Origin of the sequence: Neptunomonas sp. CHC150 (genome assembly GCF_030397555.1) — a bacterium.
Classification (GTDB): Bacteria; Pseudomonadota; Gammaproteobacteria; order Pseudomonadales; family Balneatricaceae; genus Neptunomonas; species Neptunomonas phycophila.
The window spans coordinates 1-56,381 of record NZ_JAPNXU010000004.1 but is presented as its reverse complement, the minus strand read 5'-3'; the positions used below and the strand labels follow the sequence as shown (position 1 = coordinate 56,381).

General features: G+C 46.6%; 69 protein-coding genes. 10 read left to right on the top strand and 59 right to left on the bottom strand.

Annotated features, from left to right (window positions below):
- Positions 1-48: 48 nt before the first annotated feature.
- Positions 49-315 carry a hypothetical protein gene (locus OW491_RS04355; RefSeq protein ID WP_075174191.1) on the top strand — a complete coding sequence of 89 codons (267 nt, stop codon included), beginning with the start codon at positions 49-51 and terminating at the stop codon, positions 313-315.
- 74 nt (positions 316-389) lie between these two features.
- On the opposite strand, the gene OW491_RS04350 is transcribed toward OW491_RS04355, so the two are convergent.
- Complete coding sequence (locus OW491_RS04350) at positions 390-2,108, bottom strand: potassium/proton antiporter (protein ID WP_290034836.1); 1,719 nt, start codon at positions 2,106-2,108, stop codon at positions 390-392.
- 125 nt (positions 2,109-2,233) lie between these two features.
- On the bottom strand, positions 2,234-3,073 hold the full coding sequence (gene rlmJ, locus OW491_RS04345) for a 23S rRNA (adenine(2030)-N(6))-methyltransferase RlmJ (RefSeq protein WP_290034813.1): 840 nt from the start codon (positions 3,071-3,073) through the stop codon (positions 2,234-2,236).
- Positions 3,074-3,259: 186 nt separating this feature from the next.
- Between rlmJ and OW491_RS04340 the strand changes: the two genes are divergently transcribed.
- Positions 3,260-4,075, top strand: coding sequence for a phosphatase PAP2 family protein (locus OW491_RS04340; protein WP_290034812.1), 816 nt, complete (start codon positions 3,260-3,262; stop codon positions 4,073-4,075).
- A gap of 20 nt (positions 4,076-4,095) precedes the next feature.
- Here OW491_RS04340 and OW491_RS04335 read toward each other — a convergent pair whose 3' ends face one another.
- The 4 genes from OW491_RS04335 to rluD form a co-directional block, all read right to left on the bottom strand.
- On the bottom strand, positions 4,096-4,878 hold the full coding sequence (locus tag OW491_RS04335; protein ID WP_075174187.1) for a response regulator: 783 nt from the start codon (positions 4,876-4,878) through the stop codon (positions 4,096-4,098).
- A gap of 168 nt (positions 4,879-5,046) precedes the next feature.
- Positions 5,047-7,629 carry an ATP-dependent chaperone ClpB gene (gene clpB, locus OW491_RS04330; RefSeq protein WP_290034810.1) on the bottom strand — a complete coding sequence of 861 codons (2,583 nt, stop codon included), beginning with the start codon at positions 7,627-7,629 and terminating at the stop codon, positions 5,047-5,049.
- Positions 7,630-7,815: 186 nt separating this feature from the next.
- Positions 7,816-8,541, bottom strand: a complete 726-nt coding sequence (pgeF, locus tag OW491_RS04325; protein ID WP_290034808.1) for a peptidoglycan editing factor PgeF — start codon at positions 8,539-8,541, stop codon at positions 7,816-7,818.
- Between the two features lie 47 nt (positions 8,542-8,588).
- Positions 8,589-9,557 carry a 23S rRNA pseudouridine(1911/1915/1917) synthase RluD gene (rluD, locus tag OW491_RS04320; RefSeq protein ID WP_290034807.1) on the bottom strand — a complete coding sequence of 323 codons (969 nt, stop codon included), beginning with the start codon at positions 9,555-9,557 and terminating at the stop codon, positions 8,589-8,591.
- A gap of 143 nt (positions 9,558-9,700) precedes the next feature.
- On the opposite strand from rluD, the gene OW491_RS04315 reads away from it, so the two are divergent.
- Both OW491_RS04315 and nadE read left to right on the top strand, forming a co-directional pair.
- Positions 9,701-10,603, top strand: a complete 903-nt coding sequence (locus tag OW491_RS04315; RefSeq protein WP_075174183.1) for an outer membrane protein assembly factor BamD — start codon at positions 9,701-9,703, stop codon at positions 10,601-10,603.
- A 32-nt stretch (positions 10,604-10,635) separates the two neighbouring features.
- Positions 10,636-11,478 carry an ammonia-dependent NAD(+) synthetase gene (gene nadE, locus OW491_RS04310; protein ID WP_075174182.1) on the top strand — a complete coding sequence of 281 codons (843 nt, stop codon included), beginning with the start codon at positions 10,636-10,638 and terminating at the stop codon, positions 11,476-11,478.
- Between the two features lie 69 nt (positions 11,479-11,547).
- Here the strand turns inward: nadE and thiO are convergent, their stop codons facing one another.
- The 14 genes from thiO to murJ all read right to left on the bottom strand — a co-directional run bounded on the left by thiO (position 11,548) and on the right by murJ (position 26,373).
- On the bottom strand, positions 11,548-12,648 hold the full coding sequence (gene thiO, locus OW491_RS04305) for a glycine oxidase ThiO (RefSeq protein ID WP_290034806.1): 1,101 nt from the start codon (positions 12,646-12,648) through the stop codon (positions 11,548-11,550).
- Between the two features lie 69 nt (positions 12,649-12,717).
- On the bottom strand, positions 12,718-13,293 hold the full coding sequence (locus tag OW491_RS04300; RefSeq protein WP_290034804.1) for a GspH/FimT family pseudopilin: 576 nt from the start codon (positions 13,291-13,293) through the stop codon (positions 12,718-12,720).
- Between the two features lie 70 nt (positions 13,294-13,363).
- Positions 13,364-13,762, bottom strand: a complete 399-nt coding sequence (locus OW491_RS04295) for a type IV pilin protein (RefSeq protein ID WP_290034802.1) — start codon at positions 13,760-13,762, stop codon at positions 13,364-13,366.
- The gene (locus tag OW491_RS04290) at positions 13,762-14,061 is read right to left on the bottom strand and encodes a hypothetical protein (RefSeq protein WP_290034801.1); all 300 of its coding nucleotides are present in this window, start codon (positions 14,059-14,061) and stop codon (positions 13,762-13,764) included. The genes OW491_RS04295 and OW491_RS04290 overlap by 1 nt, the downstream gene beginning before the upstream one ends.
- Positions 14,058-17,321: a PilC/PilY family type IV pilus protein gene (locus OW491_RS04285; RefSeq protein ID WP_290034799.1), complete on the bottom strand. Its 3,264-nt coding sequence runs from the start codon at positions 17,319-17,321 to the stop codon at positions 14,058-14,060. The genes OW491_RS04290 and OW491_RS04285 overlap by 4 nt, the downstream gene beginning before the upstream one ends.
- Positions 17,322-17,330: 9 nt before the next feature.
- On the bottom strand, positions 17,331-17,990 hold the full coding sequence (locus tag OW491_RS04280; RefSeq protein WP_075179686.1) for a PilX N-terminal domain-containing pilus assembly protein: 660 nt from the start codon (positions 17,988-17,990) through the stop codon (positions 17,331-17,333).
- A 17-nt stretch (positions 17,991-18,007) separates the two neighbouring features.
- Positions 18,008-18,712 (bottom strand): PilW family protein, encoded by a 705-nt coding sequence (locus OW491_RS04275; RefSeq protein ID WP_290034796.1) that lies wholly within the window; start codon positions 18,710-18,712, stop codon positions 18,008-18,010.
- Entirely contained in the window at positions 18,712-19,206 is a 495-nt protein-coding gene (pilV, locus tag OW491_RS04270; protein ID WP_178967747.1) for a type IV pilus modification protein PilV, read from the bottom strand. The genes OW491_RS04275 and pilV overlap by 1 nt, the downstream gene beginning before the upstream one ends.
- A gap of 30 nt (positions 19,207-19,236) precedes the next feature.
- Positions 19,237-19,737 (bottom strand): GspH/FimT family pseudopilin, encoded by a 501-nt coding sequence (locus OW491_RS04265; RefSeq protein WP_290034793.1) that lies wholly within the window; start codon positions 19,735-19,737, stop codon positions 19,237-19,239.
- 233 nt (positions 19,738-19,970) lie between these two features.
- Entirely contained in the window at positions 19,971-20,402 is a 432-nt protein-coding gene (locus tag OW491_RS04260; protein WP_075174172.1) for a peptidylprolyl isomerase, read from the bottom strand.
- Positions 20,403-20,415: 13 nt separating this feature from the next.
- On the bottom strand, positions 20,416-20,940 hold the full coding sequence (gene lspA, locus OW491_RS04255) for a signal peptidase II (protein ID WP_075174171.1): 525 nt from the start codon (positions 20,938-20,940) through the stop codon (positions 20,416-20,418).
- 6 nt (positions 20,941-20,946) lie between these two features.
- Positions 20,947-23,778, bottom strand: a complete 2,832-nt coding sequence (gene ileS, locus OW491_RS04250; RefSeq protein WP_290034790.1) for an isoleucine--tRNA ligase — start codon at positions 23,776-23,778, stop codon at positions 20,947-20,949.
- A complete protein-coding gene (ribF, locus tag OW491_RS04245) occupies positions 23,775-24,725 on the bottom strand; it encodes a bifunctional riboflavin kinase/FAD synthetase (RefSeq protein ID WP_075174169.1) in 951 nt (316 codons plus the stop codon). The genes ileS and ribF overlap by 4 nt, the downstream gene beginning before the upstream one ends.
- 76 nt (positions 24,726-24,801) lie before the next feature.
- The gene (gene murJ, locus OW491_RS04240) at positions 24,802-26,373 is read right to left on the bottom strand and encodes a murein biosynthesis integral membrane protein MurJ (RefSeq protein WP_290034789.1); all 1,572 of its coding nucleotides are present in this window, start codon (positions 26,371-26,373) and stop codon (positions 24,802-24,804) included.
- Between the two features lie 165 nt (positions 26,374-26,538).
- Between murJ and rpsT the strand changes: the two genes are divergently transcribed.
- A complete protein-coding gene (gene rpsT / locus OW491_RS04235; protein WP_075174168.1) occupies positions 26,539-26,802 on the top strand; it encodes a 30S ribosomal protein S20 in 264 nt (87 codons plus the stop codon).
- A 63-nt stretch (positions 26,803-26,865) separates the two neighbouring features.
- On the opposite strand, the gene proB is transcribed toward rpsT, so the two are convergent.
- From proB to rplU, 4 genes are all read right to left on the bottom strand, one after another.
- Complete coding sequence (gene proB, locus OW491_RS04230; RefSeq protein WP_290034788.1) at positions 26,866-27,990, bottom strand: glutamate 5-kinase; 1,125 nt, start codon at positions 27,988-27,990, stop codon at positions 26,866-26,868.
- 43 nt (positions 27,991-28,033) lie between these two features.
- Positions 28,034-29,230 carry an Obg family GTPase CgtA gene (cgtA, locus tag OW491_RS04225; RefSeq protein WP_290034786.1) on the bottom strand — a complete coding sequence of 399 codons (1,197 nt, stop codon included), beginning with the start codon at positions 29,228-29,230 and terminating at the stop codon, positions 28,034-28,036.
- 110 nt (positions 29,231-29,340) lie between these two features.
- Complete coding sequence (rpmA, locus tag OW491_RS04220) at positions 29,341-29,592, bottom strand: 50S ribosomal protein L27 (protein WP_075174165.1); 252 nt, start codon at positions 29,590-29,592, stop codon at positions 29,341-29,343.
- Positions 29,593-29,616: 24 nt separating this feature from the next.
- On the bottom strand, positions 29,617-29,928 hold the full coding sequence (rplU, locus tag OW491_RS04215; protein WP_075174164.1) for a 50S ribosomal protein L21: 312 nt from the start codon (positions 29,926-29,928) through the stop codon (positions 29,617-29,619).
- A 226-nt stretch (positions 29,929-30,154) separates the two neighbouring features.
- On the opposite strand from rplU, the gene OW491_RS04210 reads away from it, so the two are divergent.
- From OW491_RS04210 to fabB, 3 genes are all read left to right on the top strand, one after another.
- On the top strand, positions 30,155-31,123 hold the full coding sequence (locus OW491_RS04210; protein ID WP_075179681.1) for a polyprenyl synthetase family protein: 969 nt from the start codon (positions 30,155-30,157) through the stop codon (positions 31,121-31,123).
- A gap of 153 nt (positions 31,124-31,276) precedes the next feature.
- Positions 31,277-31,792 carry a 3-hydroxyacyl-[acyl-carrier-protein] dehydratase FabA gene (gene fabA / locus OW491_RS04205; protein ID WP_075174162.1) on the top strand — a complete coding sequence of 172 codons (516 nt, stop codon included), beginning with the start codon at positions 31,277-31,279 and terminating at the stop codon, positions 31,790-31,792.
- Positions 31,793-31,893: 101 nt separating this feature from the next.
- On the top strand, positions 31,894-33,111 hold the full coding sequence (fabB, locus tag OW491_RS04200; protein WP_075174161.1) for a beta-ketoacyl-ACP synthase I: 1,218 nt from the start codon (positions 31,894-31,896) through the stop codon (positions 33,109-33,111).
- A gap of 72 nt (positions 33,112-33,183) precedes the next feature.
- On the opposite strand, the gene OW491_RS04195 is transcribed toward fabB, so the two are convergent.
- The 5 genes from OW491_RS04195 to glp form a co-directional block, all read right to left on the bottom strand.
- Complete coding sequence (locus OW491_RS04195) at positions 33,184-33,924, bottom strand: lysophospholipid acyltransferase family protein (protein WP_075174160.1); 741 nt, start codon at positions 33,922-33,924, stop codon at positions 33,184-33,186.
- A 1-nt stretch (position 33,925) separates the two neighbouring features.
- The gene (locus OW491_RS04190; RefSeq protein WP_215151666.1) at positions 33,926-34,177 is read right to left on the bottom strand and encodes a MoaD/ThiS family protein; all 252 of its coding nucleotides are present in this window, start codon (positions 34,175-34,177) and stop codon (positions 33,926-33,928) included.
- Positions 34,174-34,653 carry a cyclic pyranopterin monophosphate synthase MoaC gene (gene moaC / locus OW491_RS04185; protein ID WP_075174158.1) on the bottom strand — a complete coding sequence of 160 codons (480 nt, stop codon included), beginning with the start codon at positions 34,651-34,653 and terminating at the stop codon, positions 34,174-34,176. The genes OW491_RS04190 and moaC overlap by 4 nt, the downstream gene beginning before the upstream one ends.
- Entirely contained in the window at positions 34,650-35,780 is a 1,131-nt protein-coding gene (locus tag OW491_RS04180; RefSeq protein WP_075174157.1) for a 1-acyl-sn-glycerol-3-phosphate acyltransferase, read from the bottom strand. The genes moaC and OW491_RS04180 overlap by 4 nt, the downstream gene beginning before the upstream one ends.
- Before the next feature lie 66 nt (positions 35,781-35,846).
- On the bottom strand, positions 35,847-37,055 hold the full coding sequence (glp, locus tag OW491_RS04175; RefSeq protein ID WP_290034781.1) for a gephyrin-like molybdotransferase Glp: 1,209 nt from the start codon (positions 37,053-37,055) through the stop codon (positions 35,847-35,849).
- Positions 37,056-37,154: 99 nt separating this feature from the next.
- On the opposite strand from glp, the gene OW491_RS04170 reads away from it, so the two are divergent.
- Positions 37,155-37,538: a SirB2 family protein gene (locus OW491_RS04170; protein WP_290034780.1), complete on the top strand. Its 384-nt coding sequence runs from the start codon at positions 37,155-37,157 to the stop codon at positions 37,536-37,538.
- 59 nt (positions 37,539-37,597) lie between these two features.
- On the opposite strand, the gene rfbD is transcribed toward OW491_RS04170, so the two are convergent.
- Positions 37,598-38,515 (bottom strand): dTDP-4-dehydrorhamnose reductase, encoded by a 918-nt coding sequence (gene rfbD, locus OW491_RS04165; protein ID WP_075174155.1) that lies wholly within the window; start codon positions 38,513-38,515, stop codon positions 37,598-37,600.
- A 213-nt stretch (positions 38,516-38,728) separates the two neighbouring features.
- Positions 38,729-39,256 (bottom strand): single-stranded DNA-binding protein, encoded by a 528-nt coding sequence (gene ssb / locus OW491_RS04160; RefSeq protein ID WP_075174154.1) that lies wholly within the window; start codon positions 39,254-39,256, stop codon positions 38,729-38,731.
- A gap of 212 nt (positions 39,257-39,468) precedes the next feature.
- Between ssb and uvrA the strand changes: the two genes are divergently transcribed.
- Entirely contained in the window at positions 39,469-42,294 is a 2,826-nt protein-coding gene (uvrA, locus tag OW491_RS04155) for an excinuclease ABC subunit UvrA (RefSeq protein WP_075179676.1), read from the top strand.
- Positions 42,295-42,410: 116 nt separating this feature from the next.
- Here uvrA and rplQ read toward each other — a convergent pair whose 3' ends face one another.
- The 28 genes from rplQ to rpsJ form a co-directional block, all read right to left on the bottom strand.
- Positions 42,411-42,791, bottom strand: coding sequence for a 50S ribosomal protein L17 (rplQ, locus tag OW491_RS04150; RefSeq protein ID WP_075174152.1), 381 nt, complete (start codon positions 42,789-42,791; stop codon positions 42,411-42,413).
- A 40-nt stretch (positions 42,792-42,831) separates the two neighbouring features.
- Positions 42,832-43,836, bottom strand: a complete 1,005-nt coding sequence (rpoA, locus tag OW491_RS04145) for a DNA-directed RNA polymerase subunit alpha (protein WP_075174151.1) — start codon at positions 43,834-43,836, stop codon at positions 42,832-42,834.
- Positions 43,837-43,862: 26 nt separating this feature from the next.
- A complete protein-coding gene (rpsD, locus tag OW491_RS04140; RefSeq protein WP_075174150.1) occupies positions 43,863-44,483 on the bottom strand; it encodes a 30S ribosomal protein S4 in 621 nt (206 codons plus the stop codon).
- A 15-nt stretch (positions 44,484-44,498) separates the two neighbouring features.
- On the bottom strand, positions 44,499-44,888 hold the full coding sequence (gene rpsK / locus OW491_RS04135; protein WP_075174149.1) for a 30S ribosomal protein S11: 390 nt from the start codon (positions 44,886-44,888) through the stop codon (positions 44,499-44,501).
- A gap of 25 nt (positions 44,889-44,913) precedes the next feature.
- Positions 44,914-45,270 (bottom strand): 30S ribosomal protein S13, encoded by a 357-nt coding sequence (gene rpsM, locus OW491_RS04130; protein ID WP_075174148.1) that lies wholly within the window; start codon positions 45,268-45,270, stop codon positions 44,914-44,916.
- 132 nt (positions 45,271-45,402) lie between these two features.
- Positions 45,403-45,519 (bottom strand): 50S ribosomal protein L36, encoded by a 117-nt coding sequence (gene rpmJ, locus OW491_RS04125; RefSeq protein ID WP_075174147.1) that lies wholly within the window; start codon positions 45,517-45,519, stop codon positions 45,403-45,405.
- 18 nt (positions 45,520-45,537) lie between these two features.
- Entirely contained in the window at positions 45,538-46,866 is a 1,329-nt protein-coding gene (secY, locus tag OW491_RS04120) for a preprotein translocase subunit SecY (protein WP_075174146.1), read from the bottom strand.
- Entirely contained in the window at positions 46,867-47,301 is a 435-nt protein-coding gene (gene rplO, locus OW491_RS04115) for a 50S ribosomal protein L15 (protein ID WP_075174145.1), read from the bottom strand.
- Between the two features lie 14 nt (positions 47,302-47,315).
- Positions 47,316-47,498 (bottom strand): 50S ribosomal protein L30, encoded by a 183-nt coding sequence (rpmD, locus tag OW491_RS04110; protein WP_075174144.1) that lies wholly within the window; start codon positions 47,496-47,498, stop codon positions 47,316-47,318.
- Positions 47,499-47,504: 6 nt separating this feature from the next.
- The gene (rpsE, locus tag OW491_RS04105; RefSeq protein WP_075174143.1) at positions 47,505-48,005 is read right to left on the bottom strand and encodes a 30S ribosomal protein S5; all 501 of its coding nucleotides are present in this window, start codon (positions 48,003-48,005) and stop codon (positions 47,505-47,507) included.
- An 11-nt stretch (positions 48,006-48,016) separates the two neighbouring features.
- A complete protein-coding gene (rplR, locus tag OW491_RS04100; protein WP_075174142.1) occupies positions 48,017-48,367 on the bottom strand; it encodes a 50S ribosomal protein L18 in 351 nt (116 codons plus the stop codon).
- Between the two features lie 9 nt (positions 48,368-48,376).
- The gene (rplF, locus tag OW491_RS04095; RefSeq protein ID WP_075174141.1) at positions 48,377-48,910 is read right to left on the bottom strand and encodes a 50S ribosomal protein L6; all 534 of its coding nucleotides are present in this window, start codon (positions 48,908-48,910) and stop codon (positions 48,377-48,379) included.
- A 9-nt stretch (positions 48,911-48,919) separates the two neighbouring features.
- Complete coding sequence (gene rpsH / locus OW491_RS04090) at positions 48,920-49,312, bottom strand: 30S ribosomal protein S8 (protein ID WP_075174140.1); 393 nt, start codon at positions 49,310-49,312, stop codon at positions 48,920-48,922.
- Positions 49,313-49,395: 83 nt separating this feature from the next.
- Positions 49,396-49,701: a 30S ribosomal protein S14 gene (gene rpsN, locus OW491_RS04085; protein WP_075174139.1), complete on the bottom strand. Its 306-nt coding sequence runs from the start codon at positions 49,699-49,701 to the stop codon at positions 49,396-49,398.
- 15 nt (positions 49,702-49,716) lie between these two features.
- Positions 49,717-50,256, bottom strand: a complete 540-nt coding sequence (gene rplE / locus OW491_RS04080) for a 50S ribosomal protein L5 (protein WP_075174138.1) — start codon at positions 50,254-50,256, stop codon at positions 49,717-49,719.
- A 12-nt stretch (positions 50,257-50,268) separates the two neighbouring features.
- Positions 50,269-50,586 (bottom strand): 50S ribosomal protein L24, encoded by a 318-nt coding sequence (gene rplX, locus OW491_RS04075; RefSeq protein ID WP_075174137.1) that lies wholly within the window; start codon positions 50,584-50,586, stop codon positions 50,269-50,271.
- A gap of 100 nt (positions 50,587-50,686) precedes the next feature.
- The gene (rplN, locus tag OW491_RS04070) at positions 50,687-51,055 is read right to left on the bottom strand and encodes a 50S ribosomal protein L14 (RefSeq protein ID WP_075174136.1); all 369 of its coding nucleotides are present in this window, start codon (positions 51,053-51,055) and stop codon (positions 50,687-50,689) included.
- A gap of 76 nt (positions 51,056-51,131) precedes the next feature.
- Positions 51,132-51,395, bottom strand: a complete 264-nt coding sequence (gene rpsQ, locus OW491_RS04065) for a 30S ribosomal protein S17 (RefSeq protein ID WP_075174135.1) — start codon at positions 51,393-51,395, stop codon at positions 51,132-51,134.
- Positions 51,392-51,586: a 50S ribosomal protein L29 gene (gene rpmC, locus OW491_RS04060; RefSeq protein ID WP_075174134.1), complete on the bottom strand. Its 195-nt coding sequence runs from the start codon at positions 51,584-51,586 to the stop codon at positions 51,392-51,394. Before rpmC ends, rpsQ begins: the two co-directional genes overlap by 4 nt.
- A complete protein-coding gene (rplP, locus tag OW491_RS04055; protein WP_075174133.1) occupies positions 51,586-51,999 on the bottom strand; it encodes a 50S ribosomal protein L16 in 414 nt (137 codons plus the stop codon). Before rplP ends, rpmC begins: the two co-directional genes overlap by 1 nt.
- Positions 52,000-52,010: 11 nt before the next feature.
- The gene (gene rpsC / locus OW491_RS04050; RefSeq protein WP_075174132.1) at positions 52,011-52,697 is read right to left on the bottom strand and encodes a 30S ribosomal protein S3; all 687 of its coding nucleotides are present in this window, start codon (positions 52,695-52,697) and stop codon (positions 52,011-52,013) included.
- 17 nt (positions 52,698-52,714) lie between these two features.
- Entirely contained in the window at positions 52,715-53,050 is a 336-nt protein-coding gene (rplV, locus tag OW491_RS04045; protein WP_075174131.1) for a 50S ribosomal protein L22, read from the bottom strand.
- A gap of 11 nt (positions 53,051-53,061) precedes the next feature.
- Entirely contained in the window at positions 53,062-53,340 is a 279-nt protein-coding gene (gene rpsS, locus OW491_RS04040; RefSeq protein ID WP_075174130.1) for a 30S ribosomal protein S19, read from the bottom strand.
- A 19-nt stretch (positions 53,341-53,359) separates the two neighbouring features.
- Positions 53,360-54,184 (bottom strand): 50S ribosomal protein L2, encoded by an 825-nt coding sequence (gene rplB / locus OW491_RS04035; RefSeq protein ID WP_075174129.1) that lies wholly within the window; start codon positions 54,182-54,184, stop codon positions 53,360-53,362.
- 13 nt (positions 54,185-54,197) lie between these two features.
- Positions 54,198-54,494: a 50S ribosomal protein L23 gene (gene rplW, locus OW491_RS04030; protein WP_075174128.1), complete on the bottom strand. Its 297-nt coding sequence runs from the start codon at positions 54,492-54,494 to the stop codon at positions 54,198-54,200.
- Entirely contained in the window at positions 54,491-55,099 is a 609-nt protein-coding gene (gene rplD / locus OW491_RS04025; protein ID WP_075174127.1) for a 50S ribosomal protein L4, read from the bottom strand. Before rplD ends, rplW begins: the two co-directional genes overlap by 4 nt.
- A 1-nt stretch (position 55,100) precedes the next feature.
- Complete coding sequence (rplC, locus tag OW491_RS04020; RefSeq protein ID WP_075174126.1) at positions 55,101-55,748, bottom strand: 50S ribosomal protein L3; 648 nt, start codon at positions 55,746-55,748, stop codon at positions 55,101-55,103.
- 114 nt (positions 55,749-55,862) lie between these two features.
- On the bottom strand, positions 55,863-56,174 hold the full coding sequence (gene rpsJ, locus OW491_RS04015) for a 30S ribosomal protein S10 (protein WP_075174125.1): 312 nt from the start codon (positions 56,172-56,174) through the stop codon (positions 55,863-55,865).
- Between the last annotated feature and the right edge of the window lie 207 nt (positions 56,175-56,381).

Sequence of the window (56,381 nt, the reverse complement as noted above, 5' to 3'; positions counted from 1 at the left end):
TTTATAGTGTAAGAAATGTATACAGGGTCTGTTTGCGGAGAGTACAGAATGGCCATTAAAGAAATTAAAAACAAAGAGCGCGTGATTAATGAATTGCTACTGTTTATTCGTAAGGTGTTTAGCGAGCCAGAGATCTGCGCTCATGCTAAAGAAATAACGCGCAAACATTTGGGAAAGAAGGATGCTGCTGTCCTAATCGCTGAAGAGCTTTCCTCAACCACCAACGTTAAGATCCCTCTGGAACACAGTGAAGCGGATGATCTTTTCCTGCAACTGCTAATTGATCTGGTCAAAGACGAAACAGCTCTCTATTAAAAATCTAATTTAGGCAGGCTGGCTAACACGCCGTTACGATTAGCCGGCACTGCGCTTACTTTATACCAGCAGTATTATTGAGCCTTGTCGTGAAGCTTAAGGCCAATAACCTCTATTTGATTACCATTCATTTGGCGGATGGTTAATCTCAGGTTTCCAAAGCGTGCTCTGTCACCGACCACCAGCGATTTACCCAATTGGCGTTGTAACAACTCAGCTGCCGTGTCTTCAGCGCTAATCCCTTCAAGAGGCACACCATACACTTTTGCCAAATCCAGCAACGACGCATCACCTCGTATGGAAAACTCACCAAAAAAGTTCTGCAGCAGAAATGACTCTGATGTTTGTTGTGAAAAGCGCAATGCAACTTCGTTCACATCATCAGGGTGCAGCAGCATCCAAATTCTATCCCCCGCTTTTAGCTCGGTTTCTGCATTAACCACCATCGGTTTTTTGTCCCGAACTAAGGCCACTAACTGAGGCGTAGAAACCGTCGCACTTGGCACGTTTTGTACGACTGAAGCGGGGATATGCAGCGAGTCAGCTTGTACAAAAAACTCGTACAGCTCCAATGAATAATGCGAGTTCACATCGTCAATTAATGAAAAGCGAGTAGTGGGAGCCGGTGCAGGTGGCACCACAACCTTCAACCAACGCGCTACTAGCGGTACCGTAGAGCCTTGTAACAATAGCGAGATGAGCACAACCGTAAAGGTTATTTCAAATAACAAGTTCGCATTGGTTAAGCCTGCAATCACTGGGTATAAAGCCAACACAATAGGAACCGCACCGCGCAAGCCAACCCAACTTATATAAAAATTTTCAGACCAACGAAAATCAAACGGGAGCAAGCAAATCATCACGGCCAGTGGACGCGCCACAAAAATCAAAAACGCGGCAATGGCCAACGCTTCTAGGCCGTGCGTCAATAAGCTAGATGGTGTAACCAACAATCCTAACAATAAGAACATACCCGCCTGAGCCAGCCAAGCTAACCCATCCATCACCTTAGAGATAGATTCCAGCTGTTTGAGATGCCCATTACCGACGGTTAAGCCCGCTAAATAAACCGCTAAAAAGCCACTGCCGCCCACCATATTAACGCCAGAAAACACAGCCAACCCAAATGAAATAATGAGAATAGCGTACAGGCCTTCCACTAAAGGAACTCGACGTAAAATCAAGAGTAATAGCTTGCCGCCTAACAAACCGATAATGCTACCCAGTGCAAACTGCTGGAACATTTGAGCTAGAAAAGCCCAAACACTCAAATGATCTGCCGTCTGTAGCAAACCGGTCAGCATGACAACCAGCAAAATGGCCATGGGGTCATTGGCACCCGACTCAATCTCGAGAGTCCCCCCCACACGTTCGTTAAGTCTTACACCACTGTTACGGAGTAGGCTAAAAACAGCGGCGGCATCAGTTGAGCCAACGATTGCCCCCAGTAGCAAGCCATAGATGAGCTTTACATCCAGCAACCATGCAGCAAATGCTCCCACAGCAGCCGTGGTTAACACGACACCCAATGTGGCTAATGACAATGATGGCCACAACGCAACCCGGAAGGTACTGGTCTTGGTTCGCATACCACCATCCAGCAAAATAACGGCAAGCGACAAGTTACCAACAAAAAAAGCGAGGCCTGAATTATCAAAGTCCAGTTGCCCAATGCCTTCTTCACCTGCCAGCATTCCCACGCCAAGAAAGACGAGTAAAAGGGGCAACCCAGCACGGACGGTTAAGGAGCTGGCTAGTATGCTAACCAACAATAAAACCCCGGCTAAAAAAATAAATCCATTTGTGTCGATAGTGCTACAACCTTTTGTTTATCCATTCATGAGCTGCGCAAGTAATAACGCCACCGTATTAATATACTGATTGAGTTTACCCATCCGGCTCCTTTAGGTAACTCGTACTATTCCGGCACCAACCATCGCCCTGATGATGAATCAGCATCACTTTCTGCTAGAGTCCGCTCCAACCACGGCATGACAGATCCCAGCTGTTCCTCCAGCTGCCAAGGTGGATTAATCAACATCATACCGCTACCAAACATACGACCACTATTTGATGACTTTTGGTAAAACTCGGAAACAAATATCTTGCGAATACCTGACGACGCTACACTTTGTAGCATCGCTCGATGTAAGCCCGCTTCCAAAATAGGATACCACACGGCGTACACGCCAATAGGCCAGCGCTGGTGTGCCTTTTTGATAAATCGAGCGACCTCTTGATACTCACTTTTTACTTCGTAAGACGGGTCAATCAATACCACGCCGCGATTGGGTTTAGGCGGCAACATTGACAACACACCTTCATAACCATCGCGATGGTGGATAGCAACCTGTGTATTACGCTTAAAGTATTTATTAATTAGTTCATATTCATTCGCGTGAAGTTCCATAATCGCGATACGATCATCTTCTCTCGCCATGTTAGCCGCTATAGCGGGAGAGCCTGGGTAGTAACGCAATAGACGGCCGGTATTTTCAGCGCTCACCTGAGCTAAATAATTGGCGACCAATGCAGGCGGCTGAGCAGCAGCCCACACAGGAGCAATCCCCTTTTTATATTCACCGGTTTTTTCTGCTTGCTCGTCTGTTAAATCATAATGGGCTTTCCCGCCGTGAGTCTCCAAATAACTCCACGGCTTAGGCTTCTGATTCAGCGCGTTAATCAATTGCACTAGCACCATATGCTTGTGTACATCGGCAAAGTTTCCCGCATGAAACCCGTGTTTATAGCTAAGCACGCTTTAAATCCTCAATGAAAATAGGAACCTATTATCGCCCCTGCCACTCTGTTACAGAAGTATTATTACTTTTAATAAACCCAATTTTTATGTCAATGTGTAATAAGTTACCCAAGACAATATTCACTCGCGCGTCAGCCAGCACCGCAGGGTGTCTGTTTACCGATCATCAGAGAGCAATTATGTATGCGCCACCTTCACCATATACAGGAACATATTGAGAGCAGCGACGCCATCCCACCAGCGCAGTTTTGGCAAATCCCGCTGGCCGGCATATTACTGCTGATAGGCTTGTCGGTATTGTTTTTGCCGGGTGGATTAACAACAGGGTTCTACACCTTACAAGCTTATAGCTTACCCTTCCCTGCCTTGATGTGGGAGTACATCACTTTTAGTGGCGATAAATGGCCAATACTGGCCATGGGTTTAGCCCTAAGCTTACGCTACCCTCGCTTTACACTCGCCATGCTATTCGCCGGCATCATTGGCATATTAATGACTCAAGGGTTAAAGCTGTACTTTCATACGGCTAGACCACCCGCCACCCTTGCCCACGACTCATTTCGTTTAATAGGTTCGGCGTTAACAGCCAATAGCACCCCGTCAGGGCATACCGCGACTGCTTTTTTAGCGGCTGGACTAGTGACACACTTATGCCAATCTCGGGCCGCACAAATCTGCGCTTTACTGCTAGCTGCTCTGATTGGTTATTCGCGCATAGCTGTGGGAGTGCACTGGCCTGTTGATGTTTTAACCGGCGCATCAGCGGGGTTATTGTGCTCGTGGCTCGGCGTATCGCTCGCCAATCGATTGCAAGCTTGGTTTACGCCATGGCTTTTCATCATTATTGTCTTACTGCTCTTTGCGGCGACAATTAGGTTGCTTACCTATAATGGTGGTTTTGCACATACTGACTTGTTTGCGGTTTCAATTGCGGCGGCTTGTCTCGGTATGTTTTACAGCGACTTACGCCGTACTCGGTTAGTCAGGCCTCGCAACTAAGCCGGTTGGGATATCAATCACTAACGAGCTTGGGCTATATATCGCGACAGATGATCCATTTTTTCAGGGTCATCATCCACCAACGCTACTAAAATATTGATATAGGGCGTTTCGATATGAGCTTCTGCCGCTTCAACCATGCGGATAAAACCATTCAAACGTGCAACGTTACCGCCGTCCATTGATTCAATATCAATGACAGCTTGATCTAAAACAACGGGATAATTGCCCTCATTTTTTACGACAGCGAACACTTCCTTAAGGCTAAGGTCCTTAATGGCACATTTGTAGATGTCATTGCGAACCCTTAAATGTGCCATACCTTTAGGTTTTGGAATATGCTTAGCTTGCGCTTCGCTTCCTGCTGTCATGGTGCCCGTCTCGGGTTTCGCATCATCTTTGACCATGCGAGCTTCGACACTGGTCTTTTTGCCCAACATCTTATTAATTTTTTGAATCAACTGCTCACTAGTAAACGGTTTACCTAGATAATCGTTCACACCAGCCTGAATGGCTTTTAAGACATATTCACGCTCGCCACGGCTTGTAATCATGACATAGGGTGTCGTTTTATAAGCGTCTTGTTGGCGTGTCCACTTTAACAGCTCTAGGCCATTCATATGCGGCATTTCCCAATCGCATAAAATCAGATCAAATGTAATAGACGACATAATTTGTTGGGCGTCTTCGCCGTTAAAAGCCGATTTAACAACAGACGAGGGAAAGGACTCGTGAACAATTTTAGTTACATGCTCGCAAATAAACTTTGCATCATCCACTACCAACACATTCAGACACTTCATTCAGCTCTCTCTATACTGATTTTATCTATTAGCCCCTACTCATATAAAACTAGGCTATAAAACCACTTTTCACCAGTAAATAGCCCCTTCATATCTTCAAAAAACGCTAAAAAAAAGCCCGCTCTGTAGCGGGCTAGTACTTAACAATGTTTTGACTCTTCAGCACCTTTAGCGAAAGACAAACTCGCCGGCCTCCACATCTACCACAATTTCATGCCCCGGCAAGTACTGACCAGCCAAAAGCGATTGTGCTAACGGGTTCTCTAGATGCTGCTGAATGGCGCGTTTTAACGGCCGCGCACCATAAACTGGCTCAAAGCCGAGATCAACCAACTTATCCAGTGCCGAGCTGGTCAGAGTTAAGGTAAGATCCCGTTCTGCCAAGCGTTCACGTAGACGGTCAAGCTGAATATTAGCAATACCTGACACTTGATCTTTGCGCAAACTATGGAAGACAACCACTTCATCTATACGGTTAATCACCTCAGGGCGGAAGTGCGATCCCACCTCTTCCATGACGGCCCGCTTCATTAAGTCATAATCGTCATCATCATTAAAGCTCTGGATCAGGTGAGAGCCTAAGTTTGATGTCATCACAACAATAGTGTTTCTAAAATCAACGGTACGACCTTGTCCATCGGTTAAACGACCATCCTCTAGCACTTGCAACAAAATATTAAAGACATCAGGGTGCGCTTTTTCAACCTCGTCCAACAACAGCACTGAATACGGCTTACGGCGCACTGCCTCTGTTAAATACCCTCCCTCTTCATAACCAACATACCCAGGAGGCGCTCCAATTAAACGTGCAACGGAATGCTTCTCCATAAATTCGGACATATCGATACGCACCATGGCTTCTTCGGTATCAAACAGGTAACTCGCCAACGCTTTACATAGCTCGGTTTTACCCACCCCTGTTGGTCCCAAGAAAAGGAAACTACCATTTGGGCGGTTAGGGTCCGACAGCCCTGCTCGGGATCGGCGCACGGCGTTAGAGACGGCCTCTACTGCCTCTCGCTGGCCAATGACCCGATGATGAAGCTCTTCTTCCATACGTAGCAGTTTTTCGCGCTCACCCTCTAACATTTTGTTAATTGGTATACCGGTCCAGCGCGATACGACTTCCGCTACTTCTTCTTCGGTGACTTTATTACGTAATAACTTGTTACCTTGTTGCAAGCCAGCTTGCTCTGCCTCATTAGCCGCCTCCAACTGCTTTTCTAACTCGGGAATCCGGCCATACTGCAGCTCAGACATCTTTTGCAAGTCGCCTTCGCGGCGCGCTTTTTCCATTTCGATGCGCACCTGATCAAGCTCTTCTTTAACCTTTTGAGAGCCTTGCAGCGCAGCTTTTTCTGCTTTCCAGATTTCGTCCAGATCTGCAAATTCAAGTTCCAATGTTGCTATCGTTTTTTCCAGTTCGTCTAGTCGTTTACGAGCGGCCTCATCCTTTTCTTTTTTAAGCGCTTCGCGCTCCATCTTCAATTGAATGAGTCGACGCTCAAGGCGGTCCATATCTTCTGGCTTGGAGTCCATTTCCATACGGATACGAGAGGCCGCCTCGTCTATTAAGTCAATCGCTTTATCAGGAAGCTGGCGGTCAGTGATATAACGCTGTGACAATTTAGCGGCAGCAATAATAGCTGAGTCCGTAATATCGACACTGTGATGGATCTCATAGCGCTCTTTTAGACCACGCAAAATAGCAACGGTATCTTCTTCGCTAGGCTCATCCACTATCACTTTCTGGAAACGGCGCTCTAGGGCGGCGTCTTTTTCTACATACTGACGATACTCATCTAATGTCGTTGCCCCAACACAGTGAAGCTCACCACGCGCCAAAGCCGGTTTAAGCATATTACCAGCGTCCATCGCGCCTTCGCCTTTACCTGCCCCAACCATAGTGTGCAGCTCATCAATAAAGAGGATCACTTGGCCTTCTTGCTTAGACAACTCGTTAAGCACCGCTTTTAAACGCTCTTCAAACTCGCCCCTAAACTTAGCACCAGCAATCAAGGAGCCCATATCCAGCGACAAGACTTTTTTGTTTTTTAAGCCCTCAGGGACTTCGCCGTTTACGATTCGTTGCGCTAAGCCTTCAACAATAGCCGTTTTACCTACACCAGGTTCACCTATTAATACTGGATTGTTTTTGGTACGACGCTGAAGAACCTGAATGGTGCGGCGTATTTCATCATCTCGTCCAATCACGGGGTCTAACTTCCCGGATTCAGCTCGTTCAGTTAGGTCTATGCAGTATTTATCCAGAGCCTGCCTATTAGACTCAGCATTCGCATCATTGACGCTATCACCACCACGCATAGCAGAAATGACTTTTTCAAGTGCGGCTTTTGTAACACCCGCCTCTTTTAAAACCTTACCTGCATCACTTTTGTCATCAAGCATGGCCAGCAGAACAAGCTCGCTTGCTATAAATTGATCTCCGCGCTGCTGTGCTAGTTTTTCGGTCAGGTTAAAAATACGTGCCATGTTTTGCGATAGCCGAATTTCACCGTCAGGGGTTTTAATCGTAGGTAATCGATCAATCGCCTCACCTATTAAACGGGTTAACTGTTGAGGGTTAGCTCCCGCTTGGGCAAGCAATGGCCGAACCGAACCGTCTCGCTGCTCTATGAAAGCAGCCAACAAATGAATCGGCTCTATTTGGTTGTTATCTTTCCCGATGGCGAGCGACTGCGCCTCGCCGAGCGCTTCTTGTAACTTAGAGGTAAATTTTTCAGGTCGCATCGACACTCTCCTAATTCTTGAACCGACATGGTTTTCATCCAGTCATTGCGAGATATATGGGGATAAGAGCGCGTAGATTCAAGCATCAGCTGTTCAAAAAACAGACATATGTAACCCAAAAGATTAATCTAGATCAATAAAACGGGCGGAGGTATTGGTCAAGTGTGTTGGTAGCTTATTGAATTGTCAGCTCGCCGTCTTCCAAATCAACGTTGCCATACGGCCTGTCTGAATATCGCGGCGATACGAAAAGAAGCGACGCTTATCAGTAAATGTACACAAGCCCCCACCGGAGACATGCTGAATACCTTGTTCAAACAAACGGAGGCGCGCAAGCTCATAAAGGTCAGCCAACCACTTACCTGCGCGTAAAGAGGGAGTAAAACATTCGGATGCTTGGGAGTTATGATCACAGAAGCGCTCTCGTACTTCAGGCCCCACTTCAAACGCCAATGGACCTATCGCGGGGCCAAGCCAGACATGCACGTTATGAGGGCTTGCGAAGTTAGTCAGCGAAGCTTCTAACACTCCGTTAGCCAACCCTCTCCAACCCGCATGCGCTGCTAATACTCGCTGACCATCAGTCATAACTACCGGTAAGCAATCTGCAGTCATAACAAGGCAGGCTAAGCCAGTATCTTCGGTCCAGCATGCATCCGCTTCTCTAACACGCCCATCTCCTTTGGCCTCTACACACTTGATACCGTGCACCTGAGTAAGCCACTGAGCACGCTCGATGGCTAAAGCGCTTAAAAGTCGCTCCCGGTTCTCAATGACCGCAGCGGGGTGATCATCCACGTGATCACCTAGGTTTAAAGCGTCAAACGGGGCCTTACTCACACCACCAAGCCTTAGGGTGGAAGCCACCTGTATATGAGCAGGGGCTTTCCAATCAGGTCGTATAAAATCCATCTTTACTCCCACAGTTGATTAGTGTGATTTAGGCGACAAGGCACTCGCTACCCAAGCGCCTCATTTTCATCTCTGTCGTGCTGCAAAACCGATAAAAGTTGAGCAAAGTCCTCAGGAAGGTCGACTTCCCATGACATTAGCTCGCCGGTGACCGGATGAAATAACTCTAGTTTTTTGGCATGTAAAGCTTGGCGCTTAAAGTTACGCAAGTATTCCTGAGTCTCTGTGCTAATACCTTTTGGTAGACGAAAACGACCACCGTAAAAAGGATCACCTACCAGAGCATAGTTAATATGTGCCATGTGTACACGAATTTGATGTGTACGGCCGGTTTCTAGTTTCAAACGTATATGAGTGTGCGCTCGATACTTATCTAAGACTCGATAGTGCGTTATCGCCTCTTTACCTGTCGGTACAACGGCCATCTTCTGGCGGTTTCGGGGATGACGAGCTATAGGCTCTTCGACGCAACCTCCACCGGTCATAACACCAATACTCACAGCCTCATACTCACGCCCCATGCTACGCTCTTGTAACTGTTTTACTAACTCAGTTTGTGCCTGGACGGTTTTGGCAACAACCATCAAACCGGTTGTATCCATATCCAACCGGTGCACAATGCCAGCCCTCGGCACCAAAGCTATGTCTTGAATATGGTATAACAGAGCATTCATAAGCGTGCCGGTGCGATGCCCAACGGCAGGATGTACAACCAAGCCCGCCGGTTTATTAACGACCAAAATATCATCGTCTTCATAGACGATCTCAAGCGGTATATTTTCGCCCTCATGACCCTCAATCGCTTCAAGCTCTGCACTAAGGGCTATGCGCTCTCCACCAAACATCTTTTCACGAGGCTTTGATGGCTTACCATCTACGGTTATAGCGCCATCTTTTATCCACTCTTGCAGTCGCGAGCGTGAATAGTCCGAAAACAGCTGCGCTACTACCTGATCTAAGCGCTTACCACTGAACTCTCCAGAGACTATTGCCTCTAATTCTATCTTTTCTGACATCAATATACCGATCTGTTGCGCGGATGATTTTGCTTAGCTTCCGGTTGTGTTTAAATAAGCGGCTGGTAAGCACTGACGTCAGTATAACCGATACGACGAACGCCGCCGAATTTCCGTAGGCTGGTTAACAGGATAAATAGTAGATGCGTTTTTCAAAAATAGTAGGAATTGTGGCCATCACCGTGATGGCGTCTGCGTGTTCATGGTTTGGAAGCGAAAAAGAAACGCCTGACATCCCTGAAGAACAGCTATATTCAGAGGCAATCCAAGCCCTTGAGCAAGACGAATATAGTAATGCTGTTAAAAAGCTTGAGCTTCTAGAGGCTCGCTACCCATTTGGCCGCTACTCCGAGCAGGCGCAATTAGAGCTAATCTACGCCTATCATAAGAATTATGAACCGGCCGCCGCCAGTGCCGCCGCTGATCGATTTATTCGACTGCACCCTTCTCACGAAAATATCGACTACGCCTATTATCTAAAAGGGTTGACGGCTTTTGAGCAAGACCGTACTTTTTTAGAGCGCTACTTACCGATCGATATCACTCAACGTGACCCTGGTGCGGCTCTGAATTCCTTCGAAAGCTTTTCAATATTGCTCAATCGATACCCGGATAGCCAATATGCGCCAGATGCGCGTAAACGGATGATTTTCTTAAAAAACCGCTTAGCCCAACATGAAATTAACGTAGCCCGTTTTTATATGAAACGCGGTGCATTTGTTGCTGCAGCTAACCGCGGCCGCTATGTAGTAGAAAACCTTAAAGAAACGCCTTCTGTACCTGAAGCGTTGATTGTCATGTACCAATCCTATACCGAACTCGGTATGAACCGCCTTGCGGCAAAATCAAAAGAAGTGTTGGCAACCAATTATCCTGACATCCCAGTAAAAACTTACCGCCAAGAGCATAAAACCTTGTTGGAAACAGCTACATTTGGTTTATTAGGGTCTGAGGAGGAAGTTATCGAAGTCGAAGACGTGCATACACTACCTTCAGCCAATGAGCGCCCTTGGTACCACCGTGCGACCTTTGGCATTTTTGAATAAAACACGACCATTAGCTATTTCAGGAGCACCCAATGGACGCCACTGCTATCCGAGACGAGATGAAAGTTTTACCCGAAATAGATCCCGGTTACGAAATTTCGAGACGGGTCGCTTTCATTAAACAGCGCTTACAAAGCTCTGGGCTTAAGACTCTCGTATTAGGTATAAGTGGCGGTGTTGACTCTTCTACGTGTGGGCGCTTAGCTCAAATTGCTGTAGACGAACTAAATCTTGAAGCAGGCTCACAAACGTATCGTTTCGTCGCTGTGCGTTTACCATACGGCATCCAAAAAGATGAAGATGAAGCACAACTCGCACTTAGCTTTATTCAACCATCTGAATCACTCACCGTAAATGTCAAAGCAGGCACAGATGGTATCGTTGACGCTGTCACTCAAGCACTACATGAAAAGCAGCTTTTATCAGCATCAGAAGAAGCTATCGACTTTGCAAAAGGCAATGTTAAAGCTCGCGCTCGTATGGTGGCGCAATATAAAATAGCCGGTATTCTTGGCGGCTTAGTATTGGGTACAGATCATTCAGCGGAAAATATTACAGGCTTCTACACCAAGTGGGGTGACGGTGCCTGCGATTTAGTGCCTCTATTTGGCCTGAGCAAGCGCCAAGTTCGCTTACTCGCCAAAACACTCGGTGCTCCAGACATTCTTGTTGAGAAAACTCCAACCGCTGACTTAGAATGCCTTGCCCCTCAAAAAGCAGATGAACAAGCACTTGGGCTCTCCTATGATGACATCGACAACTTCCTCGAAGGAAAGCCAGTAAGCAGCGAAGTAGAAGCCCGTATTGTTAGCATTTTCATCAAGACACAGCACAAGCGTGAAGCCATCCCAACTATCTACGATGATGGTTTATAGCTAGACTATACCAATAGCCCCCACCTTCATGGTTAATACGGCGCTAATAACCTATCACTGAGCGGCTTATTAAAGTGAGCCGAGCCGCCCAGCTAATTGGTATGGACGCGGGTCTATAACCGGTGTTTGTCCTAATAATAAATCAGCTTGCAAACGAGTAGAGGCAGGCGCTAACACCAAGCCGTTTCGGAACTGCCCTGCATTCACAGAGATGCCTTGATAGCCCGGCACCTCTCCAATAAAAGGAATTCCTTCAGGAGACCCAGGCCTCAACCCGGCCCAATGATGCTCTACCGGAAAATCGGCTAACCTCGGAATAATCCCCACCGCTGTTTGATACAGAGACTCCCGAGCACTCTCAGTGATTTGCTTATTAAACCCCTCATGCTCAAGCGTACTACCCACTAAAATGCGCCCATCACTTCGTGGAATGACATAACGCCCGGCCATCAAAATAACCCGATTAACAATGTTAGGCTCTGCTTTAAAGACCATCATTTGCCCCTTAACCGGCTCAACCGGCAAAGAGATTGATAGCCCACCTAATAAATGCCCCGTCCAGGAGCCTGACGCAACGACTGTATGCCCAGCCGTAATATTTCCCTGAGATATTTGAACGCCGAGGACGGTTTCCCCTTCAACGACAAAACGCTCAACACCCGTATTTTCTTGTAATGTAACCTGTTTTAAATCCATCACACTTCGGCGCAGAGCCTGTCCCAAACGAGGGTTACGTATACTGCTTACCTCAGGCATCCACAAGGCCGACTCATAACCAGAAGCAAACTCAGGTTCATGGTGATATAAGTGACTCGCTTCAACTGCCACTAAGGGGCGGTGATACGCTGCCGCCCACGATAACGCTGCGTCACGGTCCTCAACATCGACCATGTACATGCCTTTTTGGCGCAATTCAGGATCAATGCCGGTTTCTTCGGTTAAGGCTGCCGCTAAATGGACATAAGACGATTGAGACCAGGTTGCCAACTGAGTTACCGCTGAAGAATAGCGCCATGGGTATAAAGGAGAAACGATCCCTCCGCCTGCCCAAGAAGCCTCCTTTGCACACGTACCTCGCTCAACCAAAGTGACGCTCGCACCAGCTAAAGCTAGCTCTCGTGTAAGCATCAAACCGATAACACCGCCGCCTACTACTAAAAAATCACTCATATTTATCACAATCGCTATCTTGACGTCTGTATTTCTTATTTGAAACTATAAGCGACAGTGTAGGGGATTTCATGGTTCAAATGAACGAATACGTCCCTGTATGCCCACAACTAAATGAACAGGGCTTATTAATTCGTTACTACTCGTAAGCTTAAAAGTACCATTAGAGCCCCAATTCATGCGCCCTGACGGCAAGAATGACAAACTATGACCTCGATTCCATGTTGCCGATAGCGCTGTAGGTAACTCAAAGGCACGTAAAAGCAAATCAGTATTCGCCTCATAAGCGCGATTATCATCTACATCTAAAAATAATATCGCGCCATGGCTCCAGTCTCTGGTTCCAGTAAGCGAGGTTCCTGCGCACGCTAACAAAGCACCATCACGGCTACACAAGCGAACAGGACGGCCTAGTTTAACAGCCTCCGAGCGAGCATCAGACATTACATGACGAAATAACAAGGCAGAGCTTGATAACTCGTTTTGACTTATCCAACGAGTAAAGGCGGGGATGGCAAGAGTGATAATAATAACTGAAATAACGAGCGTGACTAACAGCTCAATGAGGGAGAAGCCTTTTTGTTTACTAGTATCACTGTGATTAAGCGCATCTTGACATAAATCCTTGTCCGATAAGCGAGCCATTGTTTTCCTCCTTGAATAACAATGAATTAAGAATGTAAATTAGCTTGGCAAATTTAAACCTCCCTTAAATTTACCAACAATTAGATCCAGAACTAGCACCTCTGCTACCCGTATGATCCATACTTAAAGTACCGCAATCATCGCCAGCTTGAGCTCCAGAAGGAGTCGCCGTAATTGTGTAAGTGGTGGTCGTATTTACACTGAAAGCAAAAGTGTATCGGCTGTCCATACCTGAATCAGAAGTACAAGCCAACCCAGGTATCGCGTTCGTATATGCCATTGGAGAGCTGGTTGAGAACCCTCGTTCCATGGCTTGAGACAACTCCAACAAACACCCTTTAGCTGACTCCCGCCAAGACTGTAATACAAAATTTTGATAAGCAGGATAAGCAATAGCAGCCAAAATACCAATAATAGCAACAGTAATCATCAGCTCTATTAGGGTAAAACCTTTTGATTTATGAGGCATTAATAAAGCACCACTTCCATTGATGTAATTTTTGGTAATTGGCCATTCTTTGGTTCTGTTGCTTCAAAGGCCACCAAATCCCCTTCATTAAGATCAGCAGAATAAATTTTCTCAGGGCCAATGCTTATTTTCAAATTGCGCGGAACACGGTACGAAACACCCGCGATAGTTATAATAACGGCTTTTGTCCTATTGATGCTTTCAATATTACCTTGACCATTCAATGCAAAAGATAGCCCTGATGTAAGTAAAGAGATACTCACAACACCCATTTTAAGAAAGTCTTTTAAATATTTCATTGAAAAATTTGCCTCCAATACTGGCGTCCTAAACCTGTACCTTTGTTCACTCCTTCTATACATGAATCAGTGCCGTCGCAACTATCGTTACCTATTACAACATCTTGATTATCGCCTGCAAGAATAACCGGCGCCGCATTGGAGTCAGATTTGATACCAGAGGCAATAACATCAGAGACCTTATCTTCATCATCATAAACACCATCTTGGTTATAATCGAAGGTAGAACTATGCGTCGCATTGCCATTTTCAGCATTCACGGCCATCAGCCATGATGTACCCGTAGGGCTGCATGTATCAGCTTCTGGGATACTGGTATTAAAATACAAAACTCCGCGCCGCAAGACGATATCGGTAACTTGACGCTCGCCTTCTTCACCATTAGTTGGTGAGACTAAATCTAGATACCACCCTTTATCATTCGCCTCTAATGGGATTGAGGTAGTAATTCGATACTCGTTAGAAACAGACGTATCATCACTGGTAGTTTCTGTATCATTATCATCCGTAAAGGTATGGGTACCTTCTGTCATAATACTCTGCTCTTGCAGCTGTGATCTACCTGAGACCCCGTTCGGGTCACCTGTATCCCAGATACCATAAATACTCTGAACCCCGCCCGATGCACCGTTGTTATCGGTCGTTTCTAAGTATTTGCCCGTCCCGAAATACACCATTACCCCTTTTCCTGATGAATGACTACCGACAACAGGCTGGGTTGTAATAGCTTGGTGATTATCGCTCAAAAGGCTCGTAACGCTATTAGTACAGACACCGCTGCATGCTTCAAATAACTTATAATCTAACGCCCAATCGCTTGGACTTGAGCCTGTCAGATCAAACTTCCACAAGTTACCAAAGAGGTCACCAGCATAAATATAATCGACCACATTATCGTTATTTAAATCAACCGGAGCTATTTTACCAATACCATTAGGACGGGCTAAGCCCGTCAAGTCCTCAACGATACCGACGTTCGTTGTCAGCGTTTTGGTAAGCGTCCCGGTATCTAAATCGACAATAAAAATACGTCCATCACCGTCTGCTATGTCGGGGTTGTACCCGCTACCGAAAACGGCATACCATTTTCCATCATGCAGCTTCACAATCAGAGGCTGGCTATAGGTAAAGCCCAAACCTTCATTAGTGAACTCCCATTTGAATAGCTGCTGTGCGTTATCATTCGATTCACTAAATTGAGAAGGATCGGTGACATCTAATGCGTAAATAGACTTACCACCTAGGTTAAGCCCCCCAACTAGAATTGTTCGCCATTCGCCCCCCACAAAGGCATCCCGAATGGTTGGGGTACCATCGACGAAATATTGATGTGAATACCCGGTATCTGATAAAGACTCCAAGTTAGGCAACACAGCACTGGGGATGAAGGCCATACGTTCGGTACCTGTTTCAGCATCAAAGGCATGGAGCATGCCATCATTGGCACCTACATATACTAATGGGTCTCGATTGGCATAAGTCGTTTTGAAACTGGCATAGCTTTCCGACTCTAAACTTTCAGAATAGTCTGAATCGGGCGGACCTTGGAACTTAGGGGTTGAGTTCACGATATCGCCTAACAGAGAGGTTCTTGCTCTGAACTCATCAAAGCCTTGGCGTCCTCGGATATACTGCAGTAAAGATTGATTGTTACTGAAGTAGTCTAGTTTTTCTAAAGCAGTGAACTGCCCCCAACGAAAACGAATGCCGCCACTAGTGTTATTGCTGAAAATATTTCTTGCGCTCCAAGCAGGAATATTCGAACCGGCATCCCATAGCGCACCTTCGGATACCGCCGTATTGGACGTATCTAAATTTCCATCTTCATCAAATTCAAACGCTAAGAGTTGACCAGACCAATCACTACTGTTGAAACGAGCCTGATAAACCTTCGTACCTTCTTGCACGCTACCTGAACTAGCCGCCGCAGAAGCAGCAGAGCCGGAGCGCGCGATGATTGAGTCCACTGCAGCGGTTAAGGCTGCCAGTAGCTGCTCCCTATTATTAGCTGTAAAAGCCTCTCCCGTACCGTATTCTGCAGCATCGTTTAACATCTGGTTATCAATACTAAAGCCCACAGTATAAGTATTGAGGTTTTGCTGCAGAAAGTTAGGGTCGTTATAACTTTTCCCGTCATTATCTAACTCACTACCATTTGGTTTAAGGTCTAACTCTTGAGCAAATAATGCAATGTCATCTAAATACAGCGTGGTTCCCTCAGCACTTCCAGAAGTGCTATTCACATCGTATCCATCAGAATACTGAGGGAAGTTAGGATATTGGCCTTCCAGAGTAGTAGGACTTAAGCCGTCCCAATCAGGCAAATTTTTTCCTGAATTTTCAGAACTCACACCATAGGAATCGTTATTAGGAAAATTATTATCTAATGTGGGAAAGCCATCAGTTAATACAATGGCGAAATTTTGCTGGCACCTATATTGAATAGGGCTAGGAAACAATAAATTGGAGAAGTTACCATATGTACTAGACAGTCCTCTAAAATACCGTGTCACGTCATACAACGCTTCAGCGAGTGGCGTAGCACCGAATGCGGACAAGCTGTCTATTGAGCTAATAATATTATTACCCGTAATGTTTGATGTATCTTGGTTACAGGCGGCTAACATTAATGCACCGTTATTGGTAGAGCCGTTGAAGCGGCTTAAACCAAACCGTGCTTTAGGGCTACCAGCAGGGCTTGTTTGTTCGATAAGCTCTTTTGCTACCTCTTTTGCAACGTCCATGCGATATTCTGTCGGTATAACCCCCGACAAATTAGTATTGTTAGCATAAGTGTTCAACAAATAAGTAAGATATCCAGCGGAGTAGAGCGTGCTGTTGCCTAGACTATTATTGTCACTATCCAAGGCAGCCGGGATTGCAAGGCATTTGGATTCATTAGTTGACTGTTTTCTAAATTGAAAATACCCAAAACTACACTCCCCTTGACGTAAAGCCCCCCTGCTAACATAACCCGCGATCAAATCTATTTCAGTCCAAGCCCACCAATCTGAAAGACTACCGCTATTCGTATCACGATAGTCCCACTGGTCCACTGCTGTACTAGGACCTGTATAGCCATCATCTTCTATGATGGCATTCATACTTCCAGATGTATCCACCAGCAACATAATATTAGGCAGTGCATTGGTAGACACGGTCAAAGGACTGGCTGCCAATCCTAACTGGCCTGCTGCACTATGGAGAGACATGAAGCACAACAAGCTTGCTACCAATAACTTAACATCAAAAAAACGCATATATCTTCCTCAGTTATAACGCTTGATATATTCGGTTTGGAGAATCACTTTACCTTGATCACTTGCCCCTAATGCTTCGGCTGTAATGCGGTAACAATAATCGTATTTAGTGACACCTTCCCCAGTGTTGAAGGTATCAGGCTTAGTGCATGACACCGAAGACGTGTCTATGCCGGTCCCATCAAAGTAATCTTCTGGATCAACACTGCTAGAAGGTAGCATGAATTCCAATAAGAACTCAGGCTGCGCGGCAAGGCCATCAATATCAGTAGCGGCTATATTGCCCAATACGTTATTACCAAACGTTTTAGCTCGGTTTTTCCAAGCGGTATAAGCGGCATCACCTCCAAGCAACCCAACCTCTGTAGGGTTATCATCTGACACCGCCGTGCCTATCACGTCACAACCGGAACAATCATCATAACTTGTGCTATCGGGTGGATTTACTTCAGAGTCCACCCAACTTTCAGCGTAGTCTAATGCTATTTCACCAGCAAACAGTGCCGTTTGATTATCGCGCATATTGCCGGTCATTTTTTCCTGCAATGTGACACCTTGCATCGCAGTAACACCGATAATAGCCATCAACAAGAGCATCACAAGAGCAACAATCAACGCGGCTCCTGACTCTTTCTGTGTGTAGCGACAATGACGGTCATCCCGTGCCATAAAACCCAAACCCCTGTTTATTTATTTAACATCGCATTACGTAAAGCAACGGTAGTAGAAAAAACTTGGTACATCCGACGATCGCTGGTATCAAATCCATTAAAAGGAGTGCCTGCGGCAAAGGTCATTGCATTATCAACTAAACCCGCATCCCCTGCAGAAACGAGCAGGTTAACCCTTACGGCGATCACATCTTCCCAATCCGGAACAAGGGCCGCTGTTTGAAATTGATCGACCTCGTCCAAATCTGAACCATTGTTTATACCGTATTCAAGCTGAATATCCGCGACACCTTCAACGCTAGGCTGGTTATCTATATACAATGTTGGCAACCCAGATTGACCATCAGGAGCCACATAAATGGAAAGATCGCCGCCATCTCCGTGCGCCACAATATAAATAACTTCGCTGGTTCTCGTATCAAGTACACTAGCAGGAGAAGGCAAATTAGCATCAGCCTCCGTTGCCACAAACCCCTGCAAAACAGCTCCTCTAGGGTTATCAAACCCAGCCATCCTCAATTCTTGCCCTATAATTTCTAACGCAAATCGAGCTGACTCTTGCGAGCGAGACAAAGCTTCTTGAACCCGATAGGTTTGGCTAGAGCTTAAAAAACTATTAACAACAGCGCCCATCAGCACTAGCCCAAGCACCAAGGCGACCATTAACTCTATTAATGAAAAACCCGCTTGGCTTTGCTTACAAATGCACTTTTTATTCATTAGATATCAGCCAGAAATCGAAAAAAGGTCAAACCATCAGCACCACAGTTTCCAGCACTTGAAGCTCCGCCTTGGCCACGCTCATCATCCCAGCACACTATGACTGCTAGCTGCTCATTAGCGCCAACTATAGTTAAGCTGGCATCACCTGAGGGTAACTGCTGAACCTGCTGAAACCATTCATTTAAATCAGCTTGAGCCCTTGTCGTTGGTGAATTAATAGTAGTGGGCATGCTAGGTGGCGCAGCGCCGATAGCGATAGCGTAGGTATTTAACGCTGCTGCTGATTTGTTAACCATAACTCGGTCGACAATATCATAAGCGGCATTAATCGCTTGGGTTCGCGACATTGCACTTTGATTCATTTGAACAGAGCGAACTTGTAATGACGCAAAACCTAACAACCCAATCGACAAAACGATTAATGTCACTAGCACTTCAATCAAACCTACGCCACCTTGACGGCGCACATACTCAGGTAACTTTTCGCTCAACTCTACGCCCCGCGTTTTTTTACTGACTTATTAACTGCTTGAAGATGTGGCACAGGCAACTCGACGAATCGATACACGCCCTAACGTATTTATACTTAATACGCGCTCTTCATTATCCGTGCAGCCATCGATGTTCATATTAATATTAGTTGCGCTTACAGCTCTACCATCACCGCCAAATACAATAGTGCTATTGGCGCCAGCATCTTGATTAATAATCGCGTCTGAGTCAGGCGCTTCCCAACGCCTTAGGATAGAGCCATCACTAACAACAAAGACGATCCAGCCATTTGTCCAACCTGCACCGCAAGCAGCTACCGTTTGACCTGAGCAAACTCCCACGAGCTCGTTACGATTCACAGCTTCGCTGCGCGCAAACTGAAATGCTCCTACCATGTCATTGCTCAAACCCGATGCTGTAGTATTACGGATAAGATTCGAAAAACCAGGAATACCTATCGTCACAATAATAGCCAGCACAGCAATCGTGACCATCAGTTCAATTAATGTAAATCCACGCATCAAGCGCATAGTAATAACCGCCAAAAACTTAGTGTACGAACCATGCCGATTGTATTCCTTGCCGCTGTCATCATCCTTGACGTTTGATGAATTGTACGGATGAAAACTGTATAAAAACCAAACAGATTAAATCAAGTATATGTTGACATGAGTGAGGTTGCCACTTAATAGACATATGTTGTCAAAAAGTAACACTCAAGAAAGACAAGACCATCCATGGCCCGAAGAATTCCATGCTTACATTAAGCGGCTATATCGATTATTTCCACTTCAAATTCAAGATGCTTACCGGCAAGTGGATGGTTAAAATCCACTTCAACAAATTGATCATCAAAAGAGCGAATAACACCTGGCAGCTCACCACTTGGGTCTTGAAAAGACACCACCACTCCTGGTTCTAAATCAATATCGGCAAAGTTGCCACGCTCAATCTTATGCAGATTACTAGGATTAGGCATCCCAAAGCCATGCTCTGGCGTTATCGCTAATACCTTTCGCTCACCCACTTTCAAACCAAATAAAGCGGCCTCAAAACCGGCCAACATGCTACCGTCTCCGATCGAAAAGCTGGCAGGTTGTTTGTCAAAGTTACTATCAACAACATCACCATTTTCTAAACGTATCTCAAAGTGCAGTGTCACTTTAGTTTCTGGGCCGATAACTAACTGACTCATTTGTACTCCAACTTTATGTTTGATCTGATGCAGGCTCGCGTTGCTTTTCTAAAAATATCATATCGATAATCAACAAAGCAGCCCCAATCGTAATAGCGGTATCCGCCAGATTAAATGCAGGAAAATAGTAAGCGTTGTAGTGGACTGAAATAAAATCCACCACATAACCTTGGACTATCCGGTCATATAAGTTACCGATTGCACCACCAAGAATTAAAGCCAGCCCCATACCAAGCCACCATTGCGCTTTATCCGTGCGCTTAAGCCATACGGTCAACATAATACTCACAGCGATCGCAATGAGCACAAACAGCCAGCGTTGCCACCCTGCGGCTTGGGCCAAAAAGCTAAACGCAGCTCCTGTATTGTAGAGCAACGTCATATCTAACACCGGTAGTATCGAGTGTGGGTCACCATAATTCAGCGTCGTATCAGCTATATACTTGGTGCCCAAATCTAATGCGATAACCACTGCCGTTAGCCACAACCACGACAGTGACCCTGTTCGTTTATTCATAGTAGAAGTAGGTAAATCCATAATTCATTATGCGAACTGTCGCGCTTCACCTTCACCATATACGTTTTCAATACAACGACTGCACAACTCAGGGTGGTCGTTATGCGTCCCCACGTCCTCACGGTGATGCCAGCAACGCTCACATTTAGCATGTTCGGACGTTTTCAAAGACACTTTCAAGCCCGGCAGCTCTGTATCACGCGTGTCCACTGCTTCCGATATCGGCTTCAGAATGACTTCCGATGTAATAAGCACAAACCGCACTTCATCTTTCAAGCGCTGCAAGTCCTGATATATTTCATCGTCGACATACAAGGTAATCTCAGTCGATAAAGAAGCTTTTACCAGTTTCTCTGTCCGCGCCTGCTCAAGTGATTTATTCACTGCGTCTTTTAAGGCTAAAATACGACCCCAAAAATCACGCCCAAAGCTATCGTCCGCGCTCAACTCAAATAAGTTGGTATACCATGCATCTAAGAAAATACTTTCTTTTTTACCTTCACCAGGCAACGCTTCGTAAATCTCATCAGACGTAAAGCTAAGAATAGGCGCTATCCATCGTGTCAGCGCTTGCGCGATATGGAACAAAGCCGTCTGACAGGAGTGGCGCGCTAAACTATCTGCTTTTGTGGTGTATTGACGGTCTTTAATGATATCTAAATAGAAACCACCCAATTCTTGAACACAGAAATGATGAACCTGTTGATATACATCCAGGAAACGGTAGCTATTGTAAGCTTCAATTACTTTTACTTGTAACTGTGCAGCCGCATCAACCGCCCAACGGTCTAGAGCCAGCATATCATCAGGCGCAACCAGATCTGTTTCGGGATTAAAACCATTTAGGTTCGCCAACAAAAAGCGCGACGTATTACGGATTCGACGATAAGAGTCAGCCGTACGTTGCAAAATCTGCTTAGATACCGCCATCTCTCCTGAATAGTCAGTAGAGGCGATCCACAAACGTAATATATCGGCGCCTAATGTATCGGTCACTTCTTGAGGAACAATGACGTTCCCTAGCGACTTAGACATTTTGTAGCCTTTTTCATCGACGGTGAAACCATGAGTGAGCAACTCACGATACGGCGCATGACCGTCAATTGCACAGCCTGTCAACAACGACGAATGGAACCACCCTCGGTGCTGATCAGAACCTTCTAAGTACAAATCGGCACGCGGGCCTTGTTCATGCCCCATTGAGTGCGAACCACGTAATACATGCCAATGCGTTGTCCCAGAGTCAAACCACACATCCAGCGTATCGGTAACTTTTTCGTACTGATCAGCCTCATTCCCCAGCAACTCAGCGGCATCCAGCTTAAACCACGCCTCGATACCCTCTTGCTCGACTTTCAGCGCGACCTGCTCCATTAGCGCAACAGTGTTCGGGTGAAGCTCACCGCTTTCCTTATGCAAGAAGAACGGGATAGGCACACCCCAGTTCCGCTGTCGGGAAATACACCAATCAGGGCGGTTGACGATCATGCCGTGTAAACGCGGCTTACCCCACGCAGGGACAAATTTCGTTTGCTCTATAGCACTTAACGCCTGCTCGCGTAACGTATCACCATTAGAAGCCTGTTTATCCATGCCAACAAACCACTGAGCCGTAGCACGATAAATAAGAGGCGTTTTATGGCGCCAGCAGTGCATATAACTATGCTTAATCGTTTTACAGCTTAGCAACCGATCCGCTTCACTTAGCTTAGTGACAATCTCTGGATTCGCATCCCAAATAGACATACCGCCAAAGAATGGAAGATCCTCGATGTAAACCCCATCTGCTTTGACCAAATTGAGTATTTGATCAAAAGCCATGCCATAGTGGCGACATGTTGCGAAGTCATCCTCACCATAAGCAGGAGCGGAGTGAACAATACCTGTACCCGCATCGATCCCAACATAGTCAGCCAAATACAAAGGCGACAAACGATCATAGAGTGGATGCTGGAAGTTAATATGCTCTAACGTTTGCCCTTCAGCCTTAGCTACAACCGTGCCTTCAAGTTCATAGCGCGCTAATGACTCTTCAACCAAATCAGCCGCAAGTAACAATAGACGATCACCCGTATCAACTAACGCATACTCAAACTCAGGGTGAATATTCATCGCTTGGTTGGCTGGAATCGTCCAAGGGGTTGTCGTCCAAATAACAGCAAAGGCGGGCTTAGTCAGTTCGTTAAGGCCAAATGCAGTCGCCAATTTATCCGCTTCAACACAGTGGAAAGCAACATCAATAGCCAGTGATTTTTTATCTTGGTATTCCACTTCAGCCTCAGCCAAAGCCGAACCGCAATCAAAGCACCAGTTAACAGGCTTTAGCCCTTTGAAGACATAACCACCCTCAACCATTTTAGCTAAGGCGCGAATTTCTCCAGCCTCATTAGCAAAATCCATGGTTTTATACGGATTGTCCCAATCAGCAAAAACACCCAACCGAATGAAGTCCTCTTTTTGGCCTTCAATCTGAGTTTGCGCATATTCACGGCACAGCTCACGCGTTTTGTCCGCGCCCATATTTTTACCGTAAGTTACTTCGACCTTGTGTTCTATAGGTAAGCCATGACAGTCCCAACCTGGGACATAAGGCGCATCGTAACCATCCAGTGTTTTCGCTTTAACAATAATATCTTTTAGCACTTTGTTAACAGCATGCCCCAAGTGAATATTGCCATTAGCGTAAGGAGGGCCATCATGCAAAATAAACACAGGACGACCGGCGCTAATTTCACGAATTTTTTGATAAAGCCCCTTATCCTGCCATGCCTTAAGCATATCGGGTTCGCGTTTAGCAAGATTGCCACGCATAGGGAAAGCTGTATCCGGTAAATTCAATGTCGCTTTATAATCGGTCATGCCTGTCTTCCAGATGAGTTTTGCGACAAGAAAAAGTCCTTTGCCGCTTGAATATCGGTAAATAATGCGGATTTGAGCTGCTCTAGCCCATCGAATTTCTGCTCGCTTCGCAGAAACGTTTTAAATTCTACACTGAGTAATTTGCCATACAGGTCACCACTAAAATCCAGTAGATGCACCTCTAGCACAGGGCGCGTCCCGCCCACGGTAGGCCTCAAACCAATGTTACATACTCCATTGGCTAATGGCCGCCCCGCCAACTGAACGCTTACGGTATAGACACCACGCAGCGGTGCGGCAAAACGATGCATTCTCACGTTTGCTGTGGGCACACCTAACTGCCGTCCCAATTTTTGACCATGCATTACACGCCCAGTTATACGATAAGGCCGCCCTAACAAGGCTTGTGCCAGCACAAAATCATGTTCTGCCAAGGCCTTACGTATACGAGTGCTACTTACTCTTTCCTCACCAACCGTGTAAGTCAGTGTGTGTTCAACCGAAAAGCCTTGTTCATGCCCCACTTCACACAGCATGGCGTAATCGCCGGCACGGTCACAACCAAAACGAAAGTCATCACCAACAACAAAATGTTGAACAGCAAGCCCTTTCAACAACAAGCTTTCCACAAATTCGGCTGCTGTCATCTGCCTTAGTTGCTCATTAAAGGGCAAACACAGCACGCGGTCGATTTCTTGATCCGCTAGTAATCGCACTTTTTCGTCAAAGCGCGTTAGTCTAGCCGGGACAGCATCCCCACCAAAAAACTCTCTCGGTTGAGGCTCAAATATAATGACAGTAGTCGGCAAACCCAGATCGCGGGCTTTATTCTTGACTTGCTCAAGCACTTTTTGATGCCCAAGGTGCACGCCATCAAAATTGCCTATAGTCGCCACACAGCCTCGGTGCTTGTCCCGCAGGTTATGCAAACCTCGAATAACTTCCATCATCGCCCTAGTAGCAAATCAAACAAACGCAGAATTATAGCCTAGTTGTTAACCAACGAGTACCTCCGAGGCAGCTTTAAGCCCGAATATCACGCAATCGCATGCCCAAGCCAACTAACACCGCAAAGTAAGCCACAACTCCAGCCCCGACAACACGTCCCATGAGGACAGCACGTGACCATATATCTGCAGCCAACCACTGAGTCACACTAGGGCTCAACCAATAAATCACACTTGCGAGGGTTAACAGCGCCACTATCAACCTAACAAGATACAATCCCCACCCCGGCTGCCAAACAAACACACCTTCTTTGAGCAAGCCTCGCAAAAGTAAACCGGCATTAAGAAACGCGGACATCGAGGTCGCCGCAGCAAGGCCCACATGCTGAAATGGAAAAATTAACAATAAATTAAACACCATATTGGCCACCATGGCCTGAATCGCAATTTTGACCGGTGTTTTCATGTCTTGACGCGAGAAATACCCGGGCGCTAAGACCTTAATCAACATAAAGGCCAACAAACCCACGCCATAGGCCCGCAAACTCATTGCAGACATCGCCACATCGCGCTCAGTCATCGCGCCGTATTTAAATAAGGTAATAATCAAAGGCTCAGCCAACATAACCAGCGCTACCGCCGACGGAAGCCCGATTAACAAGATCATTCTGACAGCCCAATCCAACGTATGAGCAAAAGAGTCCGTTGATTGACTGGCGTGCTTACGGGACAAACTCGGTAAAATCACAGTAGAGATAGCAATACCAAAGACGCCCAAAGGAAGCTCAGACAAACGATCTGAATAATACAACCAAGACACGCTACCGGTTTGTAAAAAAGAAGCCAACACGGTGTCTAACAACAAATTAATCTGAGCCACCGACACACCAAATAACGCTGGCAGCATCAACATGAGAATCCGCTGAACGCCTTCATCTTGCCAACCCCACCTAGGCTTAGGCAATAAACGCAAGTGCCACAAGAACGGCAACTGGAAACACAGCTGCACCGCACCGGCCATCAACACACCCCAAGCCAACGCCATTACTGGCTCATCCATTATGGGAGTCAAAAATAGTGCACAACCAATTAAACAAACATTTAGCAACACCGGCGTAAAGGCTGGGACAGCAAAGCGCTCATAACTATTGAGAATAGCGCCCGCAAAAGCCGTCAACGAGATAAGCAGCAAGTAAGGAAAGGTTATTCGCAACATGTCAGAAGCCAGATCGAACTTAACGGTCTCATGCATATAGAAGCCAGGCGCAAAGACAGCAGTAACAATTGGCGAAGCCGCCACCGCTATTAGGGTGACCAGCAACAAGATTGCGCCTAGCGTACCCGCTACTCGATTGACTAACAGCTGAACATCAGCCAACGTGCGCTGCGTACGGTACTCTGATAGAACAGGAACAAACGCCTGTGAAAAAGCACCTTCAGCAAAGAGGCGCCTTAAGAAGTTAGGAATTTTAAAAGCAACAAAAAACGCATCCGCACTACCTGTGGCTCCAAATAAATTGGCAATCACCACATCCCTCACCAACCCCAACACACGAGACAACAATGTCATCACACCAACCACGCCACTGGAACGCAGCAAACTACTCACAGGTTTTTTAGCCGTTACCGGCTCTTGATGTGCATCCACGCCCTAATCCCTTATACCCCTTCAATCAGCCCGAATGGTAATCCTTTATGAATATAATTTCCCCTTTTTATTGACATCAGCCTCTTAAATGTGAATAATCTCGCGTCTCAAATTCTGGCGTTTGTCAGAATCCGATAACTAATTCAGCTTATAAGGAGCCGGATCGTGGCCAACTCCGCAGGATCCCGTAAACGCGCTCGCCAAGCGGAGACTCGTCGCCAGCATAATGCTAGCCTCCGCTCCATGGTACGCACATACATCAAAAAAGTATCAGCCGCTATCGCTTCTGGCGACAAAGCAGCTGCCACAGAAGCCTTCAAGATTGCTCAACCAATCATGGATGCATCTGTAAACAAAGGCGTTTTTCCTAAAAACAAAATCGCCCGTAATAAAAGCCGCATGAACGCTAGCATCAAAGCGTTGGCTTAATATTACAGACATAAAAAAACCGGCATCTGCCGGTTTTTTTATGTCTTACGTTCAGGCTTTATCTTACGCCAACACCAAATTATCCCGATGCACCAACTCTTCTTCGCTGATATAACCCAACGTATCAACAATAGCAGAACTCGGCTTACCCATAATTTTAAGCGCATCAGCCGCACTGTAATTCACCAAACCACGCGCAACAATCCGGCCCGCCTCATCGAGCATTAACACCATCTCACCACGCGTAAAGTGCCCCGTAATACTACGCACCCCAGCAGGCAACAAACTCTTACCTCGCTCGACCAACGCCTGTACAGCACCCGAATCCAGCACAATTGAACCCCGAGCCTGCAAATGCCCAGCGATCCACTGCTTACGCGCTGCCATAGGGCTACGCTCAGGCACCAACAAAGTACCAAGCCGCTCTCCCGCCCTCAGGCGCAACAAAACAGACTCCTCTCGACCGCTAGCAATAACCGTTACCGCACCTGAGCGCGCAGCCAATCGAGCAGCCCGCACTTTAGTCGCCATACCACCACGACCGAGCTTACCGCCGCCGCCCGCCATCGCCGCCAGAGAATCATCCTCCGCCCTGACCTCGTGTAACAAATACGCCTCAGGATCACGACGAGGATCGGCTGTATACAAGCCCAGCTGATCCGTCAGCAAAATAACACCATCAGCTTCAAGCAAGTTAGCAACTAAAGCCGCCAACGTATCATTATCGCCAAACCGAAACTCATCCGTAACAACGGTATCATTCTCGTTTACAACAGGTACCACTCCCATTTCCAGCAAGGTCTTCATGGTAGCCCGCGCATTTAGATAACGATTACGATGCGTCAAATCATCGTGCGTCAATAGCACCTGCGCTGTATGTGTACCGTGGCGCTGAAAGTTAGCCTCATAAGCCTGCACAAGCCCTGTTTGCCCCACAGCCGCCGCCGCCTGCAGACGACACAACTCATCCGGCCTGTCGGACCATCCTAAACGCGTCATCCCCTCAGCCACAGCTCCAGACGACACCAAGACAATCTCAACTCCTTGCCCCCGCAACTCAGCCAGCTGATCAACCCAACGACTAATCGCCGCCGCATCGAGCCCCTGCCCATCGTTCGTCAATAAGGCACTACCGATTTTTACAACCCAACGACGGGCATGCTGCAATTTCTCACGACCTGCGGCCACAGACCACCCCTTACACCTACCGAAACATCATCACCAAAAACGACTATTTAACGTATTCAACCTCAACGTCATAATCATCTTCATCAAAATCATCGTCATCCAGATCATCACCAGATCGCCGCGCCCGAGCCTGCTCACGTAGCCGCTCAATATGATCTCGCGCCTCTGCACTAATCTGATCACGCTGCGCATTTTCAGCATCTAGCAACTCTGGGTCCGCAGCAATAGCCTCTGCACGTTGATCAAGATAGTTTTGAATATCCATCAATAGCGGCTCTAAACCCTCTTTTGCTAGCGCCGAAATTCGATACACAGGACCACCCCACTCAAGCGCATCAATAACTGACTGGCATCGCTCTTCACGCTCTTCTTCGGGAACCATATCAATCTTATTCAAGACCAACCAACGCGGCTGCTCCGCCAATGTCGCACTGAACTTACCCAGCTCATCCCTAACAATAACGGACGACTCCGCCGGCGTTTGCTCATCCCATGGCGCCAAATCGACAACATGAAGCAGCAAACGATTTCGCGCCAAATGACGTAAAAAGCGTATACCTAAGCCCGCACCTTCAGCCGCACCCTCAATAATCCCTGGAATATCAGCTACAACAAAGCTTCGGTTACGCTCAGTTCTCACCACTCCCAGGCTCGGCACCAAGGTAGTAAAAGGATAGTCCGCCACTTTCGGAGTAGCAGCCGACACAGAACGAACAAAGGTAGATTTACCAGCGTTTGGCAGACCAAGCAGCCCCACATCAGCCAGCACTTTTAGCTCAAGCTTCAAATTACGAAACTCACCTAACGACCCGTTTGTCGTTTGCCGTGGCGTCCGGTTTACACTGCTCTTAAATCGCGTATTACCAAGACCATGGAAACCACCTTGAGCAATCTTTTCTCGCTGCCCAACCTTAGTGAGATCCGCCAAAACCTCTTGCGTATCTATATCTATAACCGTTGTTCCCACCGGAACCATAAGCACCAGATCTTCGCCTTTGGACCCAGTACAGTTTCTGCCACTGCCACCCTGCCCCGTCTGCGCCTTATATTGGCGCGTATACCGGAAATCTACCAACGTGTTCAGCCCAGCGTCGGCTTCCATATAAACAGAACCGCCGTCACCACCATCACCACCGTCAGGCCCGCCCCTGGGAACATATTTTTCACGACGAAAGCTCAGACAGCCATTGCCCCCTTTGCCCGCCTCGACGGTAATCGTCGCTTCATCAACAAATTTCATCTATCTTCTCCCAAGGCTAATCCATATAGATTAACGCGAGCACTGCTCAGAAACAAAAAAAGCCCCGCTATTGCGGAGCTTTTTTTCAGCAAAACGTTTAGCAATTAAGCTTAAACGATGCTGATGTACTTACGGTTGTTAGGACCTTTAACTTCGAACTTAACAACACCATCCGCTTTAGCAAATAACGTGTGGTCTTTACCAACACCTACGTTAACACCTGCGTGGAACTTAGTACCACGTTGACGAACGATAATATTACCTGCGATTACTGCTTCGCCACCGAAACGCTTCACACCCAAACGCTTGGATTGTGAGTCGCGACCGTTACGCGTTGAACCGCCAGCTTTCTTATGAGCCATGGATTATCTCCTGTTGTTCTCAGCTTACGCGCTGATACCAGTGATTTTAACTTCAGTGAACCACTGACGGTGGCCCTGACGTTTCATGTGATGCTTACGGCGACGGAATTTGATGATCGTTACTTTATCGCCACGACCATGCTCAACCACCTCAGCAGTCACTTTAGCGCCTTCTACAACTGGCAAGCCAACTTTAACATCGTCACCTGTACCCACTAATAGAACGCGGTCAAATTCGATAGTCGCACCCGCTTCAGCATTCAATTTTTCTAGCTTAAGGGTATGACCTTCTTGTACACGGTACTGCTTACCACCGCTTACGATAACTGCAAACATGTCTTTCTCCAAATTATGCTTATCCGGCTACTGAAATACAAACCTACTTCTAATGGAAAACCCATATGGTAGGGAGCAATCGTTGGACAAGCTCAGGGCGCGAAATTCTATAGCAAACCACTGATTAACTCAAGAGCTTTACACTATAAAATACCCTATTCTTGACACTACCGCCTCCACCCCCTAGCATGCCGCTAACATTCTTATCTTCTTATTAAGCCGACGCATGCAGCCATACCAGCTTAACCCAGAGGTCGCTCCTCAATTCGAAATGGTCAATGACTTTATAATCAACCACTTAGGATCAAATGTCCCGTTGGTTGAAAAAATTGGCCACTACATTGTCGAGAGCGGTGGAAAACGATTACGCCCGCTACTTGTATTGTTAGCCGCTAATGCGTGCCAGTACAAAGGTGACCGCCATATATCGCTCGCCGCTGTGATTGAATTTATTCATACAGCCACTCTACTGCATGATGATGTTGTCGATAATTCAGAATTACGCCGCGGGAAAGATACCGCTAACGCGAAATGGGGCAATGCGCCAAGCGTTCTTGTGGGAGATTTTTTATACTCTCGCGCCTTTCAGATAATGGTTGATATCGGCAGCCTTCCTATCATGGGTGTCATATCAAATGCGACGACTGTTATTGCTGAAGGCGAAGTCCTGCAACTACTAAACAGTCGCAACCCTGACACAACTGAAGAAGCCTATATGCAGGTCATTCTCGGCAAAACGGCCATGCTCTTTGAGGCGGCTACTGAAGTTGGCGCGCTGCTAGCTGACGCTAGTGACAAAGAACGCGTCGCCATGCGCGATTACGGTCGTCACATTGGTATTGCCTTTCAGTTGATCGATGATGTAATGGACTACAAATCAACCGCTGAAGAAATGGGTAAAAATGTAGGTGATGATTTAGCGGAAGGCAAACCCACGCTACCATTAATTCAAGCAATGAAAGTTGCTAGCGAGCCCGACAAAAAACTCATTCGCAAAGCCATTCGCGAAGGCGGCCTTGAAGACCTAGAACCCATTATGAATATTGTAAGCCGTTCGGGTGCCATTACATATACCGAAGAGATGGCACAGCAACAAGCCGACCTCGCCATCAAAGCATTAGAACCTCTAAGTGACACATCTTTCAAACAAACACTGATTAAACTTGCAAATATAGCAGCAAACAGAAGTGCCTAAATAAGGCACTTCGCCCCTCTATTTATACGCCTTCTGGCTTGATTAACCCGCCGTTACCAAATTAAGGTGACACAAATCGTGCTTACAGCACTCCAAAACGGTATAATCGCCAGATATTTTGACTAAATTTTCTTTGGATAGACAGTTTTTCATATGACTAAAGCTTCTTCTTTCGACCGTGAAGACCTCCTTAAATGCGGCCACGGTGAAATGTTCGGACCAGGTAACGCACGCTTACCGGTAGGCAACATGTTGATGATGGATCGCATCACCCATATCAATGATGATGGTGGTGAATTCGGCAAAGGCGAAATCATTGCTGAACTTGATATCAATCCAGACCTCTGGTTTTTTGATTGCCACTTTCCAACAGACCCTGTTATGCCGGGCTGCCTTGGTTTAGACGCCATGTGGCAAATTGTAGGTTTTTACCTTGGCTGGAGAGGCAACAAAGGACGCGGGCGCGCGTTAGGTTCTGGCGAAGTAAAATTCACTGGGCAAGTTCTACCGACCGCCAAAAAAGTCACTTACCACATTCAGCTTAAGCGAGTCATTGAGCGCAAGCTTGTTATGGGTATTGCTGATGGCACTGTATCGGTAGATGGCCGTGAAATTTACGTAGCCAAAGATCTGCGTGTTGGCTTATTTACATCGACCGACTCTTTCTGATTTATGACATTACTATTGGCCACTATTAAGCACCAATAGCCTTAATCAGTAACCGAATAACAGATTATAATAAGAAGATCCTTTTATAGGAGAGACAGCATATGCGACGCGTTGTAGTAACGGGAATGGGCATTATTTCCTGCCTAGGTAATGACAAAGAAACAGTCACTGACGCCTTAAAACAAGGGCGCTCTGGAATAAAATTCCAGGAAGAATACAAAGAAATGGGCTTTCGCAGCCATGTAGCTGGCAGCATTGATATCGACTTGGATTCGAAGATTGACCGCAAGCTTCGTCGATTCATGGGCAATGCAGCCGCATATTCCTACCTCGCAATGGAGCAAGCGATTGAAGACTCTGGTCTAACTGAAGATCAAGTTTCAAACGAGCGTACTGGCTTAATCGCTGGTTCCGGCGGCGCTTCTTCAGCCGATATAGTAGAAAGCGCCGACATTCTACGCTCTAAAGGTGTTCGCCGCGTAGGCCCTTACCGCGTAACACGCACCATGGGTAGCACCGTATCCGCTTGCTTAGCCACTCCTTTCAAAATCAAAGGTGTTAACTATTCCATTACATCCGCATGCGCCACCAGCGCACACTGTATCGGTAATGCAATGGAGCAAATCCAACTAGGCAAACAGGACGTCGTCTTTGCTGGCGGTGGCGAAGAGCTTCATTGGTCTTTGACTGTGATGTTTGATGCCATGGGTGCTCTTTCTAGCAAATATAACGAGACCCCCGAAAAGGCATCTCGTGCATACGATGCTAATCGTGACGGGTTTGTTATTGCTGGCGGCGCAGGCATGCTAGTACTAGAAGACCTTGAGCACGCAAAAGCTCGTGGCGCCAAAATCTATGGTGAACTCGTTGGCTACGGCGCCACATCTGATGGCTATGATATGGTTGCTCCCTCAGGCGAAGGCGCTCTTCGCTGCATGAAGCAAGCTATGAGCACGGTTGACGGCGATATTGACTATATCAATTCGCACGGCACATCAACTCCTGCTGGCGACATCCAAGAACTAAAAGCAATGAAAGAAGCTTTTGGTACCCAGATGCCACCGGTTAGCTCAACTAAATCATTAACCGGCCATTCACTGGGCGCGACCGGCGCACAGGAAGCTATTTACAGCTTGCTTATGATGGAAAATGATTTTATCTGCGCATCTGCCAACATCGATGAGCTAGATCCAGAAGCAGCTGGTGCCTCTGTTGTTACCGAACGCATGGACAATGTGAAGCTTAATCGCGTCATGTCTAACAGCTTCGGCTTTGGCGGAACCAACTCAACCTTAGTTTTTCAGCGTTTCGACGACTAACCGACTCACTGGAATTCATCAATAAAAAAACCGCCTATAGGCGGTTTTTTTTTGGTTGGCATATCGCACTATCTAATTTTCTAATTGCTCATCCATTTTGGCCAATAACCAGCCAATGGCGGCATCATGAACCTGATCAACAGACTGCCCTTGCGTTTCTACAGGCTCCCCAATCTCCACACTGACAACACCAGGGTATTTAATAAACCCTTTCCCAGGCCAGCAAGTCCCAGCGTTATGCGCAAGAGGAACAACAGGTACACCAGCACTAGCGGCCAACATAGCTCCCCCTTTATTGAAACGCCCGGGCTCACCAACAGGAACACGCGTTCCCTGAGGGAAAATTACAACAGGCCTGCCCGCTTCTAAACGCGCTTTACCTTGTGTTAAAAGCTGTTTGAGAGCTCCCCGCCGCTGACTGCGGTCTAAGGCAATAGGCTCTAACATAGCTAACGCCCAACCAAAAAACGGAATGCCTAGCAGCTCTTTTTTCAGCACAATACACTGAGGCCGCACCATCGTTAACAGAAAGATAGTTTCAAACTCACTCTGATGGTTAGCCACCAATACATAAGCTCGATCTTTAGGTAAGTTTTCCAACCCCTTAACGTCGAGACGGACACCACAGCAAAGCCGCAACCAGGCTATATAGCTGTAATTAATGACCGTAAACACTTTAAAACGCGTCTCAAACGACAAAAACCGCCCTATCAACAAACAAAAAGTACTGTAAACAATCGTGAAGGGATAAAAAACAAGATAATAAATTAACGAACGAATCGCCGCGATTGCTTTATTGGGCTGTGCAGTCATGCTATCCACCTGTAACGGGAGGGAAAAATGCGACCTCATCACTATCAGCCACCAGAGCTAAACGTGTGGTCATTTCTTGGTTTACAGCAATTAAAACATGAGAGGCATTGAGCTCTGCCGCCCAACCATCACCGTTAAGCTCTATAAGCCTAGCGATAAGATCCTCAACTGTTTTAATGGATTCATCATGTGCAACCTCGACCGAATCCCCCAGCGCCTCACGAAGGCCAGCAAAGAAAACAACCCGGATCATAACGCCCTCTCCCAGTGCCCACTTTTGCCGCCTACTTTTTCTAATAATTTGATATCAGAAATGATAATCGACTTATCCACAGCTTTACACATATCATATAAGGTAAGCGCAGCAACAGACGCTGCCGTTAGCGCTTCCATCTCCACCCCGGTTTGCCCTGTTAAACGACATACCGTGTTAATCACAACACACCCTTGCTCTACATTAGGCTCTAAAGTAACAGACACTTTACTTAACATAAGAGGATGACAAAGAGGAATTAAATCACTGGTACGTTTAGCGGCCTGGATACCAGCGATGCGCGCAACGGCCAACACATCCCCTTTTTTATGCCCGCCAGAAATAATGAGATCCAAAACTTCTTGCGACATATAAACGACAGCACACGCGCGCGCCTCACGAAATGTGGATGCCTTTTCTGAAACATCCACCATATGCGCATGCCCTTGGTCATCTAAGTGCGTCAACTTACTCATGCGCTCTCCTGCTGATCTTTGCGGCAATTTACCACCGGATTGGCATACATCTGTTTAAGCTTTGCCTGCTCAGCCTCGCTAAGCCCTGCCAAACGAGTCTCAAAGCTAGCGATTTGTTCTGCGGTTACATTATCCAATTGACCAGCAGCTATATAGTTAGAGGCATGCAGATGATAGTTAAGATGAATTTGGCGATCTAACTCAGCAGCCAAACTTTCCGGAGTGTCGAAATCACCCGTTATCACATCCCCAAAATGGACATGCACCGCCCCCTTCTGCCCTGTGATACCTTTTACAATGCTCTCGATATCTTCGTACTGGCTTTTTTCATATTGGCCACTGGATTCTTTTGCCGCGAGCTCTCGCGCTTTAGCTCTATCACATGGATCGAACTCATACGAAATCGAGACAGGTACGACATTGAGGCGTTTAATCACCTCAGAAAAACTCCCTTTCTTGCGCTGACTGATATACAACATCTTTAACAAGGCTGGGTCAGTGAAATCGTTCCCATCTTTTGCTCGGCCTTCTCGCTGCGCAATCCAGATAGAGGACTCTTCTTCTTGAATACTAAAGTTTATATATGACGATAATTGAGTAACCGCAGCCATCACTTCCCGTGGCGCTTTAGCCGACCGGTTAACAATGAAGCTTTTATTCAGCCGCATAAGGTCGGATACATAGGGCTTACGTAATAAATTATCACCTATCGCTATTCTAACCGTGTCCATACCATTTTGATGCCTCACCCAATTTACGAAGGCAGGGTCCATTGCTATGTCGCGATGATTAGAAATAAACAAATAGGCCTCATCAGCCTCAAGATTTTCCATGCCGGAACAGGAAAGCTTAGTCGTAGAGCGCGCTATCATTTTTGACATATAGCGCGCCACCGTCAGCTGAAACCCTTTAATGGTCTGAATTTCACCAAACTCGCGGGCTAGGGCAATACGAATCACTGGCTTGAGCCAACGAGAAATCCAACGAGGTAGGCGTGGAAATTGATAATGAGTAATAGCCCCTATCAACTCATCATCGTACAACAAGCTTTGCAAAACTGCTTCAACTTCGTTGTCATGATAAGGGCGAATATTTTTATACGGATCTTGTTGCGCGTTAACGTCCATCAGGATCTCTAACCAACTAATAAAGGCCGCTATTTTACCTGTTTAAGCACGGTAAACCCAAGCATATCAGCCAAGTAGCTCCGTAAAGGGCAAAAAGGTCAACATATCACCTTTGGAAATCTCAATTTCCGGTGGAATAACCGCCAACCCATCAGCCCAGCTTGCCGAACTCAGCACACCTGAATTTTGATTACCAAAAGCCACTAACTCGCCGCCATCTAACCTAACGCGTACATACTCCTGCCGTGACCCAGCCGCCTGAGAAAATCCAGCAGGCAATAGATATGACAAATCACGCTGATGTTTTATCCCCTGCATTGATAATAAAAAAGGCCTAGCTAGGATACAAAACGTCACAAGCGTGGAGGCGGGATTACCCGGTAAGCCGAAAAAGGGAATACCTTTTATACGACCAAACGCCAACGGCTTACCCGGCTTAATCTTTAAACGCCAGATATTGATATGCCCAACCATTTCTACTGCTTGGCGCACATGGTCCTCTTCACCAACAGAAACACCGCCAGTACTAATAATACAATCTGCAAGTTCAGCAGCCTGCTGCAAAGCTTCGACTGTGGCATCAAGCGAATCCTGAACTCGCCCAATTACGACGGGCTCCATCCCTAATTTCTTCAACAGAGCCATCAAAACATATCGATTCGAGTTATATATTTGACCGCTTTCAAGCGGCTGGCCCGGATCTACTAGCTCATCCCCTGTTGATAAAATCGCCACTTTAAGCGGTTTGAACACGTTTAAACACTCATTCCCCGTGGAGGCTAGAACGCCGATGTCAGCCGGCTGTAAGCGCGTCCCTACAGGAATAACGATGTCGCCCCGTTTTATATCTTGCCCCGCCTTGCGTACATATTGCCCCTGACGCACAGACTCGCCAAAAATAACACCACCCGGTGCTAGCGTCACCGCTTCTTGCATAACAACAGCATTAGCACCTTCGGGAATTTCTGCCCCAGTAAAAATACGCGCAACTGCACCCGGCTCAAGAGCACTCGGTGCGTGACCCGCTACTACTCGCTGTGATATGGGATACATAACACCCGGCACAATAGAAGCGGCATCAACGGCATAACCATCCATACTACTGTTATCAGCAGGCGGCACATTAACTGTTGCCGCCGATTGCTCTGCTAACACCCGCCCCACAGCGTGCTCCAGCTTGACAGTCTCAGTCTTTGCCAATGCCTGCGCCTCTTTTAGCAGTTCAGCCAGCGCTTGGTCGTATGGAATCAAGCCTGGTTGATCGCAACTTGCCATCGTTTCTCATCCTCTTTTTGTGTCATCGCTTGATTGGTGTTTTACAAACCCGTTTAATAGCGCCTACGCACACATTCATTTTGTTTATCGGAATCTAATATGACTGAACTGTACCCGCTTTTTAAACACCTGCATATGACATGTGTAGGCCTGAGTGTCTTACTTTTTACAGCCCGCGGTCTAGGCATGCTAGTTGATGCGCAGTGGATTCGTAATAAACTCATGCGTGTGCTTCCGCACATTATTGACACTGCATTACTACTCAGCGCGATAGCCTTGGTTATCATTTTACAAGCCTATCCATTCCAGTCCGGCTGGGTTAACGCAAAAATAATCGGTTTGATTGTTTATATTGCATTAGGCGTAGTCGCCTTAAAGAAAGGAAAAACAAAGAAGGTACGCGCTACGGCCTTTATATTAGGTTTAATAACCGTAGGGTATATCGCAAGTGTCGCCGTTACTCACAATCCAATGCCATGGTAAACAAGTAGCAGTAAAGGCTAGCCAAGCGCTAGCCTTTACCTTTAGATAACAAGGTAAGGTCAGTAGCGCTTATTCGTGTAAATATCCCGCAACACACTCACCAGCTCACTGCGCCAAGGACGCTGCTTGATACCAAAAGTGCTAAGCAGTTTATGACATTTTAAAACAGAGGAAGCTGGCCGCTCGACTTCGGCATGCAGCTCTTTTTTAGGTACGGGTATGAGCACTTCTGTTTTGAGCGCCTCGTACTGCCCTGCTCCCGCCAAGATAGCCTCGGTAAAGCGATAACGAGTCGTTATTTCAGCGCCACAATAGTGATACGTTCCCCAAGCCTCTGCTCCATTATCCAACTGCTTAATAATAGCGACAATGACCCGAGCAACATCACTTGCCGACGTAGGGCATCCTTGACGATCATCAGCCGCTTCAATAGCTTGGCTCACACGTGCTTTTTCTAATGTCCGCAGTAAATAGTTATAACCATGGGTGCTAAAAATCCAACTCACACGCAATATGATATGCTTTGGCTGGTATTGACGGAGCAACTCCTCCCCCTGGCGTTTGCTTTCCCCAAACACACCCAAGGGTGATACTTCATCATCTTCGCTATAACCACTCGCATAATGGCCATCAAACAGGTGATCGGTGGATAAGTGCACAATAGGGATTGAAAGCGCGCCACACTCCTCAGCTAGGTTAGCAATTCCATCACGGTTGAGCTTAAAACAATGCTGCTTATCATGCTCGGCTGCGTCCACCTTGTTATAGGCAGCGGTATTCACCACATAATCGGGCATATAATGATCCAGCGCATGACGAATAGACTCAACCGAAGTGATATCCATGCCGTGGCGATCCAGCGCTATCATCTCAAAGTAAGTATCACTAAACCCAAGCTTCACCAGCTCAGAACCAACTTGGCCCTGCGCTCCTGTCACTAATACTTTTATAGGCGCCGACTGACTCCACCCTGCCATATAACCTCAAAAAAATTTACTAATTTATCAAGCCAGTATAATGCAAACTAACTGAACGGAAACCCTTACAAGCAGTTTAAATTCACTCAGTCAAAATAATAACGAATGCACCCTACTGTTCATTCTCACATAAAAAAGCCCAGCATCTTAGCTGGGCTTTACAGTATATTTTTCTAAACGAATTTTAATATAGGCTTTCTTTGTATTGAGGGCCTAAAATGGAATATCGTCGTCAAAGTCATCAAAGTTTGGCGCTGGCGCAGGCGTCTGTTGCTGAGGCGCCGGGGCAGGACGATTTTGCTGTGGAGCTGGCTGACTTGGAGCCGGGCGGCTATTTTGCTGAGGAGCCTGCTGAGAACCGTACCCAGGGTCTTGATTATACCCACCGCCACTATTATCGCCTCCGCGACCACCTAACATCTGCAGTTCGCTCGCTACAATCTCAGTCGTGTAACGATCTTGACCACTTTGATCTTGCCACTTGCGCGTACGTAGCGCTCCTTCAACGTATACCTGAGAGCCTTTACGCAAGTATTCACCTGCGATCTCTGCTAGCTTATTGAAGAAGACAATACGATGCCATTCCGTGCGTTCTTGGTTTTGCCCTGTTTGCTTGTCTTTCCAGCTTTCACTGGTAGCAATTGTAATGTTGGTCACTGCATTACCAGATGGCATGTAGCGAACTTCAGGATCGCCTCCAAGATTACCGACTAGAATGACCTTATTGATACCGCGCGCCATACGAACCCTCGTTTACTGTCAAAGCCTTCGCTTTTTATTACAAATCATAACGATGAACATCTAAAGATGTGCATTGTCTATTACCGTTTAAAACCTCATTCTCATTCCTTAAGAACGGGTTAAAAATTATTCAGATAAGCATATCATAGCGCTGCCTATCATCGGTACTCTATAATCCCCCTTTGCTGATCTGAAGTCTGACTGGAGCATACATGGATACCATTCTGGTTCGCGGTGCGCGCACCCATAACCTGAAAAACATCGACCTTGATATTCCTCGCGATAAATTAGTCGTAATAACGGGGCTATCTGGCTCAGGAAAGTCATCCTTAGCCTTTGACACTCTCTATGCTGAAGGACAAAGGCGGTATGTTGAATCGCTATCGACTTATGCGCGCCAATTTCTATCTATGATGGAAAAACCTGATGTTGACCATATTGAGGGATTATCACCGGCCATCTCCATTGAGCAGAAGTCGACCTCTCATAATCCGCGCTCAACAGTAGGCACTATTACTGAAATCTATGATTACCTTCGCCTACTTTTTGCGCGAGCTGGAGAGCCAAGATGTCCTGATCATAACCTTCCCTTAGCGGCTCAAACGGTAAGCCAGATGGTTGACCAGGTTATTGCCTTACCAGAAGACACCAAACTTATGTTACTTGCTCCTGTTGTACAAGGACGCAAGGGTGAGCACTTACATACTTTGCATGACTTACGTGCACAGGGTTTTGTTCGAGCGCGCATTAATGGAATCGTTGTCGACCTAGATACAGCACCCGAGCTAGACAAAAACAAAAAACACTCGATCGAGGTCGTGGTTGATCGCTTCAAGGTGCGGGACGATCTACAAATTCGATTAGCTGAGTCTTTTGAAACCGCACTAAACCTCACTGACGGTATTGCACGTGTTGCTTATATGGACGGCGACCAAGATGACATGGTCTTCTCTTCGCGGTTCGCATGCCCAGAGTGTGGACACAGCATTCAAGAACTAGAACCTCGTTTATTTTCGTTTAACAACCCACATGGCGCTTGCCCTAGCTGTGATGGTTTAGGTGTAAAGCAATACTTCGACCCTAAAAAAGTGGTGCATGACGATTCTTTAACTTTATCAGAAGGCGCCATCAGAGGCTGGGACCGTAGGGCCCTGTATTATTTCCAACAACTCAAAGCCGTCGCGGAGCACTTTGGGTTTGATATGGATACGCCGTTTAACCAACTCGACAAAAAACATCAGGATGCCATCCTAAAAGGGTCAGGTAAAACCACAGTTCCTTTTAAATACCTGAATGACCGCGGTGACAGCATCGTAAAATCGCACCCTTTCGAAGGCGTACTCAATAACCTTGAGCGGCGATATAAAGAAACTGAATCAGAGATGGTACGCGATGACCTAGCTAAATATCTCAATATGCAGCCTTGTCCGTCATGCCATGGCACACGTTTACGACGTGATGCCCGCCATGTGTTTATCGAAGAGAAGACGCTACCTGATATCGTGATTATGCCTATCGGCGAAGGCATGGAGTACTTCGAAAATCTAAAACTCACTGGTAAACAAGGTGAAATCGCCGATAAGATCTTAAAAGAAATCAGGCTTCGTCTATCCTTCTTGGTCAATGTCGGCCTGGATTATCTATCCCTTGACCGTAAGGCTGATACCTTGTCTGGCGGTGAAGCTCAACGAATCCGGCTTGCCAGCCAAATTGGTGCAGGCCTCGTGGGTGTTATGTACATCCTCGACGAGCCCTCAATAGGCCTGCATCAACGCGACAACGAGCGACTACTTCAAACACTAGAGCATTTGAAAAGCTTAGGTAACACTGTCATTGTGGTAGAGCATGACGAAGACGCGATTAGACTCGCTGATTATGTCGTCGATATAGGACCAGGCGCAGGCGTTCATGGCGGTGAAGTCGTCGCGGCCGGCACCCCTAAAGAAGTCATGGAGAACCCAAACTCGTTAACGGGACTCTACCTCAGCGGCAAAAAAGCGATACAGATTCCTAAAACACGTAACCCCATTGACCCTAACAAAAAGCTGGTTTTAACCGGTGCGAGCGGTAACAACTTAGACAATGTAACGCTTGAAATCCCAGTGGGTGTGATGACTTGTGTGACGGGAGTCTCAGGTTCGGGTAAATCTACGCTTATTAACAATACACTCTACCCGCTAGCTGCTACCGCGCTTAATAACGCAACGACACTGGAAGCAGCACCTTATGAGAAAATAGAAGGCCTTGAGCACTTCGATAAAGTTATCGATATTGATCAAAGTCCTATCGGCCGAACACCTCGTTCAAATCCGGCCACCTATACAGGCATATTCACACCAGTAAGAGAACTGTTAGCAGGGACTCAAGAAGCACGCTCACGCGGTTATAAACCCGGCCGTTTTAGCTTTAACGTTAAAGGCGGACGATGCGAAGCATGCCAAGGTGATGGCGTCATTAAAGTAGAGATGCATTTTTTGGCTGATATTTATGTGCCTTGTGATATTTGTAAAGGAAAACGCTACAACCGCGAAACCTTAGAAATCAAATACAAAGGTAAGAGTATTGATGAAATTCTTGGGCTGACTATCGAAGATGCTCGCGTCTTCTTTGATGCTATACCCGCATTAGCAAGACGCCTACAAACGCTTATCGATGTTGGTCTTTCTTACATCAAGCTTGGACAAGCAGCAACCACACTTTCTGGAGGCGAAGCTCAACGCGTTAAATTAGCGAAAGAACTTTCCAAGCGTGATACAGGCAAGACTCTATACATCCTAGATGAACCTACAACTGGTCTACATTTTTATGATATAGAACAGCTACTCGGCGTACTTAACCGTCTTAGAGACCATGGCAATACGGTAGTCATTATCGAGCACAACTTGGATGTTATAAAAACAGCAGATTGGTTAATCGACTTAGGACCTGAAGGCGGCAGTAAAGGTGGCTATATTATCGCGCAAGGGACGCCTGAATCAGTTGCGGACTCTCCAGAGTCTCATACTGGACGCTTCTTAAAGCCTTTGCTTAAGCGATAGGGATACCCGATTAATTAGGTTGGTTAGATTTTTCACTTAACCAACCTAAAAAATTGGACAAAGCTAAACGACAGACGAAAAAAAACCCGGCGTACCGGGTTTTTTTATTGAAGAGCTTACTCTTCTGAAGCTGAAGCTGGTTTACGATCAACCAATTCAACGTAAGCCATAGGTGCATTATCACCAGGACGGCTACCGCATTTAAGAATGCGAATGTAACCACCAGGACGATTCGCATAACGCGGACCTAGCTCGTTAAACAGTTTACCAACTGCTTCTTTACTACGTGTACGGTCGAATGCCAGACGGCGATTAGCAACCGAATCTTCTTTTGCCAGTGTAATCAGTGGCTCAGCAACACGACGTAGTTCTTTAGCTTTTGGCAACGTAGTTCTGATTAATTCATGCTCAATCAGAGAGTTAGCCATGCTCTTGAACATCGCCTTGCGGTGTGAGCTGGTACGATTTAAATGGCGGCCAGATTTACGATGACGCATTGTAAATTCCTTACCAACTTGGTCTTATAAAAACCGCGTCTTATGACGCGATTTTATCGTCGTTCTTCAGGCTAGCCGGAGGCCAGTTCTCAAGACGCATACCTAAAGATAAACCTTTAGATGCAAGTACGTCTTTGATCTCTGTCAGCGACTTTTTGCCTAGATTTGGAGTCTTCAGTAGCTCAACTTCTGTACGCTGAATCAGATCACCAATATAGTAAATCTGCTCTGCTTTCAGACAGTTGGCGGAACGAACCGTCAATTCCAAATCATCGACAGGGCGCAACAGAATCGGATCTACTTCCGGCTCTGCTGGCTCATCTTTCGCCTGGTCAGCAGCATCTTCAAGATCAACAAATACAGACAGTTGATGTTGTAGGATAGTTGCTGCGCGACGGATGCACTCTTCAGGATCAATCGTACCGTTAGACTCGATATCTATAACAAGCTTATCTAAGTCAGTACGCTGTTCCACACGAGCACTTTCGACAACATAAGAAACACGGCGAACCGGGCTAAAAGTTGCGTCCAGCTGGAGGCGACCAATAGCGCGAGTTTCGTCCTCGTCACTGATACGACTATCAGCCGGTACGTAACCACGACCACGCGTTACCTTCAACTGCATATTAAGTGTCGCACCTGAATTCAGGTGAGCAATCACGTGATCTGGATTCGCAACTTCAACATCTTGATTAAGCTGGATATCACCGGCAGTAACTGCACCAGATCCCGACTTAGTCAGAGTTAACGTAGCTTCATCACCATTGTGCAGAGCGATAGCAACACCTTTAAGATTTAACAGGATTTCGATAACGTCTTCCTGCACACCTTCTAAAGTGCTGTATTCGTGCAATACACCGTCAATTTCAACTTCAGTGACGGCACAGCCAGGCATTGAAGATAAAAGAATACGACGCAGAGCGTTGCCCAACGTGTGACCAAAACCACGCTCTAGAGGTTCTAAAGTCACTTTTGCACGTGTGTTACTGATTTCCTGAACGTCAATATGACGAGGGCTCAGAAACTCGTTTACAGAACGCTGCATAGTTCCACCAATCAAGAGTTCATGAATTACTTAGAGTACAGCTCTACGATCAGCTGCTCATTGATGTCTGCTGACAACTCACTACGCTCAGGAATAGACTTAAAAGTACCTTCCATTTTGCTAGAGTCAACGGCAACCCACTCAATAGGAGCGCGCTGAGAAGCTAAATCCAACGCGTTTTTAACACGCAATTGGTTTTTCGCTTTTTCACGAACTGCGACCACATCACCCGCCTGAACTTGGTAAGAAGCGATATTCACAACTTGACCATTAACAGTAATCTGACGGTGGGATACGATCTGACGAGATTCAGCACGTGTAGAGCCAAATCCCATACGATATACCACGTTATCCAAACGCCCTTCTAGCAATTGCAACAAGTTCTCACCTGTTGAACCTGCTTGACGAGCAGCTTCTTTGTAGTAGTTGCGGAACTGACGTTCCAATACACCGTAAATACGACGTACTTTCTGTTTTTCTCGGAGCTGCAAACCGTAATCAGACAGACGACCACGACGAGCACCATGTACACCAGGAACAGTTTCAGCTTTACACTTACTGTCTAATGCACGGACACCGCTCTTCAGAAAGAGGTCTGTACCTTCACGGCGTGACAGCTTGCACTTCGGTCCAAGATATCTTGCCATTTTACCGACTCCAGTTTATACGCGACGTTTTTTGGGTGGACGACAGCCGTTATGTGGAATCGGCGTTACGTCTGTAATGTTACTGATCTTGTATCCACAACCGTTGAGTGCACGCACTGCTGACTCACGACCTGGACCAGGACCCTTAACAAAAACGTCAAGATTTTTTAAACCATATTCCAAAGCTGCCTGACCGGCACGTTCTGCAGCAACCTGAGCTGCGAACGGAGTGCTCTTACGAGAACCACGGAAGCCAGAGCCTCCAGAAGTTGCCCAAGAAAGAGCATTACCTTGGCGATCGGTAATGGTGATAATTGTATTGTTAAAAGAAGCGTGGATATGCGCAAAGCCATCCACTACCTGCTTTTTAACCTTTTTACGTGTGCGATTACCTGGCTTAGCCATATTGGAAATTCCTATCGCTTAACACTTATTTACGGATCGGCTTACGTGGACCTTTACGCGTACGCGCATTGGTCTTACTACGCTGCCCACGAACAGGCAAGTTGCGACGATGACGGATACCACGGAAACATCCGAGGTCCATTAGGCGCTTGATGCTCAATGTGAGCTCTCTACGCAGGTCACCTTCGACAGTAAACTTACCCACTTCACCACGAACTACATCTAGTTGCTCATCTGTTAAATCGCCTATCTTGGTAGATTCAGCGATGCCAGATGCAACACAGAGTTTCTTAGCAGTAGTGCGGCCAATCCCATAAATGTAAGTCAGAGAAATAACCGCATGCTTATTGTCAGGAATATTGACGCCAGCTATACGGGCCATTCAACTTACTCCATCTAATGTGTGCCTAAACACAAAAATTCTATTATATGTACATAGAAGGCGCGCAATTATACGCCCTGATTAAAATTAAATCAACTGCGTAAACGCACCTTCTATGCCCCAGTCAGGCGATTAACCCTGACGCTGCTTGTGGCGAGGTTCCACTTTGCAGATCACGCGAACGGTACCGTTACGACGTACGATTTTGCAATTACGGCAAATCTTTTTTACAGATGCACGTACTTTCATGATCCACTCCTAGGGTGCTCAGCGCAGTAAACCTGCGCCGCTACCTTTGAGATTAGATTTTTTCATCAGGGACTCGTATTGATGCGACATCAAATGTGACTGCACCTGAGCCATAAAGTCCATAACCACGACTACAACGATCAGCAAGGACGTACCACCAAAATAGAAGGGTACGTTCCAAGCTACCACAAGAAATTGTGGCATCAGCGATACAGCTGTTATGTATAAGGCACCAAACAAAGTTAAGCGACCTAATACAGTATCGATGTAACGGGCAGACTGCTCACCTGGGCGTATACCCGGAATAAAAGCACCTGACTTCTTGAGGTTATCGGCTACTTCACGCGGATTAAACATAATCGCGGTGTAGAAGTAACAGAAGAACACGATACAAACTGCAAACAGAATGATATACAAAGGCTGGCCTGGCCCTAAAGCCAAGGCGATGTCTTGCAACCATTCCATTCCTTCTGTTTGTCCAAACCACTGACCAACAGATGCAGGAAACAGTAAAATACTCGACGCAAATATAGGTGGTATTACACCAGCCATATTGACTTTAAGCGGTAGGTGACTAGTTTGCGCAGCAAACACTTGTCGGCCTTGCTGTCGTTTCGCGTAGTTTATGGTAATACGACGCTGACCGCGCTCCATAAACACAACAAAACCAACAGTAGCAACTGCTAAAACCGCAATCGCTAATAGCGCTAATATATTCAGGTCTCCCTGACGAGCAGCCTCAAATGACTGCCCTATAGCACTTGGCAAACCAGCAACAATACCAGCGAAAATCAGGATAGAAATACCATTACCGATACCACGTTCAGTAACTTGCTCACCTAACCACATCAAGAAAACCGCACCGGCTACCAGAGTAACAACAGCTACAAAGTAGAAGTTGAAACCGGCAGAGAAGGCAATCCCCTGATTAGCTAGACCCACAGCCATCCCGAAAGATTGAACTGTAGCAAGTACAACAGTGCCGTAGCGCGTGTACTGATTAATCTTACGGCGACCAGCCTCACCTTCTTTCTTCAACTGCTCCAAATGCGGGCTCACCACGGTCATCAACTGCATAATGATAGAGGCAGAGATGTAAGGCATGATACCCAGTGCAAGGATACTCATTCGCTCCAATGCACCACCTGAAAACATATTGAAGAGACTGAGAATAGTCCCCTGATTTTGATCGAACAAAGCAGCTAGACGGTCTGGGTTTATACCCGGCACTGGTATATGAGCACCGATACGATAAACAATAATCGCTAGTAGCACAAAACGGAGACGAGACCAAAGCTCACCTAAACCATTTTGCAGTCCTGCTGGTACTGATCCTTGCTTAGCCATTTACGCCTCGACTTTACCGCCAGCAGCTTCAATCGCAGCCAAAGCACCTTTAGTCACTTTAAGACCTTTGATGTTGACCGCTTTTTTCAGCTCACCTGACAGGATAACTTTTGCAGTTTTGATTTCATCAGAAATGATATCCGCTGCTTTTAGTGCTGCCAGATCGATTACTTCAGCATTAATGCTATTCAACTCGTTTAAACGAATTTCAGTAGCATAACGTGCTTTACGGGACGTGAAGCCAAATTTTGGCAGACGACGTTGAAGCGGCATCTGACCGCCTTCAAATCCCGGTTTAACAGAACCGCCAGAGCGGGACTTTTGACCCTTGTGACCACGACCGCCAGTCTTGCCTAAACCAGAACCGATACCACGACCAACGCGTTTCGGTGCTTGCTTAGAGCCAGCAGCTGGACTGAGAGTGTTCAGACGCATGTGATGAACTCCCCTTACTCGCCTACTACATTAACCATGTAGTGGACTTTATTGATCATACCGCGAACAGCTGGGGTATCTTCCAACTCAACAGTATGGCCTATACGGCGCAAACCTAGACCCTTTACGCAAAGCTTATGCTTTGGCAGAGTAGCGATTGGACTGCGAACTAAAGTTACTTTTAGAGTCTTAGCCATAATCGTCTACCCCAGGATCTCTTCTACAGTTTTGCCACGCTTAGCAGCAACGTCTTCAGGTGAGCGCATGTGCTGCAAACCTTTAACTGTTGCGCGAACAACGTTTACTGGGTTCGTAGAGCCGTAGCACTTAGCCAGTACGTTGTGTACACCTGCGATTTCAAGAACAGAACGCATCGCACCACCGGCGATTACACCTGTACCTTCAGAAGCAGGCTGCATGTATACACGTGAAGCACCATGACGAGCAGTAACTGGGTACTGCAAAGTACCACCATTTAGCTCAACACGGATCATATTACGGCGTGCTTGCTCCATAGCTTTTTGAATAGCTACAGGCACTTCACGCGCTTTACCACGGCCAAAGCCTACACGGCCATTTCCGTCACCAACAACAGTTAGCGCAGTAAAAGCAAAAATACGGCCGCCTTTAACAACTTTAGCGACACGATTTACTTGAACTAGCTTCTCTTGCAGTTCACCATCTTTTTGTTCGTGATTTGACATCATCGACCCCTTTAGAATTCTAGGCCGCCTTCACGGGCTGCATCAGCGAGTGCTTTAACTCGGCCATGGTATTTAAAACCAGAGCGGTCAAAAGCGACTTTTGTGATTCCTGCTTCTTTGCCACGTTCAGCGATCAGGACACCTACTTTTCCTGCTGCATCTACGTTACCTGTTGCGTCAGCGCGAAGCGCTTGTTCTACAGTAGATGCAGAAGCCAGAACCGTACCACCATCAGCAGAAATTAGCTGAGCGTAGATGTGACGAGGTGTGCGATTAACGCACAGACGCACTTCACCTAGTTCGCGCATTTTCAGGCGAGCACGGCGTGAGCGACGAATACGTGCTTGTTTCTTAGCGTTCATAACCCTGCCTTACTTCTTCTTAGCCTCTTTACGACGAACATATTCGTCAGCATAACGTACACCTTTACCTTTATAAGGCTCTGGCGGACGGAACGCGCGAATCTCTGCTGCTACCTGACCAACACGCTGCTTATCAGCACCACGAATAACGACTGTGGTTTGGTTAGGAGTTTCAGCTGTTACGCCTTCAGGCAATGCATAGTCGATCGGATGTGAGAAACCTAGAGTCAGGTTCAAAACACTACCTTTAGCTGCTGCACGATAACCAACACCTTGCAACTGTAATGTTTTTTCAAAACCTTGGCTCACACCAAAGACCATGTTGTTAACCAATGAACGTGCTGTACCAGACATTGCACGTGCGATTTTAGAGCCATCACGAGCAGCAAAATTTACTTCGCTACCTTCTTGAGTGATCTCAACAGATGTATGAATATCCATTGATAGCTGGCCATTCTTGCCTTTAACAGAAACAAGATTGCCGTCTAACTTAACCTCAACACCTGCCGGTACAACTACGGGACTTTTCGCAATACGAGACATATAACCCCCTTAGAATACCGTACAGATGACTTCACCACCGATACCGGCAGCGCGTGCAGCTCGATCAGTCATCACGCCTTTAGATGTAGAAACAATTGCTACACCCAAACCAGCAGAAACCGAAGGAATATCGTTAGAGCCTTTGTAGATACGAAGACCTGGACGACTTACACGTTTAATCTGTTCAATAACCGGCTTACCTTCGAAATACTTCAGCGCAATCGTAAGTACTGGCTTAGCGTCACCTTCTACAGAAACATCTGCAATGTAACCTTCGCTTTTCAATACTTCAGCAACTGAAACTTTCATTTTGGAAGACGGCATAGATACAGCTGTTTTACCAGCCATGTGACCGTTACGAATACGAGTAAACATATCCGCAAGAGTATCTTGCATGCTCATGCTATTAAGCTTCCTATATGTGCAGCGTGGAGCGGTAGCATTAAAATGCCCAGACCCCCACGCTTACCGTTTAACAAACTGTATTACCAGCTTGCCTTCTTCAAACCTGGAACATCACCACGCATCGCAGCTTCACGCAGCTTGATACGGCTCAGACCGAACTTACGGTAAACCGCATGTGGACGACCTGTGATCTGACAACGACGTTGTTGACGAACCGGGTTTGCGTCACGCGGCAATTTTTGCAGCGCAACTTGTGCGTCCCAGCGATCTTCATCAGAAGTCGCAGGGTTCTTAATTTTTGCTTTAAGTTCAGCGCGTTTTGCAGCGAACTTAGCAACCAATTTAGCACGCTTATCTTCACGTGCTTTCATTGAAGTTTTAGCCATTATCCAACCCCTGTCTTATTTCTTGAACGGGAAACCCAGGGCAGCCAGCAAGGCACGACCCTCGTCGTTTGTTTGAGCGGTAGTCGTGACAGTAATATCAAGACCACGCAACTTATCAACCTTATCGTATTCGATTTCAGGGAAGATAATCTGCTCTTTAACACCCATGCTGTAGTTACCACGACCGTCAAAAGACTTAGGATTCAAACCACGGAAGTCACGAATACGTGGGATAGAAACGTCAACTAAACGATCTAAGAATTCCCACATACGCTCACCGCGCAATGTTACTTTACAACCGATCGGCCAGCCTTCACGAACTTTAAAGCCAGCAATAGATTTGCGAGCCAAAGTAACAACAGGTTTTTGACCAGCGATAGCTGTTAAATCAGCTACTGCGTTTTCAAGTTGCTTTTTATCGCCTAACGCTTCACCAACACCCATATTAAGAGTGATTTTAGAAACACGAGGAACAGCCATAATGTTCGGGCTATTCAACTCTTCTTTAAGCTTTAGCTTAACTTCATTTGCGTATAACGCTTTTAATCTTGACATGGTATCCGCTCCTTATTTACCGACGACTTCGCCGTTAGATTTGAAGAAGCGAACTTTTGTGCCATCTTCAAGAATTTTGAAGCCAACACGATCACCCTTTCCGGTAGCAGGATTGAAGATCGCAATATTAGAAGTAGCAATACCCGCTTCCTTCTCAACGATACCACCCGGCTTACCTAACATTGGGTTAGGTTTGGTGTGCTTTTTCACCATATTGATGCCAGAGACAATCAAACGATCATCTTTTAGCACACGCAGAACAGTACCGCGCTTACCTTTATCTTTGCCTGCGATGACGATTACTTCGTCGTCACGTTTAATTTTACGCATGTTATACCTTTATCGCTTCCTACTACCTTCTCATGCTGAAAAACGCCAAACCCTTTCGGGAGTGGCGTTTTCGAAGACAAAATTCAATAAGAATAAGGTCTTACAGCACTTCAGGCGCCAGGGAAATGATTTTCATGAACTTCTCTGAGCGAAGTTCACGCGTTACTGGGCCAAAAATACGAGTACCCATTGGGGCATCGTTGGCATTCAATAATACCGCTGAGTTTGTATCAAAGCGGATTATAGAACCGTCTGGGCGACGTACACCTTTACGAGTACGTACAACAACAGCGTTTAAGACCTGACCTTTCTTAACGCGGCCGCGAGGAATTGCTTCCTTCACAGTCACCTTAATAATGTCGCCGATACAAGCGTAACGACGGTGGGAACCACCTAGGACCTTAATACACTGTACACGCTTAGCGCCGCTGTTATCAGCAACATCAAGCATAGATTCAGTTTGAATCATGGTCTACTCCAAAACTAATTAAGCTGCCCGTCAAACCATGACGGGCAAACCGTCAAATGGAGCGAAGGCGCGTATATTACACCTTCGCAGCACGTTCATCAATAGAAACTAGTGCCCAAGTTTTACTCTTGGATACTGGACGTGTTTCTTGGACAGTTACCAAGTCACCAGTATTACACTCGTTTTTCTCATCATGAGCATGCAGCTTGGAGGAGCGCTTAATGAACTTTCCGTAAATCGGATGCTTCTCTTTACGCTCAACCAGAACCGTGATGGTTTTATCCATCTTGTCGCTAATTACACGACCAGTAACAGTTCGAGTACGTTTTTCAGCGCTCATTTTTCACCTACCTTGTTATTCAGTACAGTCTTAACGCGAGCGATGTCGCGGCGAACTTGGCTCAGTAGGTGAGTCTGCGCCAACTGACCAGTTGATTTCTGCATACGCAGATTGAACTGATCTTTCAGAAGACCCAACAACTCTTGCTGCAGTTCTTCAGATGACTTTTCACGCAGTTCAGTAGCTTTCATTACATCACCGTCCGTTTGACAATGGTTGTAGCGATCGGCAGCTTAGCAGCGGCAAGGTTAAACGCCTCAGTCGCCAGCTCTTCAGGCACACCGCCCATCTCAAATAACACACGACCCGGCTGGATCTGCGCTACCCAATACTCCACGTTACCTTTACCTTTACCCATACGCACTTCAAGCGGCTTATTGGTAATCGGCTTGTCTGGAAAAATACGAATCCAGATTTTACCACCACGCTTAACGTGACGAGTCATGGTACGACGTGCAGCTTCGATTTGACGAGCAGTAATACGGCCACGTCCAGTCGCTTTAAGGCCATACTCGCCAAAGCTAACTGCGCTACCGCGCTGCGCAAGACCGCGGTTACGGCCTTTCATCATTTTACGAAATTTCGTACGTTTAGGTTGTAACATTGACGTTTACCTCACTTAGAACCTTTCTTCTTAGGTGGGTTTTTCTTCTCAGCACGTACCTGTTCGATACCACCAAGAACTTCACCTTTGAAGATCCAGACTTTAACGCCAATCACACCATAAGTAGTGTGCGCTTCATAAGCAGCATAATCGATATCAGCACGCAGAGTGTGCAGAGGCACGCGGCCTTCACGATACCACTCAGAGCGCGCGATCTCAGCGCCACCCAAACGACCGCTTACCTGAATCTTGATACCTTTAGCACCAAGACGCATAGCGTTTTGTACCGCACGCTTCATAGCACGACGGAACATAACACGACGCTCTAACTGGCTAGCTACGCTTTGAGCTACTAGCTGAGCATCTAATTCAGGTTTACGAACTTCTTCAATGTTGATATGAACAGGAACGCCCATCATTTCTGATACAGCATTACGCAGTTTTTCAACATCTTCACCTTTTTTACCGATCACAATACCTGGACGTGCAGTAAAAATGGTGATTTTAGCATTCTGTGCAGGACGCTCGATTTCGATGCGGCTTACAGAAGCACTTTTCAACTGACCTTCCAAGTAACTACGTACTTGCAAGTCATTTAACAATTTTGCAGCGTATTCAGACTTGTCCGCATACCACACAGAAGTGTGATCTTTAACGATACCCAGTCGAATACCGGTCGGATGTATTTTCTGACCCATAACGAACTCTCCTAGCCTCAGCCTTTGTCGGACACCTTAACGGTGATGTGGGAGTTGCGCTTCAGGATGCGGTCAGCGCGACCCTTCGCACGAGGCTTAATGCGTTTCATGGTCATAGCTTCATCTACGAAGATAGTTGACACACGTAACTCATCAACATCGGCACCGTCATTGTGCTCAGCGTTTGCAATTGCAGACTCAAGCACCTTCTTAACCAAATCAGCACCCTTTTTAGGGCTGAATGATAAGATCTCAAGGGCTTCACCTACCGACTTGCCGCGAATTTGATCAGCAACCAAGCGCGCCTTCTGAGCAGAAATGCGGGCGCCTATAAGTTTAGCAGCGACTTCCATCATTTATCCCCTTAGCGCTTCTTGGCTTTCTTATCCGCTGCGTGACCACGATAGGTACGCGTAGCAGAAAATTCGCCCAATTTGTGGCCAACCATGTCTTCAGTAATGAAAACTGGAACGTGCTGGCGGCCGTTATGAACTGCAATCGTCATCCCAACAAAATGCGGGAAGATTGTAGAACGACGTGACCAAGTTTTAATTGGCTTACGATCGCTCTTTTCAATTGCAGCTTCTACCTTCTTCAACAGGTGAAGGTCGATAAATGGACCTTTCTTCAGTGAACGTGGCACAGCTGTATCCTCAATCTAGTTACTTGGAACGGCGACGAACGATTAGTTTGTTCGTGCGCTTGTTCTTACGAGTTTTATAACCTTTAGTTGGAACACCCCATGGTGTAACAGGATGACGACCGCCCGAAGTACGACCTTCACCACCACCGTGCGGGTGATCAACTGGGTTCATAGCAACACCGCGAACGGTAGGACGAACACCTTTCCAACGTTTAGCACCGGCTTTACCGAGCTGACGTAGGCTATGTTCGCTGTTGCTTACTTCACCCAGTGTTGCGCGACAGTCAACCAAGACTTTACGCATCTCGCCAGAACGTAAGCGCAATGTAGCGTACGCACCTTCACGAGCAACTAGCTGAGCTGAAGTACCAGCAGAACGAGCAATTTGCGCACCCTTGCCAGGCTTCAATTCGATACAATGGATAACACTACCAACCGGTACATTACGGATTGGAAGCGTGTTACCAACTTTAATATCTGCATCAGCACCTGATACTAGTTTATCACCAGCAACAACACCTTTAGGCGCAATGATGTAAGTACGCTCGCCATCAGCATATTTAAGCAATGCGATGTGAGCTGAACGGTTTGGATCATATTCCAAACGCTCTACAACTGCAGGAATTCCGTCTTTATTACGACGGAAATCGACGAGTCGATAATGCTGCTTATGACCACCACCAATGTGACGCGTAGTAATGCGACCATTGTTGTTACGTCCACCAGTTTTGCTTTTCTTCTCAACTAGTGCAGCTAACGGCTTACCTTTGTGCAGTTCAGCACCAGAAACCTTAACGACATGACGACGGCCAGCAGAGGTTGGCTTTGTTTTAGTAACTGCCATGATTTAACCCCTCTTATTCGCCACCAAGGAAATCAATTTCAGAGCCTTCGCTAAGGCGAACATACGCCTTACGAACGTCACTACGCTTGCCTAAGCCACGCGCAGTACGTTTGGTCTTACCTTTTGCGTTAAGAACGTTTACGCCATCAACTTTGACGTTAAACAATTCTTCAACCGCTGCCTTGATTTCTTGTTTGGTAGCATCTTTTGCCACACGGAAAACTACCTGCTGCGAACTGTCAGCGACGATAGTTGCTTTCTCAGAGATATGAGGACCTAAGAGAACTTTGTACAGACGTTCCTGGTTCATGCTAGCGCCTCCTCAATTTTCTTAAGAGCAGGGACTGTAACTACAACCTTGTCAAAACCAACAAGACTAACCGGGTCAACACCTGCAACATCACGCACATCGACGTGTGGCACGTTACGCGCCGCCAGGTACAGGTTAGCTTCTACGTCTTCTGTAACGATCAACACGTTAGACAAATCAAGCTCTTTCATCTTAGCGACAAACTGCTTAGTCTTCGGTGCTTCCATCGCGAACTGCTCAACAACAACTAAACGCTCTTGACGAACCAATTCAGAGAAGATGCAACGCATAGCTGCACGATACATTTTCTTGTTCACTTTCTGCGAGTGGTTACGCGGCTGAGCTGCGAATGTAACACCACCACTGCGCCAGATTGGCGAACTTACAGTACCAGCACGAGCACGACCCGTTCCTTTTTGACGGAATGGCTTAGCACCACCGCCAGCAACATCAGAACGTGACTTCTGTGCTTTAGTACCTTGACGAGCACCAGCCAAGTAAGCTGTAACTACTTGGTGTACAAGTGCTTCGTTGAAATCTTTACCAAAAGCTAGATCGGATACTTCGACCGACCCATTATTGGTTCCAGCGAGATTCAGATTCATTTCAAACCTCCTTGGCGCCAGCTTTAACAGCTGGTTTAACGATGACGTCACCGCCGGTTGCGCCTGGAACAGCACCTTTAATCAACAACAAGTTACGCTCTGCGTCTACACGCACAACTTCTAGAGTCTGAACAGTAACGCGTTCAGCACCCATATGACCTGCCATTTTTTTGCCTTTCCATACACGACCAGGAGTTTGACACTGACCGATAGAACCCGGAGCACGGTGAGATAGTGAGTTACCGTGAGTCGCGTCTTGCATAGAGAAATTCCAACGCTTGATACCGCCTTGGAAGCCTTTACCTTTAGACTGACCGCTAACATCCACTTTCTGACCTGCTTCGAAGCGCTCAACTGTTAGCAATGCGCCAACGTTGATTTCTTCATCACCCGACAGACGGAACTCCCATAAACCGCGACCTGCTTCAACATTTGCTTTCGCAAAGTGTCCAGCTTCTGGCTTATTAAGACGGTTAGCCTTAACTGTACCAGTGGTCACTTGGATAGCTGCATAGCCATCCTGATCAGCAGTTTTAACCTGCGTCACACGGTTCGGATCCACCTCGATGACCGTGACTGGCACGGATACGCCATCTTCAGTGAAGATGCGAGTCATACCCGCTTTGCGTCCGATTAAACCTACAGACATTTCAATTACCTCTTGCCAGTTGTGTACGGGGCTGTTACCCACTACGGCTGCCCATTTCAGGGACATTCCACAATCAGCGCTTCATTATGTAAAAATGATATTGCGCGTTGCTTATTAGCCTAAGCTAATTTGCACTTCTACACCTGCAGCTAGATCCAGCTTCATCAATGCGTCAACTGTTTTTTCAGTTGGCTCAACGATGTCCAGAACACGCTTGTGCGTACGAATCTCGTACTGATCGCGCGCGTCTTTATTGACGTGCGGAGAGATCAGAACGGTGTAACGCTCTTTGCGAGTTGGAAGCGGGATCGGACCACGCACTTGAGCTCCCGTACGCTTAGCAGTATCTACGATTTCCTGCGCGGACGAGTCGATCAAGCGATGATCAAACGCTTTCAGACGAATTCTGATTTTCTGGTTTTGCATTTTGATCACACTTTTTCAAAAGTTTGATTACGGCAATAGCCGACCTCCCCTCAGGATCAAGGGGACGCAAATTCTACTCATGCGCGTATTAACAGTCAAGCTAAAGCGGCTATTTTTTAACCACACACAAAAAAGCCCTCCATTGGAGGGCTTTTAAATATCTTTCACTCAATATTAAGCGAAGATTTTAGATACAACGCCTGCACC

Bases quoted from the DNA above. Each gene is read 5' to 3' on its own strand.
- OW491_RS04355 (WP_075174191.1), top strand. From the start codon at position 49: ATGGCCATTAAAGAAATTAAAAACAAAGAGCGCGTGATTAATGAATTG.
- OW491_RS04340 (WP_290034812.1), top strand. From the start codon at position 3,260: ATGCGCCACCTTCACCATATACAGGAACATATTGAGAGCAGCGACGCC.
- OW491_RS04335 (WP_075174187.1), bottom strand. From the start codon at position 4,878: ATGAAGTGTCTGAATGTGTTGGTAGTGGATGATGCAAAGTTTATTTGC.
- clpB (WP_290034810.1), bottom strand. From the start codon at position 7,629: ATGCGACCTGAAAAATTTACCTCTAAGTTACAAGAAGCGCTCGGCGAG.
- pgeF (WP_290034808.1), bottom strand. From the start codon at position 8,541: ATGGATTTTATACGACCTGATTGGAAAGCCCCTGCTCATATACAGGTG.
- rluD (WP_290034807.1), bottom strand. From the start codon at position 9,557: ATGTCAGAAAAGATAGAATTAGAGGCAATAGTCTCTGGAGAGTTCAGT.
- OW491_RS04315 (WP_075174183.1), top strand. From the start codon at position 9,701: ATGCGTTTTTCAAAAATAGTAGGAATTGTGGCCATCACCGTGATGGCG.
- nadE (WP_075174182.1), top strand. From the start codon at position 10,636: ATGGACGCCACTGCTATCCGAGACGAGATGAAAGTTTTACCCGAAATA.
- thiO (WP_290034806.1), bottom strand. From the start codon at position 12,648: ATGAGTGATTTTTTAGTAGTAGGCGGCGGTGTTATCGGTTTGATGCTT.
- OW491_RS04300 (WP_290034804.1), bottom strand. From the start codon at position 13,293: ATGGCTCGCTTATCGGACAAGGATTTATGTCAAGATGCGCTTAATCAC.
- OW491_RS04295 (WP_290034802.1), bottom strand. From the start codon at position 13,762: ATGCCTCATAAATCAAAAGGTTTTACCCTAATAGAGCTGATGATTACT.
- OW491_RS04290 (WP_290034801.1), bottom strand. From the start codon at position 14,061: ATGAAATATTTAAAAGACTTTCTTAAAATGGGTGTTGTGAGTATCTCT.
- OW491_RS04285 (WP_290034799.1), bottom strand. From the start codon at position 17,321: ATGCGTTTTTTTGATGTTAAGTTATTGGTAGCAAGCTTGTTGTGCTTC.
- OW491_RS04280 (WP_075179686.1), bottom strand. From the start codon at position 17,990: ATGGCACGGGATGACCGTCATTGTCGCTACACACAGAAAGAGTCAGGA.
- OW491_RS04275 (WP_290034796.1), bottom strand. From the start codon at position 18,712: ATGAATAAAAAGTGCATTTGTAAGCAAAGCCAAGCGGGTTTTTCATTA.
- OW491_RS04265 (WP_290034793.1), bottom strand. From the start codon at position 19,737: ATGCGCTTGATGCGTGGATTTACATTAATTGAACTGATGGTCACGATT.
- OW491_RS04260 (WP_075174172.1), bottom strand. From the start codon at position 20,402: ATGAGTCAGTTAGTTATCGGCCCAGAAACTAAAGTGACACTGCACTTT.
- lspA (WP_075174171.1), bottom strand. From the start codon at position 20,940: ATGGATTTACCTACTTCTACTATGAATAAACGAACAGGGTCACTGTCG.
- ileS (WP_290034790.1), bottom strand. From the start codon at position 23,778: ATGACCGATTATAAAGCGACATTGAATTTACCGGATACAGCTTTCCCT.
- ribF (WP_075174169.1), bottom strand. From the start codon at position 24,725: ATGGAAGTTATTCGAGGTTTGCATAACCTGCGGGACAAGCACCGAGGC.
- cgtA (WP_290034786.1), bottom strand. From the start codon at position 29,230: ATGAAATTTGTTGATGAAGCGACGATTACCGTCGAGGCGGGCAAAGGG.
- rpmA (WP_075174165.1), bottom strand. From the start codon at position 29,592: ATGGCTCATAAGAAAGCTGGCGGTTCAACGCGTAACGGTCGCGACTCA.
- rplU (WP_075174164.1), bottom strand. From the start codon at position 29,928: ATGTTTGCAGTTATCGTAAGCGGTGGTAAGCAGTACCGTGTACAAGAA.
- OW491_RS04210 (WP_075179681.1), top strand. From the start codon at position 30,155: ATGCAGCCATACCAGCTTAACCCAGAGGTCGCTCCTCAATTCGAAATG.
- fabA (WP_075174162.1), top strand. From the start codon at position 31,277: ATGACTAAAGCTTCTTCTTTCGACCGTGAAGACCTCCTTAAATGCGGC.
- fabB (WP_075174161.1), top strand. From the start codon at position 31,894: ATGCGACGCGTTGTAGTAACGGGAATGGGCATTATTTCCTGCCTAGGT.
- OW491_RS04195 (WP_075174160.1), bottom strand. From the start codon at position 33,924: ATGACTGCACAGCCCAATAAAGCAATCGCGGCGATTCGTTCGTTAATT.
- OW491_RS04190 (WP_215151666.1), bottom strand. From the start codon at position 34,177: ATGATCCGGGTTGTTTTCTTTGCTGGCCTTCGTGAGGCGCTGGGGGAT.
- moaC (WP_075174158.1), bottom strand. From the start codon at position 34,653: ATGAGTAAGTTGACGCACTTAGATGACCAAGGGCATGCGCATATGGTG.
- OW491_RS04180 (WP_075174157.1), bottom strand. From the start codon at position 35,780: ATGGACGTTAACGCGCAACAAGATCCGTATAAAAATATTCGCCCTTAT.
- glp (WP_290034781.1), bottom strand. From the start codon at position 37,055: ATGGCAAGTTGCGATCAACCAGGCTTGATTCCATACGACCAAGCGCTG.
- OW491_RS04170 (WP_290034780.1), top strand. From the start codon at position 37,155: ATGACTGAACTGTACCCGCTTTTTAAACACCTGCATATGACATGTGTA.
- rfbD (WP_075174155.1), bottom strand. From the start codon at position 38,515: ATGGCAGGGTGGAGTCAGTCGGCGCCTATAAAAGTATTAGTGACAGGA.
- ssb (WP_075174154.1), bottom strand. From the start codon at position 39,256: ATGGCGCGCGGTATCAATAAGGTCATTCTAGTCGGTAATCTTGGAGGC.
- uvrA (WP_075179676.1), top strand. From the start codon at position 39,469: ATGGATACCATTCTGGTTCGCGGTGCGCGCACCCATAACCTGAAAAAC.
- rplQ (WP_075174152.1), bottom strand. From the start codon at position 42,791: ATGCGTCATCGTAAATCTGGCCGCCATTTAAATCGTACCAGCTCACAC.
- rpoA (WP_075174151.1), bottom strand. From the start codon at position 43,836: ATGCAGCGTTCTGTAAACGAGTTTCTGAGCCCTCGTCATATTGACGTT.
- rpsD (WP_075174150.1), bottom strand. From the start codon at position 44,483: ATGGCAAGATATCTTGGACCGAAGTGCAAGCTGTCACGCCGTGAAGGT.
- rpsK (WP_075174149.1), bottom strand. From the start codon at position 44,888: ATGGCTAAGCCAGGTAATCGCACACGTAAAAAGGTTAAAAAGCAGGTA.
- rpsM (WP_075174148.1), bottom strand. From the start codon at position 45,270: ATGGCCCGTATAGCTGGCGTCAATATTCCTGACAATAAGCATGCGGTT.
- rpmJ (WP_075174147.1), bottom strand. From the start codon at position 45,519: ATGAAAGTACGTGCATCTGTAAAAAAGATTTGCCGTAATTGCAAAATC.
- secY (WP_075174146.1), bottom strand. From the start codon at position 46,866: ATGGCTAAGCAAGGATCAGTACCAGCAGGACTGCAAAATGGTTTAGGT.
- rplO (WP_075174145.1), bottom strand. From the start codon at position 47,301: ATGCGTCTGAACACTCTCAGTCCAGCTGCTGGCTCTAAGCAAGCACCG.
- rpmD (WP_075174144.1), bottom strand. From the start codon at position 47,498: ATGGCTAAGACTCTAAAAGTAACTTTAGTTCGCAGTCCAATCGCTACT.
- rpsE (WP_075174143.1), bottom strand. From the start codon at position 48,005: ATGTCAAATCACGAACAAAAAGATGGTGAACTGCAAGAGAAGCTAGTT.
- rplR (WP_075174142.1), bottom strand. From the start codon at position 48,367: ATGAACGCTAAGAAACAAGCACGTATTCGTCGCTCACGCCGTGCTCGC.
- rplF (WP_075174141.1), bottom strand. From the start codon at position 48,910: ATGTCTCGTATTGCGAAAAGTCCCGTAGTTGTACCGGCAGGTGTTGAG.
- rpsH (WP_075174140.1), bottom strand. From the start codon at position 49,312: ATGAGCATGCAAGATACTCTTGCGGATATGTTTACTCGTATTCGTAAC.
- rpsN (WP_075174139.1), bottom strand. From the start codon at position 49,701: ATGGCTAAAACTTCAATGAAAGCACGTGAAGATAAGCGTGCTAAATTG.
- rplE (WP_075174138.1), bottom strand. From the start codon at position 50,256: ATGTCAAGATTAAAAGCGTTATACGCAAATGAAGTTAAGCTAAAGCTT.
- rplX (WP_075174137.1), bottom strand. From the start codon at position 50,586: ATGCGTAAAATTAAACGTGACGACGAAGTAATCGTCATCGCAGGCAAA.
- rplN (WP_075174136.1), bottom strand. From the start codon at position 51,055: ATGATTCAAACTGAATCTATGCTTGATGTTGCTGATAACAGCGGCGCT.
- rpsQ (WP_075174135.1), bottom strand. From the start codon at position 51,395: ATGAGCGCTGAAAAACGTACTCGAACTGTTACTGGTCGTGTAATTAGC.
- rpmC (WP_075174134.1), bottom strand. From the start codon at position 51,586: ATGAAAGCTACTGAACTGCGTGAAAAGTCATCTGAAGAACTGCAGCAA.
- rplP (WP_075174133.1), bottom strand. From the start codon at position 51,999: ATGTTACAACCTAAACGTACGAAATTTCGTAAAATGATGAAAGGCCGT.
- rpsC (WP_075174132.1), bottom strand. From the start codon at position 52,697: ATGGGTCAGAAAATACATCCGACCGGTATTCGACTGGGTATCGTTAAA.
- rplV (WP_075174131.1), bottom strand. From the start codon at position 53,050: ATGGAAGTCGCTGCTAAACTTATAGGCGCCCGCATTTCTGCTCAGAAG.
- rplB (WP_075174129.1), bottom strand. From the start codon at position 54,184: ATGGCAGTTACTAAAACAAAGCCAACCTCTGCTGGCCGTCGTCATGTC.
- rplW (WP_075174128.1), bottom strand. From the start codon at position 54,494: ATGAACCAGGAACGTCTGTACAAAGTTCTCTTAGGTCCTCATATCTCT.
- rplD (WP_075174127.1), bottom strand. From the start codon at position 55,099: ATGAATCTGAATCTCGCTGGAACCAATAATGGGTCGGTCGAAGTATCC.
- rplC (WP_075174126.1), bottom strand. From the start codon at position 55,748: ATGTCTGTAGGTTTAATCGGACGCAAAGCGGGTATGACTCGCATCTTC.
- rpsJ (WP_075174125.1), bottom strand. From the start codon at position 56,174: ATGCAAAACCAGAAAATCAGAATTCGTCTGAAAGCGTTTGATCATCGC.